Origin of the sequence: Pseudomonas sp. GM25, from assembly GCF_000282255.1 — a bacterium.
In the GTDB taxonomy this organism is placed as follows: Bacteria; Pseudomonadota; Gammaproteobacteria; order Pseudomonadales; family Pseudomonadaceae; genus Aquipseudomonas; species Aquipseudomonas aphyarum.
The window spans coordinates 57,672-112,982 of the sequence record NZ_AKJQ01000009.1; the positions used below are offsets into that span (position 1 = coordinate 57,672).

Genomic DNA, 55,311 nt, shown 5'->3' on the forward strand with positions numbered 1-55,311 from the left:
TGACCGGGCACATCGGTGAAGAAGTGAAGGGCTACGGCTCGCTGGCGAAAGTCCCGGCCGAGGCCATGGGCAACGTCCGTAACGACATGTACCTGGCCAGCGAAACCATTCGCCTGATGGACAAGAACAAGGTCGGCACCTTCGACGCCGACACCAGCGGCAAGCTGCAACTGTTCAAGCAACAGATCGACAACGCCACCCGGTTTATTCCGCTGTGGGTGAAGATCGCGGTGGCGATTGCGTTGGGGCTGGGCACCATGGTCGGCTGGAAGCGGATCGTGGTCACGGTCGGCGAGAAGATCGGCAAGACCCACCTGACCTACGCCCAGGGCGCTTCGGCGGAAACGGTAGCGATGCTGACCATTGGCGCCGCCGACATGTTCGGTCTGCCGGTGTCGACCACCCACGTGTTGTCCTCGGGCGTGGCCGGGACCATGGTCGCCAACGGTGGCGGCTTGCAGATGAAGACCATCCGCAATCTACTGATGGCGTGGGTGCTGACCTTGCCGGCGGCGATTCTGCTGTCAGGCAGTCTGTATTGGCTGTTTACCCAGATCTTCTGATCCAGCCGAATCCCTGTGAGAGCCTTTGCTCCCACAGGGATTTGCCGCAGGAATCAGAGCGTCGAACGAATCAAATCCCCCAGCCAATCCATGAACACCCGCACCCGCAACGGCAGATGCCGCTGCCTCGCGTACAACAGTGAAATGCCCATCGCCGGCGCGGTGTATTGCGGCAGCACCGTCACCACCTCGCCGGTATCCAGATAAGTATTCATCCCGGTACGCGGCACCTGGATCAGACCAAATCCCCCCAGACACGCCGACTCGTAGGCATCGGTGCTATTGACCGTCACACTGCCCGCCATTGGCACCCTGTGAACCTGCCCGTCCTGCTCGTAGACAAACCCTTCCGATCGCGAACCCAGCACACCGACGTAATGCACCAGCCGATGCTGCGCCAGATCTTCCAGGGTCTGCGGCACGCCGTAGCGCTCCAGATACGCAGGGCTGGCGCAGTTGATCATGCTGAAATCCCCCAGGTGCCGCGCCACCACCGATTGATCGGGCTGCGCGCCGATGCGCACCACGCAATCGAAACCTTCGGCGAGCAGGTCGACCCGGCGATCGGTGCTGCTGATTTCCAGCTCCAGATTCGGATGGCGCGCCATGAATTCCGGCAGCTTCGGCATGATCAGCCGCCGCGACAGAATATTCGGCATATCGACCCGGATCCGCCCGGTCAGCGACGCTTCGTCCTGACGAAACAGGTTCTCGATTTCGTCCATGTGCGACAGCAGATCCTTGCTCCGCTCATACAGCGCGAGGCCGTCCTGAGTCGCTTGGACCTTGCGCGTGGTGCGTTGCAGCAGGCGCGTGCCGAGCAGGCTTTCCAGCGCCTGCACCTGCTCGGACACCGTCGAGCGCGGCAACCCCAGACTCTCCCCCGCCATCGTGAAACTCGACAATTCGCTGACCCGGACGAAGGTGCGCAGCAGTTCCAGTTTGTTCATGGGTCACCCATTGATTGTTCGGACAATCCGACCAGTGATTCCGGTTTCAGTCTGTTTATCACCTCATGGCGGATAAATAAACTTTGCTGCATCACCGTCACCGCCATCGAGGAAGACCCATGAACCGCAAAATTGCATTGATCACCGGTGCCAGCCGTGGCCTCGGCAAGAACGCCGCCCTGCACCTCGCCGCGCAAGGCGTGCACATCATCGGCACCTACAACAGCCGCGCCGATGAAGCGCAGTCGTTGGTCGCGGAATTGAAATCCCTCGGCGCCAACGCCGTAATGCTGCAACTGGATGTCGGCCGCAGCGAAGGCTTTGCCGATTTCGCCGTGCGGGTCGAGCAGGCGCTGCAACAGCTTGATCGTCCGCGCTTCGATTTCCTGATCAACAACGCCGGGATTGGTGTGCATGCGTCCTTCGCCGACACCACGCCGGAGCAGTTCGACCTGCTGATGAACGTGCAGTTGAAAGGGCCGTTCTTCCTGACTCAGCAATTGCTGCCGCTGATCAACGATGGCGGGCGGATCATCAACATCTCCAGCGGTCTGGCCCGCTTCACCCTGCCGGGTTATGCCGCTTACGCTGCGATGAAAGGCGCGATGGAAGTGCTGACCCGTTATCAGGCCAAGGAGCTGGGTGCGCGGCAGATCGCGGTGAATATCCTGGCACCCGGCGCCATCGAAACCGACTTCGGCGGCGGCGCGGTGCGCGACAACTCTGCACTGAATGCGATGGTCGCCAGCAACACCGCGCTGGGCCGTGCCGGGCAGCCGGATGACATTGGCGGCGCACTGGCACTGTTGCTGTCGCCGGGCGCGCAGTGGATCAATGGTCAGCGGATTGAAGCGTCGGGCGGGATGTTTCTGTAAGCCCGAAGAAATCCCGGACAAAAAAAATCGCAGCCCTCGCCGGCTGCGATTTTTGTTTTCAGTTCTGGCATACGCTGCGCATCACCAACCGCTCGCGCACCACGTCATAACCCCAATGGTAGATGTAGGTGTACGGCAGGAAGAACAGCAACACGCCGATGTCGAGCAGGAACGCCTGCCACAGACTGACCGACAGCCACCAGGCAATCAGCGGCACGCCCATCACGATCAACCCGCCCTCGAACAGCAGCGCGTGCGCCACTCGCACCCAGGCGTTGTGGGCGATGTTCCAGCGCTTGAGCATGCGGTCGAAGAAGCCGTTGAACACCACGTTCCAGCCCAGGGCCAGCATCGCGATTGCGATGGTGACGGCGCCCATTTCGACCAGCGGTTTGCCCATGATCCACGCCAGCAGCGGAGTACAGATCAGGATCGCCAGCAGTTCGAAACCGATGGCCTGGAAGATACGTTCAGTGATGGATTTGTTGGCAGTCATGGCCGAAGTCCTCTGTGAAGATGGTTGCCATGATCCAGCACCACACCGATACTTCATAACCAATAACCATCGATCAAGGCGATAGTTCATGGCTTCTCAGGAAGTTTTGCTGGCATTTGTCCAGGCGGCGACTCAAGGCTCTTTTTCGGCAGCGGCGCGCAAACTCGGGCGCAGTCAGTCGACGGTGAGTGCGGCGGTGGCCAGTCTTGAGATTGATCTGGATCTGATCCTGTTCGACCGCAGCAGCCGCAAGCCGACGCTGACCCCGGCCGGGCACGTGATGCTGCAACGGGCCGAGGCGATTCTGTCGGCCACCAGCCGTCTGGAAATGACCGCCCGGCAACTGGCGCAGGGCGTAGAGCCGAAACTCACGGTGGCGATTTCCGACACTTATCAGTCCGACCGTTTCGAGGCGGCGCTGGTGGGCTTCGAGCAGCGCTATCCGAATCTGGAGCTGGAATGCCTGATCGCCGAATGCGATGACCTGGTCGAACTGGTGCAGCGCGGCCGGGCGCATCTGGCGTTCGCCGAAATGCAGGACAACTACCCGCCGGACCTGGCGACCGCGACCGTCGCCGAGCGTACGGAAATCGCCTTGTTCGTGGGTCGTGGGCATGCGTTGGCGACTCACGACTCCATCGATCAAACGGTCCTTGAACAACATCGCGAGCTGCGCCTGGCAACCATCGTCAATCCCTATGACAGTCGCGGCAAAGGCCGGGTGTGGTCGGCGCCGAGTTACCTGATGCTGCTGGAAATGGCCGAAAAAGGTTTTGGCTGGGCGCCGCTGCCGCGCTGGCTGGTGGAGCGTTTCGGCAATGACTTGCTGGTGGAACTGAAGGTGCGCGGCTGGCCGAAACCGGTGTTCGTCGATGCGCTGTGGTCGCGGCTGTACCCGCCGGGGCCGGCGGGGAGCTGGTTGCTGAGCAAGATGCTGGAATAGCGGTGCCCTCAATCGCTAGCAGGCTAGCTCCCACACCGGACCTGTGGGAGCCAGCCTGCTGGCGATGGCGGCAGCTCAGGCCGCTGCAATATCGACCGGGCGGTTCACCTGAAAATACTCGTGCAACCCGCGCATCGTCGGCAGTTCCAGTGCCTGCGCCGCATAACACAATCCCACCCGCCGGGTCGGCGCCGGCAGGTGCAGCGCGCGCACGACGATGCGTTCATGCCCGCTGACCAGCGACTGCGGCAACATCGCCACACCGACACCCGCCGCCACCATGTGCAACGCCTGTTGCAGTGAACCGGCATGTCCCGCCACCGCTTCCGGCGAGCGTCCGTACAGCGCCATCAAGCGTTGATGGGACGGATGCTGCGGACAGGTGATCCAGTCTTCGATCGGCGCCCAGCCTGCTTGCGCGTTGGCCATCGGATGATTGAGGGGCAGCGCCATCACATAGGACTCTTCCCACAGCGGCAGGAACAGTTCGTCCTCGCAGCACATTTCCTCGACCGCCAATCGACCATCGCCATGACAGCCCTCTTCCAGGGTCAGCAGCAGATTGGGCAACGCCTGATGGGCCATGCGCACAAAGGCTTCGATGTGGCTGGCGGCGATGTCGCCCTCGATGCCGAGGTTCAGCGGCGCACGGTTTTCGCGGCCGCGAAACATCCGGCTCAGTGCCTCGGACTCGGCCACCATCCGGCGCGCCTGCGGGTACAGCAGCCGCGCTTCGTCGCTGACTTCCACACCACGGGGCTGACGCACGAACAGCGTCGCGCCGAGTTCTTCTTCCAGCTGTTTGATGGTCACCGACAGCGTGGGCTGACTGATGAACAGCCGTTGCGCGGCAGCGGTGATGTTGCGTTCCTCGAACACCGCGAGGAAGGCTTTGAGATGGCGGATATCCATAGGAGATTCCGATAGCAGACAGAGGAATAAGGCATTTTTCAGCCTCCAGCGGGCTAAATATACTGCGTCCCGAATCTGGTTATTTGTTTTTCTTATCTCAGGAGTTCAACCATGAGCAAGCCATTGATCATCATCACCGGCGCCAGCTCGGGCATCGGCGAAGCCACCGCCCGCCGCTTGAGCGCTGCCGGCCATCCTCTATTGTTGCTGGCCCGGCGCATCGAACGCCTTGAAGCACTGGCCCTGCCGAACACCCTCAGCCGCCGCGTCGACATCACCGACCGCGCCGCGTTGCTGGCCGCTGTGGCCGAGGCGGAAGCGCAATTCGGTCCGGCCGATGCGCTGATCAACAACGCCGGGGTGATGCTGCTGGGCGAGATGAGCATGCAGGACCCGGCGCAGTGGGACCAGATGCTCGACGTCAACGTGAAGGGGCTGCTCAACGGCGTGCACGCGGTGGTCGCCGGGATGATCGAGCGCAAGCACGGCACGATCATCAACGTCAGCTCGGTGGCCGGTCGCAAGACGTTTCCGAATCATGTGGCGTATGTCGGCACCAAGTTTGCGGTGCACGGGTTATCGGAGAACCTGCGTGAAGAGCTGTCGCCGCATAATGTTCGGGTGACCACGATTGCGCCGGGTGCGGTGGAGACCGAATTGTTGAGCCATACCACGGATGAGGCGATCAAGACTGGGTATCAGGCTTGGAAGCAGGACATGGGTGGGACGGTGTTGAGCGCCGAGGATGTGGCGACGGCGATTGCTTATGCGTATGGGCAGCCGCAGGGGGTTTGTATTCGGGAGATTGTGATGGCGGCTACGCGTCAGCAGGCCTGACTGGCGTTTACTAAAGAGGATTGCGCGGCGTCAGCTCGCGCAATCGTCCCTCGATAAACCGCCGCTCCGGCTCCTGCCGCGTCAACTCCAGCGCCCGCAAATAAGCCGCCCGCGCCTCCTCAACCAGCCCCAACTGCCGACAAAACTCCGCCCGCGCCGAATGCGCCAGGTGGTAATCCTGCAAATCCCCGCGCCCCAGAATCCCTTCAACCAGGGTCAACCCCGCCAGCGCGCCATCACGTTTGGCCACCGCCACCGCCCGGTTCAACTCGATCACCGGCGACGGCACCGCCCGCAGCAACACGTCATACAGCCCGACGATCTGCTCCCAGTCCGTCTCCCCTGCCGTGGGCGCTTCGGCATGCACCGCTGCAATCGCCGCTTGCAGGCAGTACGGTCCGAAGCGCCCCGTGGTCAGCGCTTTTTCCACCAGTTCGCAGCCTTCGGCAATCAGCTCGGCATTCCACAATCCGCGATCCTGATCATCCAGCAGAATCAGTTCTCCATCAGCCGTGGACCGCGCCGACCGCCGCGACTCATGCAACAACATCAACGCCAGCAGCCCCATGACCTCCGGATCCGGCAACAACTCCAGCAGCAACCGCCCTAGGCGGATCGCCTCACGGGTCAGGTCTTCGCGGGTCACCTGGGCGCCGCCGGACGCCGAATAACCCTCGTTGAACACCAGATAAATCACCCGCAACACGCTGTCGAGGCGCTCGGGCAATTCGCTCAGGCTCGGGACTTGATAGGGGATTTTTGCATCGCGGATCTTCGCCTTGGCGCGCACGATGCGCTGGGCAATCGCCGCCGGGGCCGAGAGGAATGCCCGGGCGATTTCCTCGGTGGTGAGGTCGCAGACTTCACGCAGGGTCAGCGGCACTTGCGCGTCGGCCGCCAGCGCTGGGTGGCAGCAGGTGAAGATCAGGCGCAGGCGATCGTCTTCCACGTCTTCGGCGTCCCATTCGGACTGTTCCAGTTCTTCCAGTTGCGCCAGCAATAACGGCTGCGAGGCCTTGAACCGCGCCCGACGGCGTAACACGTCGATCGCCTTGAAACGCCCGGTGGACACCAGCCAGGTTCGCGGATTGTCCGGCACGCCGTCGCGCTGCCAGCGCTCGACCGCGACGAAGAACGCCTCGTGCAAGGCTTCTTCGGCGAGGTCGAAATCGCCGAGCAGGCGGATCAGGGTCGCGAGGATCCGCCGCGAGTCTTCGCGATAGACCTGCTCGACCCGCGCTTGAACCTCAGACATTCAACTGGCGCACGGGACGCACTTCGACGCTGCCGACCCGGGCCGCCGGAATGTTGCCGGCGACCTGAATCGCTTCGTTGAGGTCCCGCGCGTCGATCAGGTAGAAACCCGCCAGTTGCTCCTTGGTCTCGGCGAACGGGCCGTCGGTGATCGACAGCTTGCCGTTGCGCATGCGCACCGTGGTGGCGGTCTGCACCGACTCCAGCGCTTCGGCGGCGACCATCCGGCCGCTGCCCTGGATCGACTCGGCGTAGGCCCAGCACTCGGCATCTTCCGGGCTGTCGGGCGACGAATGCAGCAGGCGCTCATCGCTGTAGACCAGGCATAAATACTTCATGGCGTTCTCCTGAATCGGACGGATCAACTATGGCTGAAGATCAGGGTTTCACATCGAACAGGGTCGCGCCGCTCATCGGGTCGAACGGTGCTGACCAGTGTTCGTGGGCGATCTTCCACGCCCCGCCGATCTGCCGGTAGCACGCGGTGACGCGCATCCAGCAACTCTGGGTTTCGCCTTTTTCATTGGTCCCGCCGCAGTTGGCGACCCAGTGGGCGAAAGCGATGTTGTCGGCGGTCTCGATGGCGATTTCATGGAATTCGAAAATGTGCGGGCCGGGGCACATTTCCATGCAATCCACCCAGTGCGCACGGTAGGCCGGTTTGCCCTTGAATTGCAGGGCCTTGATCGCATCGAAGGAAACGATGTCGTCGGCGTACAGGGCCATGACTTTTTCCACGTCCTTGGTCATCACCGCCTCGCGGTAGGTGTCGATCAGGGTTTGAATCTGCGCTTGCGTACTCATGGGGTTTCTCCCTGGTTTTTGTTGTGAAGACACCCTTAGTCGTTCGGCGATTTGCCGGATCGACAGTTGAAACAAAAAAATTCCGGAGAAGACAAACTCGCTAGAATCCGAGGCTCATCTTTGTAGGAAAAAGGAAATTCCCGTGTCAGCTCGACTCGTGCCTTACGAAAGCCTGAACGCCACCCAACGCCAACAGGTCGAGGCCATTGAAATCCACGCCGAGCAGATCAAGTTCTCCGGCGACATCCACGGCGCCCTGCACACGCTGCTGTCGAAACCCGGCCCCGGCGTGAAAGGTTTTGCGCTGCTGGCCGAAGACGTGCCGGTGGCCTTTCTGCTGCTCAAGCGCCCGCCCGTGTTGCCGGAATGGGCCGATGAACACAGCGCCACCCTGCATGCGTTGCAGGTCGATCACCGCGCCCAGGGCAAGGGTTACGGCAGGGCCTGCCTGCTGGCGTTGCCGGAAGTTGCGCGTCAGGCTTGGCCGGAGATCAAAGGGCTGGAACTGTCGGTGGACGCCGACAATGACGCCGCGATTGCGCTGTACGCCAAGTACGGTTTCGTCGACAGCGGCGAAGCCTACAAGGGCCGCATTGGATACGAGCGGCGCATGGGGCTGTTCTTCTAATCGTCGAGGGAGCAACGATGATCGATTCAATCGAAGCGCTGGAAGCCATCTACGGCTTGCCCCACGAACGGGCGGTGCGCAAGCAGATCGGCTTTCTCAACGAGGACTATCAGGCGATGGTCCGGGTCTCGCCGCTGGTGATTGTCAGCTCGGTGGGTGCCGAAGGCATCGACGGTTCACCGCGCGGCGATGCGCCGGGGTTTGTACGGATCATTGACGAGCACACCCTGGCCCTGCCGGATCGTCCGGGCAACAACCGCATCGATACCTTGCGCAACGTGCTGCACGATCCGCGGGTGTCGCTGCTGTTCATCATTCCGGGGATTGGCGAGACGTTGCGGGTCAACGGTACGGCGACCATCAGCGCTGATCCTGGGTTGCTGGAAAGCTTCGCGGTGAACGGCAAACCAGCGCGCACGGTGTTGCTGGTGACGGTGGAGGCGGCGTTCTTTCATTGCTCCAAGGCATTCGTGCGTTCGGATGCGTGGAACCCTGAAACCCACTTGCCGCGCTCGGCGCTGCCGACGGCGGGCGCGTTTCACAAGCGTCTGAATGATGGGCAGTTCGATGCCGAGGCTTATGATCGCGAGGCTCCGACGAGGGTGCGTGACACCCTCTACTGACGCGGTTACAGCGTCAGGATCATCTCGTGCCACGCCATCCCGCCGTGGTCGGACTCGGACGGTTTGATGTAGGCAAAACCGAATCCGGCGTACAGCGGGATGTGCCGCTCCTTGCACATCAGGTGGATCGTCGCCTTGCCCTGCTCGCGCATGCGTTCGATGAATTCACCCAGCAGACGCTTGGCCAGACCCAGGCCCTGATAATCCGGATGCACCACCACCGACATGATCACCACGTTCGGCCCGGCCGGATCGTGGCCGATCAGTTCCTTGAACGCCTCGTCGGACATCTGCACGTCAAACGCCGCACCGGAGTTGATGAAGCCGGCCACCTGCCCGTCCACTTCGGCGACGATGAAACCGTCCGGCCAGGTGGCGATGCGCGTGGCGATCTTCTCGCGGGTCGCGGCTTCGTCGCCCTCATAGGCGAGGGTTTCGATGGCGTAGCAGCGGTCCAGGTCGGCGGCGGTGACGTGGCGGATGACGGTGTTCATGGCGGCTCGAAATCAGTGGAAACAAGGCTGCCAAGGATAAAGGAATAAGGTGTTCATATCGATCCGCACGGGCGGCGTAAAGCCTGCGTATAAGCGCTTTTCTTCGGATTCGGGACGGTCTATTTCTGACGCCTGTCTCTGATCACCCGAGGGGGGAACCGTTTATGAGCAGCGTGGAAATCGGTTTGTTGATGGTGTTGGGCATCAGCTTCTTCGGCTTCATTACCCTGGGCATCGACCTGTTGCGGGCACGACGGATCAAGGGCAAGTGAGACTCGACCGGCAGCGCGAAGCGGGTTCGCGCTGCCGGTTGCCGATCAGGTTTTCTTTTCCACCGGGACGCAGATTTCCAGCTTGCCGGTATTGAGCTTCGGGTTGAAATCGGCGCTGTAGCGTTCCAGCTCCGGGGCGTTGAGGCCCTTGTATTCGGAGGCCGGCAGCCAGGTTTTGTAAATGTACTCGATGGTCTGCGGCAGAAGATCCAGCGAACCCTTGTGCTCGAACACTGCGTACTGGCGCGGGAGGATTTCGATCCACGGATACTTTTCCTGCGGGAAGTCATCCAGCTTGCGGATTTCGACCCCGGCCATGTAATCGAAACCGCCGTTGCCGTCGAAATTGCTGCAAACGCCGTAGGTCACTTCGCCCTTCTGCCCCGGAATACTTCCGATGTGCGGGATCAGTTTTTCCCACAGCGCAGGGATGTCCTGAACGGTCTCTTTGGTAAAGCGATCGCGAAAACCTGCAATCAGCAGGAAGTGTCCATGTTCGAAGCGAGGTTCAGCCACTTCGACGCGTTTTTGCTCATCCATGACTCGACTCCTTGAACGAAAAAAGTGGGTTCGGCTGGGAGTATAGAAGCCAAACCCGATTCGCACATTTACAGCGTATGCAGGGCCTCGGCGGCGCCTGAACTCACGAACTCGTTATAACCGGATACGATCACATAGACCGCGAAATAGCAGAAGATCGCTGCAGATGCCATGTAGGAATAGCGCAGCAGTTTGTCGCCGAGCAACTTGCCGCCATGGCTCGCGGCGAAGCACAGGCCTGCCGACCACAGCAGCCCGGCGCACAGGAAACCGCCGAGGAACAGCGCCGAGCTCAAAGGACCGCCGCCGCCCGAACGGGCGATCAACGTGCCGCCCACTGCCGCGAACCAGAGGATGGCGCTCGGCGACGACATGGCGAGAAAAATCCCACGGAAGAATTCCTTGCGATGGGAGTTCTGGCCGACCTCGGCGGTCGCCGCCAGTTGCGCCTCGTGGTGGATCGCCGAATAGATCATCTTCGCCGCGAAGTAGATCAGCAGCGCCGAACCGCCGATCCACAGCACCCAGCGCACGGTTTCGTATTGCAGCAAAACGGTCATCCCGGCCAGCGCCAGCACCGCGTAGATCAGGTCGCCGACGCAGGTGCCGAGGCCCAGCGCGAAGCCTTGAAAATAGCCGCGCTGCATCGCCAGGGTGATCATCGCGATGTTGGCCACGCCGATATCCAGGCACAGCGAAAGGCTCAGCAAGAAGCCGCTGGTAAATTCCATCAACCGATTTCCTTGGGAAAAATTTGTTTACAAAGGCTCTGGACAGTATGCCATCGCTGACCTTATCGTCCGCCACAGGTCACCGCAGTGACCAGCGTCGCTCGGACGGTTCCGGGCGCTTACGTTATCCGAGGCAACAATGGCTGAACAAGGTTCGCCGCGCCGCTTTGCGCGCATAGATCGACTCCCCCCTTACGTTTTCAACATCACTACCGAGCTGAAGATGGCCGCCCGACGTCGTGGCGAAGACATCATCGACTTGAGCATGGGCAACCCCGACGGCGCCACGCCGCCGCACATCGTTGAAAAACTGGTGCAGGTTGCACAACGCGAAGACACCCACGGTTACTCCACGTCCAAGGGCATTCCGCGCCTGCGCCGGGCGATTTCCAACTGGTACAAGGAACGCTACGAGGTCGAGATCGACCCGGAAAGCGAAGCCATCGTCACCATCGGTTCGAAGGAAGGCCTGGCGCACTTGATGCTGGCGACCCTGGATCAGGGCGACACGGTACTGGTGCCTAACCCGAGCTACCCGATTCACATCTACGGTGCCGTGATTGCCGGCGCCCAGGTGCGGTCGGTGCCGCTGGTGCCGGGCGTGGACTTCTTCGCCGAGCTGGAACGGGCGATTCGCGGCTCGATCCCGAAACCGAAGATGATGATCCTCGGCTTCCCGTCCAACCCGACCGCGCAGTGCGTGGAGCTGGATTTCTTCGAGCGCGTGATCGCCCTCGCCAAACAGTACGACGTGCTGGTGGTGCACGATCTGGCCTACGCCGACATCGTCTACGACGGCTGGAAAGCCCCGTCGATCATGCAGGTGCCAGGCGCCAAGGACATTGCGGTGGAGTTCTTCACCCTGTCCAAGAGCTACAACATGGCGGGTTGGCGGATAGGCTTCATGGTCGGCAACCCGGAACTGGTCAGCGCCCTGGCGCGGATCAAGAGCTACCACGACTACGGCACGTTCACCCCGCTGCAGGTGGCCGCGATTGCTGCGCTGGAAGGTGATCAGCAGTGCGTGCGCGACATCGCCGAGCAATATCGCCAGCGCCGCAACGTGCTGGTCAAAGGTCTGCATGAGCTGGGCTGGATGGTCGAAAATCCGAAAGCTTCGATGTACGTCTGGGCGAAGATTCCCGAAGCCTACGCGCACCTCGGTTCGCTGGAATTCGCCAAGAAACTGCTGGCCGAGGCCAAGGTCTGCGTCTCGCCGGGTGTCGGTTTTGGTGAGTACGGCGACGATCATGTGCGCTTCGCGCTGATCGAGAACCAGGACCGGATTCGTCAGGCAGTACGCGGGATTCGCGGGATGTTCCGGGCGGATGGCTTGGTGACCAAATCCTGATCCTGGACACATGATCGTTCGAACGATCCAAGTCATCACCCACAAAAAAACCGCATCGCTGCGGTTTTTTTGTGTCTCGCGTTCGAGGTTAAACGAACAGCGACAACAACAAAATAAAGCCCAAACCCACCACCGACAGGATGGTTTCCATCGCCGTCCAGGTCTTGAAGGTCTCGGCCACGGTCATGTTGAAGTACTGCTTCACCAGCCAGAAACCGGCGTCGTTGACGTGGGACAGGATCAGCGAGCCGGCACCGGTGGCCAGCACCAGCAGCTCACGGTTCACACCCGGAATCATCCCGACCACCGGCACCACAATGCCCGCGCCCGTGATGGTCGCCACGGTGGCCGAACCGGTCGCGATGCGGATCACCGCCGCCACCAGCCACGCCAGCAGGATCGGCGAGATCTGCGCGCTGACCGCCATGTGGCCGATCACATCACCCACACCGCTGGTCACCAGCATCTGCTTGAAGCCACCGCCGGCACCGATGATCAGGATGATTGCGGCAGTCGGCGCCAGGCTCGCGTCGAGCCATTTGAGCATCTGCTGAGAACCGATGCCCTGCTTGTAGCCGAAGGTGTACAGCGACAGCAGCAATGCCAGCAGCAGTGCCGAGATCGGGTGACCGATCATGTCCATCCAGGTACGGAAGAAATGTCCGTCCGGCAGTGCCACGTCGGCGAAGGTTTTCAGCAGCATCAGGAACACCGGCAGCAGCACGGTGACCAGAGTGATGCCGAAGCTTGGCAGCTCCTGCGAGTCCGACTCACGGGCCAGTTGATCGACCAATTCTTGATTCGGCGTACCGGGAATGTGCTTGGCGATGAACGTACCGAAGATCGGGCCGGCAATGATGGCGGTCGGCAGCGCGACGATCAGGCCGTACAGAATGGTCTTGCCGATGTCGGCACCGAACACGCCGATGGCCAGCAGTGGGCCCGGGTGCGGCGGCACCAGGCCGTGCACGGCGGACAGGCCGGCGAGCAGCGGGATACCGATCTTGATGATCGACACACCGGTGCGGCGAGCGACGATGAACACCAGCGGAATCAGCAGCACGAAGCCGATTTCGAAGAACAGCGGAATGCCCACCAGGAACGCGGCGAACATCATCGCCCACTGGACCTTGTCCTTACCGAAGGCGCGGATCAGGGTCTGAGCGATCTGATCGGCACCGCCGGATTCGGCCATCATCTTGCCGAGCATCGTACCCAGCGCAAGGATGATGCCGACGAAACCGAGCACGCCACCGAAGCCGTCCTGGAACGCCTTGATGATGGTGCCGATCGGCATGCCGGACGTCAGGCCGAGGAACGCAGCGGCGATGGTCAGGGCAATAAAGGGGTGAATCTTGAATTTGGTGATCAGGACGATGAGTCCGATCACCGTGACCACTGCATCGAGCAGCAGATAGGCGTCATGGGACATGCCAAACATTGGGGGTGTCTCCTGGTTTGTTGTTGTTATTAAAGCGGGTTAATCAGAAGTCGAAAGGACAGCGCGATCTTCGCAATCACACTCATACCGCCTGTTTCAGGCCATGGGCCTGCCACCAGACGTGAGCTTGCGATGCGAGTTCTTCAACGCTGTGGATCGAAGCATTCAGCGCCAGGGTCAACGGCTCGCCCTTGGGCGATTCGAGGGTGGCGAACTGGCTTTCGATCAAGGTGGCCGGCATGAAGTGGCCCGGACGATGGGACACACGTTCGGCGGCCACTTCCGGCGTCAATTCGAGGAACACGAAGCCCAGGCCCGGCAAGGCGCTGCGCAGGCGTTCACGATAAATGTGTTTGAGGGCCGAGCAGGTCAGCACCGGGCGTTCGCCCAGGGCATCGACGCGACGCAGTTCGTCGCACAGGCTGTCGAGCCAGCCGGCACGGTCTTCGTCGTTCAGGGGGATCCCCGCGCTCATCTTTTCGATGTTCGCGGCCGGATGGAAAGTATCGCCTTCAATGGCAGTGGCGCCGCTCAATTGGCACAGGGCCTCGCTGACGCACGTCTTGCCGCAACCGGCAACGCCCATGATGACCAGGGCGGTGATGGGATGATTCATGTAACACCTCAGCGCGCAGACAGCGCTACCTTTGCTAGCTATGACTCTAGTGCACAGGCAGAAGTTGCCGACGCCTTCTTGTCGTTTTTTTGGGTTGCAGCAGGTTTTGTCGGTACGCCAAAAAGCGAGGATCAGGCAGGACCTCGCTTACGCATTTGCAGCTGCATAAGGACAGCGCTACCTTAGTGCCTTGATTTTTGTTTGGCAAGCCGCCCGATGACCACCCCTAAAAACGATAAAAACACCCGCACCACCGGCCGTCCCACCCTTAATGAAGTCGCCCGTCTGGCCGGCGTCAGCCCGATTACCGCCTCCCGCGCCCTGCGTGGGGTCAGCACGGTTGCCACTGAATTGGTGGAAAAAGTCCAGAAAGCCGCGCTGGAACTCAACTACGTGGTCAACCCCGCCGCCCGCGCACTGGCCTCGGCGCAGAGCCATTCGGTGGTGGTTCTGGTGCCTTCGCTGTCCAACTTGTTGTTCATCGACACCCTGGAAGCCATTCATCGGGTATTGACCCCCAAAGGCTTCGAAGTGCTGATCGGCAACTTCCACTATTCCCGCGACGAAGAAGAAAACCTGCTGCGCAACTACATGGCCTATCAGCCACGCGGTTTGCTGCTGACCGGCTTCGACCGCACTGAAAGTTCGCGACGGATGATCGAGGCCAGCAACATTCCCTGCGTGTACATGATGGAACTGGACAGCGCCGCCGGAGTGAACTGCGTCGGTTTCTCGCAGCTCAGCGCCGGCGAAACGGCAGCCGAGCACTTGCTGTCCCGTGGCCGCAAGCGGCTGGCGTACATCGGTGCGCAGCTCGATCAGCGCACCCTGCTGCGCGGTGAAGGCTTTCGCAAAGCGCTACAGAAGGCCGGCCGTTACGACCCGGATCTGGAAGTGCTGACCCCGCGCTCATCGTCCGTGGGCCTGGGCGGCGAGTTGTTCCTGCAACTGCTGGCGGCGCATCCGGATGTCGATGCGATCTTCTTCGGCAACGACGACCTGGCCCAGGGCGCCCTGCTCGAAGCGCTGCGCAACGGGATCAAGATTCCCGAGCAAGTGGCGATCCTCGGCTTCAACGACCTGCCGATGTCGGAACACATGGTGCCGCGCCTGAGCAGCATCAACACGCCCCGCGAAGCGATCGGCAAACGTGCGGCGGAGCAGATGCTGACGCTGATGGCCGGCAACAGCGTGGCGCGTCCGGTCGAGGACATGGGCTTTGAATTGAAGATCCGCGAGAGCACCTGACAGGGGCCACCTGTAAGTTCTGACAGTAGACAGCATTCTGAGCGGGGAGAATCATGTGGCTGCCGCGTCGATCAACGACGCGCCCTCCCTTATTCACCAAGGATGTGATCATGAAAAAATCAAACGCTACAGGAACTATCAACGCGAAGATCCAGGAAAACGACGGTGCAGAGATATCCCTCGACTTCACCACCCTCTATCTCGATTTTTCAACCGGCACGCTGAGCGTTGCCGGGTTCGTACCGGGTTCAACGCAACCGGAACAAGGGCTCCAGTGTGATTTGTCAGGCGCTATCAACCCTGGTGTTTTCCCGATTGGTGGCGGCGCGTCCGCTTTTTACAACACTGGAAAACCGGGTGACAGTTCCTGGAATGCGGTGTCGGGCGAAATCACTGTGATCGCAGTGGATATCAATAAATCGGCAAGCGGTAAAATTGAATTTATCGCCAGAGACGCCGCAAATCCTACGAAGCATGCCATTGTTAGCGCAAAATTCGATCTCACGAATATCTAGGCTGCGCGGCCCCCGGCTGAGTTCGTAGCTTTCTTCGGAAGCAATCCAGACAGTCGCCCTGTTTGGGTGGGGCGATTAGTCTAGAGAGCCGCAGCAGTGCCCTCGAAATATCACCACGGATCAGCTTCCGAGCAATTCGACAAGCGCCAGCGCACCCTTCTGCAGCGGCTGGCTCTTGAGCCACACCGCGTGCACCGGCAGCACCAGGCCGTTTTCGATGTTGCGAAAATTCAGTCGTTTGAGCCGTCCGCTATCAAGCCACGGCTGCACCACCGACAGCGGAAAATTGCCCCAGCCCAATCCCGCCTCGACCATTTCCAGCGCGGTCTCCAGGTTGTCGGTGCGCCAGTGGGACTCGGCCACCAGCGGCCGGGTTTCGCTGATCGGCAGATCGCGACTGCCGACGACGATCTGCCGCACATGCACCAGATCCTCGAGAAACAGATCCTGCCCCTGCAACAACGGGCTGTCCGCCGCCAGCGTGGCGATCATCCGTTCACTGCCGACAAACTGAAAGCGCTCCAGCACATTCACGCTCAACCCGGCGAACGCCAGACACACGCAGACCCGGCCGCTGTGGAGCATCGCCAGCACATCGTCCTGCGGCGCGGTCAGCACTTCGATGTCGAGCAGTGGATGACGCTCGCTGAGATCCTTGATCGCCGTCAGCAACCGTCGGCGATCGATATCCGCAGCGACGCCGATCGACAACTTGCTCTCCAGCCCCAGCGACAACTGCACCGCGTGCACCTGCAATTGCTTGAGCTGATCGGCGATCAACCGCGCATGGGGCACCAGCGACAATGCCATCGCCGTGGGTTGGGGTTCGCGATGGCTGCGATCAAACAGCGAGTAACCGAGATCGGCCTCGAGATTGCCGATGGCCATGCTCACCGCCGACGGGACTTTGCCCAATGCCCTGGCCGCGGCAGAAAACGAGCCGCGCTCGATCACCGCGAGAAACAGCTCGATGCTTTCGCTGTTGAAATTCACTTTTCACACCTATCAATAAAACTGAAAGCTACTGACTTTTTCTGTCACCACCATTGAAGCTATCTTTCGTCGCCTTCGCCAGCCCCACTGGCCACAAGTCGCAAGAAAGAGGCGATTCCCCATGCAAGGCGTCAAACGCAAACTGGTCTATGTGTCGCTCTATGAAGTGATCGGCATGACCTTCTCGGCCCTCGGCCTAGCCCTGTTGTCCGGCACTTCGCCCGGCAGCACCGGCCCGCTGGCGGTGATCATCACCACCATCGCCGTGACCTGGAACTTCATCTACACCTCGCTGTTCGAGCGCTGGGAAAGCCGTCAGATGTCGCGCACCCGCACGGTGAAACGGCGCATCGCCCACGCCGTCGGCTTCCAGCTGACGCTGATCGTGTTCCTGATTCCGCTGATCGCGTGGTGGATGAAAATCAGTCTGGTGCAGGCCTTTTTGCTGGATCTGGCGCTGATCGTGTTCATCCCTTGCTACACCTTCGCGTTCAACTGGTTGTTCGACCGGGTGTTCGGCTTGCCGGCGTCTGCGCTGCCCGATCCGACGCCCGCGACATAAATCGTTAATTGGTAAGCGGATATTGCAAGAAATCGGCGGTTTTAACGCGCCAACCGCCGATATAAACAATCCTTGATTTCCGATAGCAGGCTAAGCTTTTCCATCAATGAAAAATGGATCAGCCCATGACTGCACACGCCCCCGCCGCGCAACGCGACGGCATCGACCCGATACGCGCCGCCGAGATTTCCGCCCGCATCGACCGCCTCCCGGCCGTCGCCACGATCTGGCGGCTGGTGGCGCTGCTGTCGATCGGTGGTTTCTTCGAACTCTACGACCTGTTCCAGACCGCCTACATCAGCCCCGGCCTGATCCGCGACGGCATCTTCGCCACCGGCAATCAGGGCGTGTTCGGTTTCTCCGATCAGGCTGCGTTTGCCTCAGCGACGTTCCTCGGCCTGTTTCTCGGCGCCAGCCTGCTGAGCCCGATGGCGGATCGCTTCGGGCGGCGCGCGATCTTCACTTTCGCGCTGGTCTGGTACACCGTAGCCACGGTGCTGATGGGCGTGCAGAGTTCGGCGCTGGGAATCATCTGCATGCGTTTTCTGGTGGGCATCGGCCTCGGTATCGAGCTGGTGACCATCGACGCCTACCTCTCGGAACTGGTGCCCAAACGCATGCGCAGTTCGGCGTTTGCCTTCGCATTTTTCGTGCAGTTCCTGTCGGTGCCGGCGGTGGCATTGATGTCCTGGTGGTTGGTGCCACAGGCGCCGTTCGGGGTGTCCGGTTGGCGTTGGGTGGTTCTGGCGAGCGCAGTGTTTGCGCTGTTCATCTGGTGGCTGCGCAAGCGTCTGCCGGAGTCGCCGCGCTGGCTGGCCCAGCATGGCCGGTTCGATGAGGCCAACCGGATTCTCGACGGCATCGAGGCACGCTGCGAGAAAGATCACCGCCAGCCACTGGACGCGCCGGAAGCGGTAGCCGTCGATGTCGAAGGCAAGGGCCGTTTCGCCGACATCTGGCAACCACCGTACCGCCGCCGCGCACTGATGCTGATCGTCTTTCACATTTTCCAGGCCATCGGTTTCTTCGGCTTCGGCAACTGGCTGCCGGCGCTGCTTTCCGGTCAAGGCGTCAGCGTCACTCACAGCCTGATGTACGCGTTCATCATCACCCTCGCCTACCCGCTCGGGCCGTTGCTGTTCGTCAAATTCGCCAACCGCTTCGAGAACAAGTGGCAAATCGTCGGCTCGGCCCTCGGCGCGATGACCTTCGGCACCCTCTTCGCGTTGCAGACCAGCGCATTTGGCCTGATCTTCTGCGGTGTGATGATCACGTTCTGCAACGCCTGGCTGAGCTTCAGTTATCACTCCTATCAAAGCGAACTGTTCCCCACCAACATCCGCGCCCGGGCGGTGGGCTTCTGTTACTCGTTCAGTCGCTTGTCGACGGTATTCAGCAGCCTGTTGATCGGTCTGTTCCTCGATCACTTCGGCACGCCAGGCGTATTGGCGTTCATCGTCGCCAGCATGCTGATCGTGATGCTGACCATCGGCTATTTCGGCCCCCGCACCCGCAACCTGGCGCTGGAAAACATCGCCCATCGCTGACGGACAACGGTCATCCTCTGCCGCCCACCGGCAAGGGATGACCGCTTTGCCTGTTCACGCAAAACCACAAACCATTGAAATAAAAGGACTTATTCGGTAGGCACGGTAATTGCTGCCTAGGGCTGACAGTCATTACCTACAGGTCCTTTCATCATGTTGGTCAGTGCAAAACAACAGCAAATCATCCACCTGCCCAAGCAGCTGAATGACGATGCAACCGCCACCGCAGCGGCCGGTCTGCAAGGCGGACTGCACGGCGCGATGCTGCAGACCCTGCAAAACCAGGCCCAGGCGCAAACCGCCGAAGCCACCGCCAAAGTGCAGGAATCGGCCACTCAACTGGCGACCCAGCAAGTCAGCGAAGCCACACGCATCAGCGACAACGTCGACGAAGCGTTCGCCAAGACCCGTGTCGCCCTGCAAACCTCCGATACTTCGTCGACCAAATCCACGGGCTCATCGGCTATGGACGAGTTCAAGGACTACATGAGCAAGTCGCCGGAACAGCGTCTGCGCGACAGTATCCTCAAGGAAATGGGCCTGACCGAAGACGACATCAAAGCCATGCCGCCGGCCCAACAACTGGCCATCGGCAAAGAGATCGCCGAACGCTTGCAAGACAAGATGAAGCTGGCCGAAGCCGAGAAGCAGAACAAACAGGACGCCAACTCGGTGAAGATCAGCGACGAGTCGGCAGACAAGTTCCTCGCTTCGCTCTGATTCGCCTCGCTCTGAAAAGCGGTGCAATAAAAAAGGATCCCCACGGGGATCCTTTTTTTCAGCCGTGAAACCGTCAGTTCAACTGCAACGTCTCGTTGAACTGACTGATCGCATCCACAACATGCCGCGAGCCCTGCTGAATCTCCCGGATCGCGTCGCCCGCCTCGTTCGCCAGTTCCACACCGAGCCCGGTGCGGCTCAGGCTCGACTGCATGCTCGACACCGCACTCAATGACAACTCGTGGTTCTTGCGCACCACATCGACGATCTCCAGGGTTGCCTGACTGGTCCGCGCCGCGAGACTGCGCACCTCGTCCGCCACCACCGCAAAACCACGCCCGTGCTCACCCGCCCGCGCCGCCTCGATGGCCGCGTTCAGCGCCAGCAGGTTGGTCTGGTCGGCAATTCCGCGAATGGTCTGAACGATGGTGCCGATGATGTCCGACTGCTTGCTCACCGCATCGATGCTCAACGCCGCTTCGTTGAGGTCGCGGGAAATGTCCTGAATGATCTGCACCGTTTGCTGCACGACCTGTGAGCCTTTTTGCGCGCAGGCGTCGTTTTGTACCGAAGTGCTGTGGGCCGATTCGGCAGCGGTCTGCAAGGTGGTCATCTGGTGAGTGATGTCGCTGGCGAACTTCACCACTTTGTACAACCGGCCCTTGGCGTCGAACAGCGGGTTGTACGAGGCTTCGAGGTAAACGGTCTGCCCGGACTTGTTCTTGCGCTCGAACCGGTGCGAGTGATATTCGCCGCGATTGAGCGATGCCCAGAACGCCTTGTACTGCGCGGACTCGGCCTCGACCCGGTGACAGAACAGACTGTGGTGATGGCCGACGATTTCGTTGAGCGAGTACTGCATGGTCTTGAGGAAGTTGTCGTTGGCGGTGATCACATTGCCTTCCGGAGTGAACTCGATCACTGCCATCGACCGGCCGATGGCAGCGAGCATGCTTTCTTCTTCCTTTTCCTTGTTCACGCGCGCCGTTATGTCCGACGCCACTTTGATCACACTGCGGACCTGTTTGTCCGGGCCATACACCGGCATGTAACTGGCTTCGAGCCAGATTTCCCGACCGCTTTTGTTCAAGCGCAGGAAAGTGCCGCTGATGGGTTCGCCCCGGGCCAGGTCACGCCACAACTTGGCGTATTCCTCGCTGCGGTAAAACGCTTCTTCACAAAAGATCCGGTGATGTTTGCCACGCACTTCATCGGCGCTGTAGCCCATGGTCTTGCAGAAGTTTTCATTGGCATCCAGAACGATGCCCTCGGGGGTGAATTCGATCATTGCCATCGAACGGCTGATCGCCGCCAACTTGGCGTTGGCTTCGGTCAGGGCACAACTGAAGCGTTCGATTTCTTGCAGGTCAGCCTTGTGATGTAGGTTGAACATGTCTCTATCACCTTCCGCGCGGTTCTTTGATTTGATGAAAGTTCAGGTCTTTCAGAATCCACCACTACGTTCCACAGAACAGGCACACGCATTCCTCCACAGGAGGAAGTTGTCAGGTGATAAACGATGATTAATCAAAGAGTCCATGCAGCGACGCTCTAATCAAGACATCCTTCTCTTGATAGCCCGCGGGCGGGCCATTCCTAACATGCAGAAGAACTTCCATTTAAAAACAGCTCCTTGTCGGTCAAGTGTCGGTGCCTTGAATTGCGCACTCTGGCAGCTTTGAGATCGGTAACCGCTAGCGGTCGGAGCCCATTGGATGGCGTTCGACATAGTTAGTTATGAATGAGCATAGACAGCGCAAAGCCTTGCGCAAGGCCACTAGTCGGCCAGTAATGAGGGAGTTCGGACAGGACGCGGACGAGAAACGGTTCAGCGGCGGGGGTGTTGGTTGCCATTGCGACCGACTCGCAATGGCAACTTTTGAAACGACACAAATATCAGAAAAGAACTACAGACTCCCGCTCACCTTATTTGCCACCTCACCCGGCACCCAAGGCTTCCACACATGTGGCTGATCGCGCAGGAACGCTTCGGCGACCTGGCGTGGTTGCTGGCGCTTCTCGCTCATCCCGGCCAGGGTCTGGTTCAGCAGATCGATCGGCAAATCGACTTTCTCAAAGAACGTCACCAGTTCCGGGTACTGCGCCTTGAACGGCGCCGACACGCCAATCGCCAGGCTCGCCGGCATCGAGCGGGTGCCTTTCGGATTGGGGTTGTTGGCATCGGCCAGGGTTTTCCAGGCTTCGGCGTCGAACGGCGGCTCTTCCAGCTTCACCAGTTTGAAGCGACCGAGCAGCGGCGTCGGCGACCAGTAGTAGAACAGCACCGGTTTGCCGCGTTTGATCGACGACGCCACCTCGGCATCCAGCGCCGCGCCGGAGCCGGTGCGGAAGTTGACGAAGCTGTCGTTCAGCGCATAGGCCTTGAGCTTCTGGCTGTTGACGATTTCCGAGGTCCAGCCGGTCGGACTGTTGAGGAAACGCCCACGGCTCGGGTCTTCCGGGTCCTTGAACACATCCTTGTAGCGCGGCAGGTCGGCCACCGATTTAAGCTCCGGCGCCAGCGGTTTGATCCCGCGCTCGGGGTCGCCCTTGATCACGTATTCCGGCACCCACCAGCCTTCGGTCGCGCCCTTCACCGTGTCACCGAGGCCGAACACCTTGCCCTCGGCGGCAGCCTTGACCCACGCCGGACTGCGCCCGGCCCACTCTTCGCCGATCACTTGAATATCGTTTTTCGCCAGCGCAGCTTCCAGGCTGACGGTGCTGCCAGGTAGCGTATCGGTCGGGTAGCCGTAGCCTTTTTCGACGATCAGACGCAGCACTTCTGTGATGAAGCTGCCGCTTTCCCAGGTGATGTCGCCGAAGTGGATCGGCGCGGCTTTTTCCGCTGCCACAACGTGGCCGGCAGTCAGGGTCAGGGCCAGCAGCGAACTGCCGAGCAGGGTTTTGATCGATCTCATGCGGACCTCTTGTTCTGGGAGGAAATCAGGGTTTGGTTGGCGCTGTGGCGGTTGCACAGGGCCTGGGAACGGGTCATGTACATGCTCACCGAACGTTGGGAGATACCCAGTTCGGCGGCGATTTGCGGGTACGTCAGGCCGTCGATGCGGGCCAGCAGAAAGGTCGAGCGCACCTTGCCCGGCAGGCGCCGGAGCGTGCGGTCCAGGTGCTTGAGGCTCTGCGACAGGTCGGCGAGTTCTTCGGGAGACGGCGCGTGATCGAGGTCACCTTGTTGCAGTTGGTGCAGATGCCGACGCTCCAGATCGCCCCGCCGCCAGCGCTCATACAGCAAGCGTTGGGCAATGGTGGTGAGCAAGGCGCGAGGTTCGCGGATGGCGGTCAGGCCGGGGGCTTCGAGCAGTTGCGCGAAGGTTTCGGCGGCGATGTCTTCGGCGGTGGCCGCATCATTCGATTGCCGACGCAGACGTGTGCACAACCACTGGTAATGGTCGCGAAACAACGTGTTCACATGATTGCGATGGGATGAGTCGGCGCCGGACATGGGGGCTCCTTGGTAAAGGGTCGCTGAATGTCCGGTCGTCCGGTGGCGCGATCCTAGCAAGGTGCCTTATGCGTTAAAAATACTTAAAAAGAATTTTTATATTCCATTAGTGAATTACAAAAAGCCGCTAGCGCAAGCGGCCATACCCCAGCTCTTCGGCCTCGCACTGGTAATCCAGCAGGACGAGGTAATCGCTTTCGCTGGCGGGCAGAACCTCAGGCAAACCGAGGATGCGGGCCACATCGGGCAAATCTTGAAGGCTGCGATTCATCGCCCGGCGCAAATGTTCGATCTGCTCGTCCGTGGTGCTGGCAGCGGTGATGAAGGGCAAGGTCGGGCTGAAAGCACTGCGCGCCACCACCCGCAACCCGCTGACCTCTTCGGCGGCGTACTGCGCCAGGTATGCAAAGGTCACGCTGTCGATGGCCGCCAGATCGGCGCGGTCTTCGCGCAACCAGCGCAGGCTATCGCGGTGACCGCCACTGATGCCGACCGAAGCGAAAAACTGACCATCCCGGTGCAACGGTGCCAGGCGCTGGCGCAACAGGTTCATGCCGCTGTTGGAGTCTTCGCTGTTGATGACCCCGCGACTGTCGAAGAACTCCGCCAAATTGCGACGCCGATCATCGGCGCGGGCGAGGACCAGGCTGCAATGGTTACCGGCGCTGGCGTCCGGCAATTCGTAGCGCGGGCGGCCGACAATCCTCACCTGCCCACGCAGCGCGGTCATCAACGGATAGCCGCAGGTCTGGGTCAGCAGCAACTCAGGCGCGCGCCAGAGTTCGAGCAGCGACAGGCCGTCGGCATCGAGCCGCGAACGGCCGAGGTGTTCGAGGATCCGCGCCAGCCACTGCTCGTTCGCCACGCGGATCGGCTCGGGTGCGATGTACATCAACAGCTCTGCGTAACCTGACGTCATGGTCGCCTCAAATAAACGGATGCTGCGGGCTGTCGATCGGCTTGATGCCGTGCTGGCGCCACAGTTGCCCATAACCTTGCACCAGAAAACCGCCGCTGCGTGCCACCCATTGCTCCCGGCGCATGCGGTAGGCCTCGGGCAAGTCGTACCACGAAAGCTTCGGCAAATCGTGGTGCACCAGATGGAAATTCAGGTTCAGGAACAGCCAGCGCCACGGCCATCCGGCCTCGTTGAGCACCGTGCGCTGCTCCGGTTGCGTGTGCGGCCGGTGTTCATAGTAGGAGCGAACCATCGCGATCGACAGCGCCGGCACGCTGATCAAAAACAGGTAATGCCACACCGGCAACACGCTGTAGCGGGCGATGAAAAACAGCATCAGCACGGTCAGGGCGCCGTGGGTCAGCCACATCAGCCAGGCCTGACGCTCGCGGTTTTTCAGGCGTTGCAGTTCTTCACCGGCCAGCGTCAGCAACGCCAGCGGCGCGCCAAGAATAAATCGGCCCAATACGGTCTTGTTCAGCCAGTGCAGGCTACGTTCGAACAGCGAACTGCCCTGCCAGCGCTCGGCACTCAGGTAACGGCTTTCGGGATCGACGCCGGGGATCGTCAGGTCTTCGTCGCGATGATGCTGCAAATGGCTGTCGCGATAGAGCGTGTAGGGATACCACACTGCAAACGGCGCATAGCCGAGGATTTTGTTGACGAAGGTCCAGCGTGTCGGATGACCGTGAAGCAACTCGTGCTGCACCGACAACCACAGCACCAGCAGCGGAATCAGCAGCAGCGTGCTCCACCAGAGGCCGAGCCGTTCGCTGCCCAGCACAATCGCGAACCAGCCGCCGTAGACGCCGATCAGCAGCAGCCAGGTCGGCCACTCGGTGCGGGCGGTGAAGCGCTGGCGCAGGGTTTCGATTTGCTGACGATGGTGATCGTCAAAGTAATGGGCCATGGCGTTGCTCGGAAAAGGAGTCCATTCCTTCTGTGCAACGACAACGGAAATTCTTGCAGATTATTTTTTAGGAGGTAGCGGGAGCCCGATTCCGGGCTCCCGAACGGCGTGATCAATGGCCAAAGATGTCGACTTTTTTCGCCCTTTTCTCGTGGCGTTTCTCGATGGCGGTCTTGGCCGGTTTCTTCTTCGCGGCTTTCTTCGAATCCATACCTTTGGACATGATGCGTACTCCACTCAGAGGGGATGTGAGATCAGGTATACACCTATCCCGGCGGGCACGTTGTTTTATAATCCGCGGCTTTTGCACCGGCAGTCCGATTCATGACCGACATCCGTTACAGCCAGCTCGACGACCTGTCCTGGCCCTTGATGAACAAGTTCTACCGCCAGCATCAATCGTCGATGAAAGCAGTGCGCGAGGCGCAATTGTGGGTGGCACGGCGGGAGGAAATCGTGGCGGCGCTGTGTCTGCGGCCGGTGTTCGGCGGGCATTGGCTGACCGGGTTGTTCGTCGACCCGGCCTGCCGCGAAAAGGGGATTGCCGCGCAGTTGATTGCCGAAGCGGTGAAGGACGTCGAGGCCCCGGTGTGGTTGTTCTGCCACCCGGACTTGCGCGGTTTCTACGAGCGACGCGGCTTCACCTTCGACCCCGCCCTGCCCCAAGCCATGGCCGAGCGCTTGAGCCGTTATGCGCGGAGCAAACCGATGATTGCCATGGAGCTGGCACCGCGCCTGGGCTAGTCAGTCGTCAGCGTTGGGATCGAGGTCCGGAAACATCACCTCAGTGAAACCGAACTTGCTGAAATCGGTAATGCGCGACGGGTACAGGCGCCCGATCAGGTGATCGCATTCATGCTGCACCACCCGCGCATGGAAGCCCGAAGCCACACGCACAATCGGCTCGCCCTTGGGGTCGACGCCTTCGTAACGAATCTGCTGGTAACGATCCACCGCGCCCCGCAGGCCCGGCACTGACAGGCAGCCCTCAAAACCCTCTTCCATCAACGGGCTGAGCGGCGTGATCAGCGGATTGATCAGGATCGTCTGCGGCACCGCTTCGGCGTCCGGGTAACGTTCGCTGTGCTCGAAACCGAAGATCACCAATTGCAGGTCGACGCCGATCTGCGGCGCGGCCAGGCCGACCCCGCCGACGCTTTCCATGGTCTGGAACATGTCGTCGATCAGTTGCCACAGTTCCGGACTGTCGAGCATTTCAGCGGGCACTGGCGGGGCGATGCGCAGCAGGCGTTCGTCGCCCATCTTCAGAATTTCACGGATCATGATCAGGCTTCGTCAGTGTTCGGCTTGAGCGAGTGATCGCGCCCGAGGCCGGAAACGTGTTGTTTGGGATGTTCATCGAGTTCGCCGGGGACTTTCTCGCCCGGGTCCTTGCCCTCGTTGGACATGTGTTCGATCACCGCATTCATCTCTGCACCGAGCAACAACACGGCGGCGGAAATGTAGAAATACAGCAACAGCACGATGATCGCACCGATGCTGCCATACATGGCGTTGTAGTTGGCGAAGGTCTTGACGTAAAACGCGAAACCCAATGACGCGATGATCCACACCACCACCGCCAGCACCGAGCCCGGCGTGATGAAGCGGAATTCCTGTTTGACGTCGGGCATCACGTAATAGATCAGCGCCACGGCCACCATCATCAGGATCACGATCACCGGCCAGCGGGCGATGGTCCACAAGGTGACGATGACTTCTTCCAGCCCGACCTGCGCGGCGATCCAGCCCATCACCTGCGGGCCGAGCACCATCAGCGCAGCGGCCACCAGCAACATGCCGGCGATGCCGACGGTGTAGATGATCGAGAGCGGGAAGCGCTTCCAAAGGGGCCGACCCTCGACCACGTCGTAGGCGGCGTTCATCGCGCTCATCATCAGGCGCACGCCGGCGGACGCGGTGTACAGGGCGATGACGATACCCACCGAAAGCAGGCCGCCCTTGGATTGCTGCAACTGATCGATCACCGGGTTGACCTGCTCCAGCGCCTGAGGCGGCAATACCAGCTCCGATTGCAGGCGCAACCAGGAGAAGAAGTCCGGCAGGTGCAGGAAGCCGATCAGGGCAATCAGAAACAGAATGAACGGGAACAGCGAAAACAGCATCTGGTAGGCCAGTGCCGAGGCATAGGTCGACATCTCGTCATCGACGAATTCGGTGACCGTGCGCACCATCACCCGGTGCAGGGGCAGACCTTTCATGTCGGGGAAAATCATTCGCGTCTCCTTTCGCCGCAAAACAGGTTGAAGTCGTGGCGACTCAGGGGCCGTTTTTCTCTCATCAAAGTAGCTTACTTGGCGACTTTGAAACACTGTGATCCGTGACCGCATGTGAACGGGACACGAAAACGGCCATCCTTGGATGGCCGCTTCGTTGTTTCGTTCAAGGCTCGATCAAGCCTTGTCGACGCCTTTCTTGATCGCGTCCTTGGCTTTGCCCACCGCTTGCTGGGCCTCGCCTTTCTTCTCTTGCAGTTTGCCTTCGGCTTGCAGCTTCTGGTTGTCGGTGGCTTTGCCGACACCTTGCTTGACGTTGCCGACGGCTTCGTTGGCCATGCCTTTTACTTTATCGCCTGTGCTACTCATGGTGTTTCTCCTTGATGCATTGAAGGGGAGAAGTCAGTACGTAACGATTGACTGGCCCGGTTTGCGCCAAGTTTCATTTATTTTCAGGGCTTCATTTCGTCGCGGCGTGCAGGTTGGGCTTTATGTTTGCGAGCGTTCCCCCGAGAATGCCCACCATAAGGGCGCCACGCGCCACAGAACCGATCCCGCAGGAATGTTATGAAACTCGATAAAAAGCAGGCCATCGCCCGTCGCAACCAGGAACTGGGCGGTGCCGTGCTCGGCACCAACAACTGCCACTTCGCCGAACTGAACCGCAACCGCAACATCTGGTGGTTCGACTTGCCGGTGTCGCGCCTGGCGATCGGTCAGTACGAGTGGATTCACCTGTTGATGCACACCCCGGCCACCGACGAACTGCTGCACCTGAAAGTGCCGACCGTGTTCCTGCGCGAAAAACTCGAAGGCCTGGTGATCCGCAACGAAGGCAAGCGCAAGGCCGCCCTGAGCCTGGAACTGAGCGCCGACAAGGACTCGTACCTGCAGGACATGCGCCCGGCAGGCACCAATGTGAACTTCGCGCCGTTCCGTCAATAAGACACTCACGCTGATCGTTCCCACGCTCTGCGTGGGAATGCCGCCCCGGACGCTCCGCGTCCAGCACGGCAGGGACGCAGAGCGTCCCGGGATGCGTTACCACGCAGAGCGTGGGAACGATCAAGCGGTAAACCAACAAAAAGCCCCGCATCTGCGGGGCTTTTTGTTTTATGCGGCGCTTTTCGCCTTGATCTTCTTCAGCTCTTCGTCGCGCAGTTCGCGGCGCAGGATCTTGCCGACGTTGGTGGTCGGCAGCGCATCGCGGAACTCCACTGAACGCGGCACCTTGTAGCCGGTGACGTTGGCGCGCATGTGCTCCATCACCTGTTCCTTGGTCAGGGTGACGCCCGGTTTGGCGACGATGAAAATCTTGATCGCCTCGCCGGATTTCTCGTCCGGAATGCCGATGGCCGCACACTGCAACACGCCCGGCAGGGCCGCCAGCACATCTTCCAGCTCGTTCGGATACACGTTGAAACCGGAGACCAGGATCATGTCTTTCTTGCGATCGACAATGCGCATGTAGCCGTCCGGCTGGATCAGCGCGATGTCACCGGTCTTCAGCCAGCCTTCGCTGTCGAGCATCTCGTCGGTGGCTTCCTGACGCTGCCAGTAGCCCTTCATCACTTGCGGGCCCTTGACGCACAGCTCGCCGATTTCGCCCAGCGGCTGCTCGACACCGGCATCGTCGATGACTTTGCACAGGGTCGACGGCACCGGAATGCCGATGGTGCCGATCTGGATGTTCTGGATTGGGTTGACCGTGGCCACCGGGCTGGTTTCGGTCATGCCGTAACCTTCGCAGATCGGGCAACCGGTGACCGCTTTCCAGCGCTCGGCCGCGGCCAGTTGCAGGGCCATGCCGCCCGACAGGGTAACTTTCAGCGCCGAGAAATCCAGCTTGCGGAAAGCTTCGTTGTTGCACAGGGCCACGAACAGCGTGTTGAGGCCGACGAAACCGCTGAACTTCCACTTCGACAGTTCCTTGACCATCGCCGGCAGGTCGCGCGGGTTGCTGATCAGGATGTTGTGGTTGCCGATCAGCATCATCGCCATGCAATGAAAGGTGAACGCATAAATGTGGTACAGCGGCAGCGGGGTAATCAGGATCTCGCAACCTTCATTGAGGTTGGAGCCCATCAGCGCCTTGCACTGCAGCATGTTGGCGACGAGGTTGCGATGGGTGAGCATCGCGCCCTTGGCCACGCCGGTGGTGCCGCCGGTGTATTGCAACACCGCGACATCGCCGCTGTCCGGATTGGCTTCGGCAACCGGCTGGCCCTGGCCCTTGCTCAGCACGTCGTTGAACTTGACGGCTTTTGGCAGGTGATAGGCCGGAACCATTTTTTTCACGTACTTGATGACGCTGTTGATCAGCAGGCGCTTGATCGGCGGCAGCAGGTCGGCGACTTCGGTGACGATGACGTGTTTGACGCCGGTTTTCGGCACCACGGCTTCGGCCAGATGCGCCATGTTCGCCAGGCACACCAGCGCCTTGGCACCGGAGTCATTGAATTGGTGTTCCATTTCCCGCGCGGTGTACAGCGGGTTGGTGTTGACCACGATCAGCCCGGCACGGATGGCACCGAAGACGGCGACCGGGTACTGCAACACGTTGGGCAGTTGCACGGCGATTCGATCACCGGGCTGCAAATCGGTATGCTGTTGCAGATAAGCGGCAAACGCACCGGACAATTCGTACAGTTCACCGTAGGTGATGGTCTTGCCCAGGTTGCTGAACGCCGGTTTGTCGGCGAAGCGTTGGCAGGATTGCTTCAACACTGCCTGAATATTCGGGTACTCGTCTGGATTGATGTCGGCAGCAATTCCAGCGGGGTACTTATCCTTCCAAAAGTCTTCGATCATGGAAGCCCACTCCTCAGCAACGCGAATTCAGCACCGCATTTGATGCGATTATTATTGGTGTTTGTTTATTGGTGAGTCTGGCTTTTTACAAGGCCGAGAAGTCACAAAGCGCGCCGAGAGTAGCAGCTTTGCCAAGGGTCGACTAGAGCCAAAAGCGGCCCCTACAGTCATTTTCATGACTCAAGAACTACTGGCAGTCATTTTAGAGCAAAAATCCTATAACACCTTGAAAGTCCCGTTTTTCGGGGGCCTGAAACAAAAATCGCGAGCAGGCCCGCTCCCGCAGGCTCATCGATAACCCTGTGGGAGCGAGCTTGCTCGCGATTGCGCGAAGCGCAGTTCTTTTAAGCGATATCGCGTAACTCTCTGCGCAGAATTTTCCCGACAGGCGTCATCGGCAACGACTCACGCAGCACGATGTGTTTCGGCACCTTGTACGCCGTGAAATTCTCTTTGCAGTAAGCCTTCAGCTCTTCCAGGCTCACGCCGGTTTCCCGCGCCACCACAAACAGCTTCACCGCTTCCCCGGAACGCTCGTCCGGCACGCCGATCACTGCGCAGTTGGCGACTTTCGGGTGAGCCATCACCACGTCTTCGATCTCGTTCGGATACACGTTGAAACCGGAGACGATGATCATGTCCTTCTTGCGGTCGACGATGCGCACGAACCCGTCCGGGTCGATCACCGCGATGTCGCCGGACTTGAACCAGCCCTCGGCATCCAGCACCTCGGCCGTCGCCTCGGGTTTCTGCCAGTAGCCCTTCATGATCTGCGGGCCCTTGATGCACAGCTCGCCACGCTCACCCAGAGGCTGTTCGACGCCGTCGTCATTGATGACTTTCAAGCGGGTGCCCGGTACCGGCAGGCCGACCGTGCCGATCCGCGACAGCTCGCCGTACGGGTTGGTGCAGGCCACCGGCGAGGTTTCGGTCAAACCGTAACCTTCGGTGATGCGGCAACCGGTGATCTGCTCCCAACGCTCGGCGGTGGCCTTGACCAGCGCGGTGCCGCCGGAGTTGGTGAGCTTGAGCGTGGAGAAATCCAGGGTCTTGAAGTCCGGATGATCCATCAACGCGACAAACAGCGTGTTGAGCCCCAGCAGCGCCGAGAACTTCCAGTTCTTCAGCTCCTTGATGAAGCCGCCGATGTCACGCGGGTTGGTGATCAATACGTTGTGGTTGCCCGACACCATCATGCACATGCAATTCGCGGTGAAGGCATATATGTGGTACAGCGGCAGCGGCGCGATCATCACCTCCTGCCCTTCGCGCAGCAGCGGCTGGCCGTCGCTGCCGAACTGACCGAGACAGGCGCGCACCTGCTGCATGTTCGCCACTAGATTGCCGTGGGTCAGCATCGCGCCCTTGGCCAGGCCGGTGGTGCCCCCGGTGTATTGCAGGACGGCGATGTCATCCAGGCCGACCTTCAACGGCTTGATGCCCAGGCCCCGGCCCATGCGCAGTGCGCTCTTGAAAGAAATCGCCTGGGGCAGCGAATACGCCGGCACCATTTTCTTCACTTTGCTGACCACGGTGTTGACCAGCCAGCCTTTGGCGGTGGGCATCAGATCGCCCATCTTCGCTTCGATCAGGTATTGGATGTCGGTATCCGGCAGCACTTCCTGAACCTTCTGGCCGAACATGTTCAGGTACACCAGCGCCCGGGCGCCGGAGTCCTTGAACTGGTGACGCATCTCCCGCGCGGTGTACAGCGGGTTGGTGTTGACCACGATCAGCCCGGCACGCAGCGCACCGAACACGGCAATCGGATAATGCAGGACGTTGGGCATCTGCACCGCGATGCGATCCCCCGGCACCAGATCGGTGTGGGCTTGCAGATAACCGGCGAACGCGGCGCTCTGGCGCTCCAGCTCGGCGTAGGTCAGGGTCACGCCCATGTTGCTGAACGCCGGGCGATCAGCGAATTTCTTGCAGGAACGCTCGAACACCTCGATCACCGACTTGAATTCACCCGCGTCGATGTCCAGGGGTACGCCCGCCGGGCGTTTGTCATTCCAGAAATCAGGTTGCATTGTTCTTGTCCTCTTTACCTGAGCCGATCCGGGGCCGCTTCGCTGTCATTTCTTTCTGTCCCTGAAAAAGCCGAGAGCAAAAAGCGGGGCTTCACGGACACTAGCAGCTATGGTCAATCAGGCAAATATGGGCAAGGTCGTCATTGATCGTGTGAATCTTCCTGCCGTGGCGTGAGCTGATCGGACGCGCTATACAATGCAACCTCTGCAAGACGTTTCAGCAAAAACAGGCCGCAAAAGGAATCGCCATGATCCACGACACCTTCTGGCTGGACGCGAGTGACCGCAGCCGCCTCTTCGTCAACCTGTGGCTGCCGAACGCGCCGCTGAAGGCGGTGATTCTGCTGGCCCACGGCATGGCGGAACACAGCGCCCGCTACGCACGGCTGGCAGAGGCGTTCTGCGCCGAAGGCTACGGTGTGTACGCGCTTGATCAGCGCGGCCATGGCAAAACTGCCGATCATGGGGCGCTCGGGCATTTCGCCGATGACGATGGCTGGTGCAAGGTGGTTGGCGATATCGCGAGCCTCAACCAGTTCCTCGGTCAGCGTCATCCGGGGGTGCCGATCGTGCTGCTCGGGCACAGCATGGGCAGCTACATTGCCCAGGCTTATTTACTGCATCACAGCGCCAGCCTGCACGGCGCGATTCTCAGTGGCTCGAATTTCCAGCCGGTTGCGCTGTACCGCGCGGCCCGGCAGATCGCCCGGTTTGAAAAGCTGCGCCAGGGCGCTAAAGGCCGCAGCGCGCTGATCGAGTGGCTGTCGTTCGGCTCGTTCAACAATAAATTCAAACCGGCGCGCACCGCGTTTGACTGGTTGAGTCGCGACCCGGCCGAGGTCGACAAGTACGCCACCGACCCGCTGTGCGGCTTTCGCTGCACCAATCAGTTGTGGATCGACCTGCTCGGCGGGTTGCAGCAAATCAGCAAAGCGTCCAATCTCGCCCAGATCGATCCGGGCCTGCCGCTGCTGGTGATCGGCGGCGAATGTGATCCGGTGAGCGAAGGCAAGCGTCTGACTGATCTGGCCAACGCCTTGCGCGCGGCCGGCAGCCAGAACCTGCAACTGAAGATCTACCCGCAGGCGCGGCACGAATTGTTCAACGAGAGCAACCGCGACGAAGTGACCGCCGATGTGCTGGCCTGGATCGACCAGGCCCTGAGCCATCGCCGGCCGCACCGCAGCGAATAATTTTTTGTGGATTCATTTCATCCGTCACAGGAATTCAGACCCATGACCCAGGTTACCAACATCCCTTACGAAGCCCTCGAAGTGGGCCAGACCGCGAGCTACAGCAAGACTGTCGAGGAACGCGACATTCAGCTGTTCGCCGCGATGTCCGGCGACCACAACCCGGTGCACCTGGACGCCGAGTTCGCCGCCGCCAGCATGTTCAAGGAGCGTATTGCCCACGGTATGTTCAGCGGTGCGCTGATCAGTGCCGCAGTGGCTTGTGAGCTGCCTGGGCCGGGCACCATTTATATCGGCCAGCAGATGAGCTTCCAGAAGCCGGTGAAGATCGGCGACACCCTGACCGTACGCCTGGAAATCCTCGAGAAGCTGCCGAAATTCCGTGTGCGCATCGCCACTCGCGTGTTCAACCAGCGCGATGAGCTGGTGGTGGACGGCGAGGCCGAGATTCTGGCGCCACGTAAACAGCAGACCGTTACCCTGCCGACCTTGCCGGCCATCAGCATCGGCTGATCGTCTTCGGTTAAATCCGGACACAAAAAAACGCCAGACCAGCTGGCGTTTTTTGTGGGCTTCGAACGCTTACGAGCGTGCGCGAGCCTGGTTACGCAGCGCCTTCACCTGATCGTGATTGCGTTGCACGCCGTGGTACTGGCGTTCGACCAGATCACGGATGCCGACCAGGTTGTGCTTGTTGATCTTCTCGATCGCTTCACGATAAGCCTTCAGGGCGTGATCTTCACCGCGCTCGGCTTCGTTGAGCACCGCTTCTTCATCCTTGCCGGTGAACATCGCTTTCACGTCGACCCAACGACGGTGCAGATCACCGCTGACACTGGTCGAGGTTTCCGGATCGCCACCCATCGAACGCACGGCAGCTTGCAGCTCGGCCGCAGCGGTTGCGCAATCGGCGGAGCGTTTCACGAACAGGGTTTTCAGCTCTGGGTGCTTGATGTCTTCAGCGCAGGTCTTGAACCCTTCCTGACCGTCCTTGCTGGTTTCGATCAGGTCGTTGAGGACGGAGATGGCTTCTTTATTCATGTCAGTCATTTTTCAATTCCTTGCGTGGGTGAAAGATGCAAGGAGTGTTGCAGTGGTCGTGCCAGCTTCCCGAAAAGAATTTAGTCTTTAATTTTCAATAACTTACAAATACAACCAGAATCTGTATGCCTGTTATTTGCATGATCTGTCATTTGGCCTGCATGCAGAATGCCTGTATTTTCCGAAGTGTTTTCAAAGCCAGACGATTCCAACGATGAACCCTGAAAAGCTCGAACTGCTGATCACCCGCGAAATGCCCTTCGGCAAGTACAAGGGTCGGATCATTGCCGACCTGCCGGGCCCTTACCTGAACTGGTTTGCCCGGGAAGGATTTCCCCATGGTGAACTGGGCGGCCTGTTGGCCCTTATGCAGGAAATCGATCACAACGGCCTGTCGGAACTGCTCGAACCGCTGCGCGCCAAACATGGCAAACCTGCCCCGCGCCACTGAGGCGTCACCCTGATCCGAGTCGAGTCGACCATATGCCCGATAACACCCGCCGCGCCCGAGACGAAGCCTTCTGGCAAACCTTCGCCGACCGTTACGACCGCCACCCCGGCCCCGTGAATCTGGAGAACGGTTACTTCGGGCGCATGTCGCGCACCGTGGTCGAGGAGTACCAGCGCAACATCGAGCTGATCAACAACAGCAACTCGATCTACGTGCGCCAGCGTTTCGAACAGCACGACAGCCTCGACATCCGCGCGCAACTGGCCGAGCTGATCGGCGTCCGCGCGCAAAGCGTGGCCTTCACTCACAACGCCACTGCCGGCCTGCAATCGCTGATCCGCAACTACAACCGCCTGCAGCCGGGCGATCAGGTGCTGATCTGCGATCTGGAGTACGACACGGTCAAGGGCGCCATGCGCTGGCTGGCAAAGCATCGCGGGGTCGAGGTGATCGAGATCGAGCACGCCCACCCCGCCACCTTCGACAGCCTGCTGGCGACTTATCGCGAAGCCTTCATCCGCTATCCGAAGCTCAAGCTGATGGCGCTGACCCACGTCACCCACCGCACCGGGCTGGTGATGCCAGTGCAGGCCATCGCCGCGCTGGCCAAGGAGCACGGCGTCGACATCATCCTCGATGGTGCCCATGCCCTTGGCCAGATCGAGTTCGACCTGGAAGCGCTGGGCATCGCCTTCGCCGGGTACAACCTGCACAAGTGGATCGGCTCGCCACTGACCCTCGGCTTTCTATACATTGCTCCGCAGCGCCTGGCCGACATTGATCCGGACATGGGCGAGATGCATTTTTCGGCTGGCGATATCCGCTCACGCACGCCCTACAGCACGCCGAACATTCCGGCACTGATGACCCTGCCTTTGGTGTTCGAAGAACACCGCTCACTGGGTGGGGCGGCGGCCAAAGGCGCGCGGGTGAATTACCTGCGCAACCTGTGGGTCAGCGCCGTGCGTAACCTGCCGGGCATCGAAGTCACGACTCCGGACGATCCACGTCTGTATTGCGGCATCACCTCGATGCGTTTTACCCGGCATGCCGACCAGCAGGCGATGGTCGAACGCCTGCTCAATGACCACAACCTGTTCACTGTCGTGCGCAACGGTGCTGCCTGCGGGCCGTGCATCCGCATCACGCCGTCGCTGACCACGACGGCGGCGGAAATTCAGCTGCTGATTCAGGCGCTGAACGAACTGCGTTAAACCGTGTACTTGTCGAAGTCCTCAGGCTTGATCTGCGACGACACCGCAAAGGTGTCGATGCCGATCGTAAGGTGGCCGAAGTAACCGTCCTCGTGTGAATCGCGGCCGATCGGCCACACCGTCAGGGTCGACTCTTCGCCGCCCATGTTCGCGTAGTAGGCATCGTCGGCGTTGCACACCGGCAGCGAACTGCGCCCGCGATAGGCCTTGGCATTGAGCACGCCGCGAGAAACAACCTCCGGAAAATACAGCTGCCCGACCCAGGCCACGTTGCGCTCCTCCAGGTATTCGTTGCCGGCGACGATCCGCACCGCCACATGAATGTGCAGGGCGCGCCCGGCATAAAAACCCGGATAGATCGTGGTGAAGCGCACCCTGCCCTTGTGGTCGCTGAACTGGCCACCGCGCAGGTAGGTGTCATCGTCGGTTCGCGGGATCGAGCCGATTTCCCCGACGTCGACTTCCACGTCCGGATTGATCCGGCTCCAGCCGGAATACGCGCCGCGTGCGTTGCAATGCCAGATATCCACCAGCGCACCGCTGACCGGCTCGGCGGTCATGGCATCGACGATGGTCAGGCGCAGCAGCAGCGGCAGGCCTTCTGCGCCTTCGCTGATGTTGCGGCGCAGCAGTTTGGGATTGCGAAAATAAGGCCCGGCGACTTGCTCGGGGGCCAGCTGATAAACCGATGGAGCTGAAGGCTGGTTATCCATGACGCGTTCTCTCTTCCATAAGATGAACGCAGGTTAACGCCCCACGCAAAGCCAGGTGCGGTAACTATGTATCTCCAGATAACGAAGTTTTTTGCTGGCAAAAAAAACGGTGCACCGACCAAGCGCACCGTAAAGCCGTAGAACACACAACGAAGTGTCAGTTGAAGATCAGTCCAGCAGCGCCAACGCCTCGGCGGTGCATTCCTGAATGCGGGCCCAGTCGCCGTTCTTGATCCACTCAGGATCGAGCATCCAGCTACCGCCCACGCACATGACGTTTTTCAGCGCCATGTAGCTCTTGATGTTGGCAGGGCCGACGCCGCCAGTCGGGCAGAATTTCACTTCGCCGAACGGGCCGCCGAGGGCCTTGATTGCCGCCACGCCACCGCTGACTTCAGCCGGGAACAGCTTGAAGCGGCGATAACCCAGGCCATAGCCTTCCATGATGCCGGAGGCATTGCTGATGCCCGGAAGCAGCGGGATCGGGCTTTCGACGCTGGCTTCCAGCAGGTCACGGGTGATGCCCGGAGTGACGATGAATTGCGAACCGGCAGCTTCGGCTGCAGCCAGCATATTGCGGTCGAGTACGGTGCCGGCACCGGTCATCAGTTCCGGGCGCTGTTCGCGCAGGATCTGGATCGCCTTGAGGCCGAACTGCGAACGCAGGGTCACTTCCAGCGCGGTCAGACCACCGGCGGCCAGGGCGTCGGCCAGCGGCAGCACGTCCTGTTCGCGGGCGATGGTGATCACCGGCAGGATCCGCGCCTTGGCGCAGAGGCTGTCGATCAGGGCAACTTTGTCCGCCATGGAAACGGTCGGGGATGGGGTTGTCATAGCGGCTGTTCCTTGGCTCATGGGCACCAGTAAATCTCTAACGTAGGTTGCAGAAACGCGCGAACCGGCATGGCGGCGACGTCGTTGGATGCCAGTGCGGCATTCAGGGTGGTCAGTTTCGACTGACCGGAAATCGACAGAATCTTGTGCCGGGCCGAGGCCAGCAGTGCGCGGCTCATGGTCAAGCGCTGACGCGGCACGCTGGGCGCCAGCATCGGCCAGCAGCGACGGGTGCCGTCGGCTTGCAGGGCTTCGGCCAGGTTCGGGCTGTCCGGGAACAGCGACGCGGTGTGACCGTCATCGCCCATGCCCAGCACCAGCACGTCGATGGGCGGCAACTCGGCGAGCAAACGATCGGCCTGCTCCGCAGCCTGCTCGACGTTGGCCGCCGCGCTGTAAAGGCTGAGGAACTGTGCCTTGGCCGCCGGGCCCTTGAGCAGATATTGCTTGAGCAGACCGGCGTTGCTGTCGGCGTGTTCGACCGGTACCCAGCGTTCGTCGGCGAGGGTCACGACGACCTTCGACCAGTCCAGTTCCTGCTTGGCCAGGTGCTGGAAAAACGCCACCGGACTACGACCGCCGGACACCACCAGCACGGCGTTGCCGCGTGCCGCCAGCGCTTCGCTCAACTGCTTGGCGACACTCAGCGCCAGGCCTTCGGCAAGCAGCACCGGGCTCTTGAATTCGCGGGCACTCACGCCCTCGGGCAGTTTCACATCAGATATCGCCATACCACGACCTCCCGTCCCGCGTGATCAATGCAATGGAGCTCATCGGCCCCCACGACCCGGCCGCATACGGCTTGGGCGCGTCACCGGATTTTTTCCACCCGGCGATCAGCTGGTCACACCATTTCCACGCGGCTTCGATTTCATCTTTACGGACAAACAGGTTCTGATTGCCGTTCATCACTTCCAGCAACAACCGCTCGTAGGCATCGGGGATCCGAGCGCTGCGCCAGGTGTCGGAAAAATTCAGTTGCAGCGGGCCGCTGCGCAGTTGCATGCCCTTGTCCAGGCCTTGCTCTTTGGTCATCACCCGCAAGGAAATGCCTTCGTCCGGTTGCAGGCGGATGATCAGTTTGTTGCTGATCTGCAGGCGCTGCTCGGGGGCGAAGATGTAGTGCGACGGTTCCTTGAAGTGGATGACGATCTGCGACAGTTTCTGCGGCATGCGCTTGCCGGTACGCAGGTAGAACGGCACGCCGGCCCAGCGCCAGTTGCGGATGTCGGCACGCAGGGCAACGAAAGTTTCGGTGTCGCTCTGGGCGTTGGAATTCGGCTCTTCGAGGTAGCCCGGCACGGACTTGCCTTCGCTGTGCCCGGCGATGTACTGGCCGCGCACCACTTGCGTGGTCAGGCCTTCCGGACTGATCGGCGCCAGGGCCTTGAGCACCTTGACCTTCTCGTCACGGATGCTGTCGGCGGACAGGTCGGCCGGCGGATCCATGGCGATCAGGCAGAGCAGTTGCAGCAGGTGGTTCTGGATCATGTCCCGCAGCTGGCCGGCCTTGTCGAAGTAACCCCAGCGGCCTTCGATACCGACCTTCTCGGCCACGGTGATTTCCACGTGGGAGATGTAGTTCTGGTTCCACTGGGTTTCGAACAGGCTGTTGGCGAAACGCAGGGCGATCAGGTTCTGAACGGTTTCTTTGCCCAGGTAGTGGTCGATGCGGTAGGTGCGGTTCTCCGGGAAGAACTGCGCCACGGCGTCGTTGACCTTGCGCGAGGATTCGAGATCCGAGCCGATCGGTTTTTCCAGCACCACGCGGGTGTTTTCCGCCAGACCGACTTTCGCCAGGTTCTCGCAGATCGCGCCGTACACCGCCGCCGGGGTGGCGAAGTAGGCAATCATGCGTTGCGTGCTGCCGGCCAGTTCGGCCAGCGCCACGTAATCTTCAGCCTTGAGGAAGTCGACGTGCAGGTAGGTCAGACGCGCCAGAAAGCGCTCGGCCACGGCCTCGTCCAGTTCCTTGCCCACGTAACGGCGCAGCTCGGCGGCGATGAACGCCAGGTGCTGCTGCTCGGTGCCCGCCTCACGGGCCAGTGCGATAATGCGCGTGTCCTCGTGCAGCAGGCCGGCGCCATCAAGGTGATAAAGGGCAGGAAACAGCTTGCGCAGGGCTAGATCGCCCAAGGCGCCGAACAAGGCGAAGGTGCACGGTTCAACCGTAATCGAAGGCATGATGTTTGTTCTTTTATCAAGTTAAGCTACAAATACCTTTTTTCAAGGCATCACTCAAGGGAAAATGTAGTAATAACCACAACATTTTCGCAAAATACAGATTCCGAGTGGTGGTCGATCGGAGCCATCAGTAGGATAGGCCACCGTCACGGGCCACATCAAAGGCCCAATTTGCATAGCCGCGCGCTTATCGGCGCCGGTGAATCTAGGAATTCTTATGGACCGCGTGCGAAATTTACTGGAACAGATCCAGAGTCGCCTTGAAGAGCTGAACAAGGCCGAACGCAAAGTGGCCGAAGTGATCCTGCTCAACCCACAGCAGGCCACCCGCTTCAGCATCGCCGCCCTCGCCCAGGCGGCGTCGGTCAGTGAACCGACGGTCAACCGTTTCTGCCGTTCGTTCGGCGTCAGCGGCTACCCCGAACTCAAGCTGCAACTGGCCCAGAGCCTGGCCAGCGGCGCGGCCTATGTCAGCCGCGCAGTAGAGGCCGACGACAATCCCGAGGCCTACACGCAGAAGATTTTCGGCAGCGCGATCGCATCCTTGGACAGCGCTTGCCAGGCGCTGGACCCGAACCTGATCAGCCGCGCCGTCGACCTGTTGATCCAGGCCCGGCAGATTCACTTCTTCGGCCTGGGTGCTTCGGCTCCGGTGGCACTGGATGCGCAGCACAAGTTTTTCCGCTTCAACCTGGCGGTCACCGCCCACGCCGATGTGCTGATGCAACGGATGATTGCTTCGGTAGCGCACACCGGCGAGCTGTTCGTGATCATTTCCTACACCGGCCGCACCCGCGAACTGGTGGAAGTGGCGCGCATCGCCCGGGAGAACGGCGCTTCGGTGCTGGGCCTGACGGCAGAGAATTCGCCGCTGGCCAAGGCCAGTACGCTGAGCCTGAACATTCCCCTGCCGGAAGACACTGACATTTATATGCCGATGACTTCGCGGATCATTCAGTTGACCGTGCTGGATGTGCTGGCGACGGGGATGACGCTGCGTCGCGGGGTGGATTTCCAGCCGCATCTGCGCAAGATCAAAGAGAGTTTGAATGCCAGCCGGTATCCGGTGGGTGACGAGTTCAACTAGTTCGCGCTGATCGTTCCCACGTCGAGGCGTCGAACCGTCCGCGTGGGAACGATCATTACGCAGCAGCCCAAGCCTGCAAACTCAAATGCGCCTTCTCCCCCGGCGCCAGATGCAGGCTGTCAGTCCCGCCCGCCGCCGCTTCAACACAGACAAATTCCGAAATCTCATCCCAGCTCACGCCCAGCAACGGCCGCGCCCCCGGATGCCACACCACGGTGTCCGCGCTGTCGCCGGTATCGATGCACAACTCGCGCTGCCAGGCGTGATCCTTGAGCTGCAATTCGCCGTCGTGCTGGAACACGCGCTGACAGCCACCATCGACCCGCAACTCGCCTTCCTGCTGGCAAATCTCACGGTTCAACTGGTCGTAACCCTGCGCCCCTTCGAGCCCAGACAGCGCTATCTCACTCACGTCACCAATACGCCAGTAAGCGTGCAAAGCCTGGCTCAACTGGCACGGCATGTCGTCCTGATGCTCAGTGCTCAGGCGCAGTTCCATGCGTTCGCCCAGGTGTGCGTGCAGGTCCACCTGCCAGTCGCACAGCTGCAATTGCCAATGCAGGCGCACGCCGTCATCGCCGGTGCTGCTGTCGAGCAGTTTCCAGTCCAGCAGTCGCGCCCAGCCATGGGACGGCCACGCGTTTTCGCTCGGGTGACGGCCATACCACGGCCAGCACACCGGCACGCCGCCGCGAATCGCGCCGACATGCGGCCACTTCGCCGCGCACCACAGCCACGGCTTCTGCCCGCGCGGCTGAAAGTGCAGCAACTGCGCACCCTGACGACTGAACACCGCCTGACACAGCGGATGATCGATCACCAGCACATCGCGCATCTGATAGCGCTCCCAGGCGAACACCGGTCGTTCGCGCAGGGATTTGAAGAAGCGTTGCAGCGGATGCTCATGCATGGGCCACGGTTCCAGATTCAACTTTCATGGGCTGCGACATCCCTTTCCAAAAAAAAGCGGACAGCCTGGGCTGTCCGCAAATATGCGCACATAGAGAGGAGCTTATCGCAGACGCGTTAGAACGTAGACTGAATTTTCAGGCCAGCGACCAAAGCGTTATCCACTTCATCCACACCGCCCGGATGAGTGATGTATTGCAGGTTCGGGCGTACGGTCAGCCAGTTGGTCACGTGGAAGCCGTAGTTGATCTCGTAGTTGTATTCGGTTTCACGAATCGGCGAGAACACCGGATTGTCGTAGTCCGAAACACCGTTGGCGACGTTGAGCAGCTCGGCGTTTTTCTTCACGTCATTGTTGACGTGAATACGTGCCGCACCGATACCGACGTCATCTTTCGGACGTGCGTCAAACGGGCCTTTGTACACAAACATCACGGACTGGTAGTTGTCGATGAAGTTGGTGTCCTTGTCGTGGAACGTGGCGTTGGCGGCAATGTTCAGACCACGGCTCTTGTCACCGTTGTGGCTGGTGAGCTGTTGCTGTGCAACGAACCAGTAACCGTGCTTGCTGCTGTGGGTACGGTAGGCATCACCGGTGGTTGCCGCATCGAAACCGTTGACGTCTTCGCGAACGTCGTCGGCATCGGCCGTGCTTTTGTAGTAACCGACACGGTATTCGCCCGGCAGGCCGTTCGGGTTAGGCAACCAGACCAGTTCCACTGGCAATACGGTGCCTTTGGTGCCGCTGCCGCTCAGCTTGAAGCCGTTACCGTGTTCCAGTTGCGACGGGTTCTGGTTGTACGCACCGATCTGCGCGTAGAGCTCGTCGTTGATGTTGTATTTGACGCGAATGGCCGCCTGGCTGACCGGCCAGTTGTACCAGATGTTGGTCGCCCAGTTACCCACTTGCGAACCGCAGAACGCCAGGTTCTGGAACTCGCACGGGAAGGTGTTGAAGTCTTCGCCTTCGCCGAAGTAACCGGCCTTGATGTCGAGCTTGTTGTCGAAGAACTGGTGTTTGATCCACAACTGGGTCAGACGCACCATGTGGCCACGACCGTAGACTTCCTGCGAGGAACTCAGGGTGCCGGCACGCGGATCGCCAACGCGGTCGTTGGAAATGTTGTAGCCGTTACGGTTGGTGAACTGGACCTTGGCCTGGGTGTTGTCCCAGCCCCACAGTTTTTGCAGATCCAGCGCCACGCCCAAACCGAACTGGTCGGCGTAACGCGCAGTCTTGTCATCGTTGAAACCGCCGTGAAGGTTGCCGCCCACTTCACCGACGTAGTCCATCTTGATGTCGATACCCTGCTCGATCAGCTTGGTACGTTCGCCACCCCAGTCCCCGGTCATCCACTCCGAATCGGAGCTGAACGCGTCAGCCGCGTGGACGCTACCGGCCAGCATCATTGCCGCAATCGCCGACAACTGACCGATACGCTGAGCGTTGTTGTTCTTCTTCATCCCTACATCCTCGTTTTATTGTTATTAACTGTTCTTCTTATCTAACGCGGTTTACATCTGATGCGGCGCGCGACAGGCCACGCACCGCGTGCTCCCTGCGGAAACGGGCGAGCCCGCTCCCGCATTTGTTGATCAGCGGCCCTTGAACTGGGCCACGTTGGCGCTGTGCGACTCGGTTTTCGGCAGGCCTGCAACCCCCAGGCGCTCACCGGACTTGGCATCGAACAGCAGCACTTTCGACGGATCGAATTGCAGGTTCAGGGTTTCGCCGACCTGCGGCGCCACGTCCGGCGCCAGACGGCAGCAGACCTTGGTGTCGTTGAGGTTGACGAACACCAGGGTGTCCGGACCGGTCGGCTCGGTGACCTGCACTTCAGCCTTGATGCTCGGCAGGCCATTGCCCTCGCCGTAGGCCAGAGCGATCTGCTCCGGGCGCAGGCCGAGGATCACTTCGCGGTCTTCGAGACCGGCGTCCTGCATCGCCATCGGCAATTCGCAACGGGCCTGGCCGCTGTCGAGCAGCGCCACCAGACGACCGTCCTTGCGTTGCAGGCGCAGCGGGATGAAGTTCATCGGCGGCGAACCGATGAAGCTCGCGACGAACAGGTTGGCCGGGTCGTTGTAGATCTCTTTCGGCGTACCGAACTGCTGGATGATCCCGTCCTTCATCACCGCCACTTTGTCGCCCAGCGTCATCGCTTCGATCTGGTCGTGGGTCACGTAGACCGTGGTGGTTTTCAGGCGCTGGTGCATCAGTTTCATTTCGGTGCGCATCTCGACGCGCAGCTTGGCATCGAGGTTGGACAGCGGTTCGTCGAACAGATAGATCTTCGGGCGACGCGCCAGGGCACGGCCCATCGCCACGCGCTGTTGCTGACCGCCGGAGAGCTGGCCCGGCTTGCGATTGAGCAGGTGCTCGATCTGCAGCAGCTTGGCCACGCGGGCGACTTCTTCGTCGATGGCCGACTGGCTCATCTTGCGGATCTTCAGACCGAACTCGATGTTCTCGCGCACGCTCATGGTCGGGTACAGCGCGTAGGACTGGAACACCATGGCGATGTCGCGATCTTTCGGGCTCATGCCGCTGACGTCCTGGTCACCGATCATGATCGCGCCGCCGGTGATGGTTTCCAGGCCGGCGATGCAGTTCATCAGGGTCGACTTGCCGCAGCCCGAAGGCCCGACGAGGATCAGGAACTCACCGTCCTTGATCGACAGTTCGATGTTCTTCAGGGTGTCCGGCAGGCCGGCACCGTAGGTCTTGTTTACATTGCGAAGTTCGAGCGTAGCCATGATTACCCCTTGACTGCGCCGGCCGTCAGCCCGCGCACGAAATACTTGCCTGCGACCACATAGACCAGCAGGGTCGGCAGCCCGGCGATCATCGCCGCCGCCATATCCACGTTGTATTCCTTGGCCCCGGTGCTGGTGTTGACCAGGTTGTTCAACGCCACCGTGATCGGTTGCGAATCACCGCTGGAGAACACCACGCCGAACAGGAAGTCGTTCCAGATCTGGGTGAACTGCCAGATCAGGCAGACCATGATGATCGGGGTGGACATCGGCAGGATGATCTGGCGGAAGATCGTGAAGAACCCCGCGCCATCGAGACGTGCCGCCTTGATCAGCGCATCCGGAATGCTCACGTAGTAGTTACGGAAGAACAGCGTGGTGAACGCCAGGCCGTAGACCACATGGATGAACACCAGGCCGGTGGTGGTGCTCGCCAGGCCCATCTTGCCGAGGGTGAACGACGCCGGCAGCAGCACGGTCTGGAACGGCAGGAAGCAGCCGAACAACAGCAGACCGAAGAACAACTGCGAACCGCGGAAGCGCCAGAACGACAGCACATAACCGTTCAACGCACCGATGGCGGTGGAGATGATCACGGCCGGAACGGTGATCTTGATCGAGTTCCAGAAGTAACCGTCAACGGTGGCCCAGGCTTTCACCCAGCCGATGCCGCTGACCACGGTCGGCCAGCTAAGCAGGTTGCCGGTGGAGATGTCTTCCGGGGTCTTGAAGCTGGTCAGCAGCATGACCACCAGCGGTACCAGGTACAGCAGGACCGCAAGGATCAGCACCGCGTAGATCGCGATGCGACTCAGGCTGATGGCCGGTTTGGAGGCGAGACTAGTCATGACGCTTGGTCCTCAGCTCGGAGTACAGGTAAGGCACGATGATCGCGAGGATCGCACCGAGCATCAAGATTGCACTGGCCGAGCCCATGCCCATCTGTCCACGGCTGAAGGTGAACGAGTACATGAACATCGCCGGCAAATCGGAGGAATAACCCGGGCCGCCGGCCGTCATGGCCGCTACCAGGTCGAAGCTCTTGATCGCGATGTGCGCCAGGATCATCACCGCACTGAAGAACACCGGACGCAGGCTTGGCAGCACCACTTTCCAGTAGATGCGCGGCATGCTCGCGCCATCGATCTGGGCGGCACGGATGATCGACTGATCAACGCCACGCAAACCGGCGAGGAACATCGCCATGATGAAGCCCGAAGCTTGCCAGACCGCCGCGATCACCAGGCAGTACACCACGCGATCAGGGTCGATCAGCCAGTCGAGACGGAAGCCTTCCCAGCCCCAGTCCCGCAGCAATTTGTCCAGGCCCATGCCCGGGTTGAGCAGCCATTTCCACGCAGTACCGGTCACGATCATCGAGAGCGCCATCGGGTACAGGTAAATGGTGCGGATAAAGCCTTCGCGACGGATTTTCTGGTCGAGAAAAATTGCCAGTGTCACGCCGATTACCAGGGTGATGCCGATGAACATGCCGCCGAACACGGCCAGGTTCTTGCTCGCCACCCACCAGCGGTCGTTGTCGAACAGACGCTCGTATTGCGCCAGGCCTGCCCACTTGTAGTTCGGCAGGAAGGTCGACGTGGTGAACGACAGGACAAACGTCCAGAGGATATAGCCATAGAAGCCCACCAGAACGATGAACATGCTCGGCGCCAGCACCAGTTTCGGTAGCCAGCGCTGCAATGCGTCGAACGGCGAGGCCTTGCTGAACACAGCAACAGAACTCATGGGAAGATCCAGTAAAGAAGATGAAGGACCGCTGCAAGCGGCAGGCTTCAGGCCGATGCGCGAACTGAAGCTTGCAGCTGCTCTAAGCTGACGTTACTTGGCAGCCTTGATGGCAGTGCCGAGTTTTTTGGCAGCGTCGGCCGGGTCGGCTTTCGGGTCGTTGATGTAGTTGGTCACAACATCAAAGAACGCACCCTGCACGGCCAGCGTGGTCGCCATGTTGTGCGCCATGCTCGGTTGCAGGCCGCCGTTCTTGGCGTCTGCCAGGAAGTCTTTGGCAGCGGTCTGGGCGCAGGAGTCGAAACCGTACTTGCCCATGTCGGCGAGCATGTCGTTACGCACCGGGATCGAGCCCTTGTTGATGCTGAAGACTTTCTGGAAGTTTTCACCCAGCACGACTTTGGCGATGTCCTGCTGACCGGCCGCGGTGCCCGCGTCCTTCTGCTTGAACACGGCCAGCGAGTCGATGTTATAGGTGAACGCCTTGTCGGTGCCCGGGAAGGCTACGCACTCGTAGTCTTTGCCGGCGACTTTCTTGGCGGCGGTCCATTCGGACTTGGCCCAGTCACCCATGATCTGCATGCCGGCCTTGCCGTTGATGACCTTGGCCGCTTCCAGGTTCCAGTCCTGGCCTTTGCCGTCCTGGTCCATGTAGGTCGCGACTTTCTTCAGCTCGGTCAGGGCCTTGACCATTTCCGGGCCGGTCAGGGCAGCGTTGTCCAGGTCGACCAGGGCTTTCTTGTAACCATCAACGCCCATCACCGACAGCACGACCGCTTCGAACACCGTGCTGTCCTGCCAAGGCTGACCGCCGTGGGCCAGCGGAATGAAGCCCGCAGCTTTCAGCTTGTCGCCGGCGGCGTAGAATTCTTCGAGGGTGGTCGGGGCTTTTTCGATACCGGCTTTCTTGAAGACTTCCGGGTTGATCCACAGCCAGTTCACGCGGTGAATGTTCACCGGCACGGCCACGTAATCACCTTCGAACTTCACGGTGTCGGAGACTTTCTTGTCGAGCAGGCTGTCCCACTTCTCGGACTTGGAAACGTCTTTCAGGACGTCAGTGTCGAGCAGACCGGTCGACGCCCATTCCTGGATGTCCGGGCCTTTGATCTGGGCAACGCCCGGCGGGTTGCCGGCTACCGCGCGGCTTTTCAGCACGGTCATGGCAGTCGCACCGCCACCGCCGGCAACAGCGCCGTCTTTCCAGGTGAAACCGTCTTTCTCGACTTGTGCCTTGAGCACATCGACGGCAGCTTTTTCGCCACCGGACGTCCACCAATGCACGACTTCCACCGAACCTTTGGATTCGGCAGCGGAAACACTCAGGGGCAGCACAGCGAGCGGGAACAGGGAGGCGACAGAAATGACAGTAGCGAGGCGAGAAATCGCATTCATCTGAGATGTACCTTTCTTGTTGTTATGCATGCAAGTCTTGTGCTTGCGCTGCACACGAGTTTAAACAGAGCGTTTCCCCTCGCAGGTAACGAAGGGACGCGCGAATGTCACCACATGGTTACACAGGAACGCTTCGGGACAGGTGTGCCAGAGCACTGGCCATGCTCGGCGCCAGCGGCAGACGCGGAATCAGAACGGCCTGCCAGGCGTGGTACAGATCCGGTTTGCCCGCCCAGATATCGGCACTCGGGCGGTTCTGCGGGTCGAGTTCGTGGTGCCAGCTGCCGTCGCAGCGATCCATGAAATACGTTTCGCAAAATTCCCAGAACAGGCGATACCAGCTTTCGTACTGCGCATCGCCGGTGCGTTTGAGCAAGGCACTGGCGGCAGCGCTGGCCTCGGCGTGAGTCCAGTGCAGGCGATGACGCACCACCGCTTTATTGTTCCAGTCGAGGGTGTAGACGATGCCCGGCGCGCCATCGACGTCCCAGCCATGGCGGCAGTTTTGTTCGAACAGTTTTTGCGCGTCGGTGGCCAGCCAGCCGGGCGTGAGCATGCCGGCCTGAACCCGCGCGGCTTCGAGGTGCAGCAACAGTCGCGCCCACTCGAAACCGTGGCCCGGCGTGGTGCCGTAGGGACGAAAACCGTCGGCGGGATTGTCATGGTTGTATTCACGCAGCGGCTGCCAGTCGCGGTCGAAATGCTCGATCACCAGGTAATCGTTGGCGGCAGCGTGACCGTGAATCACCCGCTCGACGATGCGTTGCGCACGCACCAGCCAGCGCGGGTCTTCGGTGACATCGGCCAGCGCAAGGAAGGCTTCGGTGGCGTGCATGTTGCTGTTGGCGCCGCGATAGGCTTCTTCTTCGCGCCAGTCGCGATTGAAGAATTCGCGCATGGCGCCCTCTTCTTCGCTCCAGAAATAGGTGTCGATGATGTCGATGGCGTCATCCAGCAATGCCTGCGCACCGGGGCGTTGCGCAACCACCGCAGAACTCGCTGCCAGGGCGACGAAAGCATGCAGATAAGCGTTCTTGCCGGTGTTGCCGTCACGGTGTTCAGCGACAGCGAACCAGCCACCGTGCAGCGCATCACGCAACGGGCCGCGCAGGGCCGCAATGCCGTGATCGACCAGCTCGGCGAATCCCGGCAGGCCCTGAATGTGGGCCATGGCGAAACTGTGGGTCATGCGCGCGGTGTTCATGGTTTCGGCTTGCGCACCGGCCTGAAGCTGGCCGCGCTCATCGAGATTGCCGAAGCCTTCGGGCAACCGTGAAGCCTTGGCGAACGCCAGCAGGCGCAGGCCTTCATCGGCGAGCCATTGCTGGTGGGCAGGGGCGTTCAGCCAACTGCTGAAGCCCGGATTGAAGTGATCCATGGGTGGCCTTTTTTGTTGTTATGACTGCGGGCAGTCTAAACAACGGGCCGGGAGGGTCTTGTAACGAAGGGGGCGGGTTTTGTCACCGACCGGTGACATTCAGATCAATCCACCGAACGCGGCAATTGCAGGGTCACGCGCAATCCACCCTCACGCAGATTCTGCAAAGTCACCTCACCGCCATGGCTATGAGCAATGTTGCGGGCAATCCCCAACCCAAGCCCATACCCCTGCTGCTGCCCCGCCAACCGGAAGTGCGGCTCGAACACCTGCTCCAACCGCTGCTCCGGCACGCCCGGACCTTCATCGTCGACATGCAGCACAAACGCGCTGTCATCGTCATCGATGTGCAAATGCGCGTTCTGCCCGTACTTCAACGCGTTGTCGATTAGGTTGCCGATGCAGCGCTTGAGTGCCAATGGCTTGCCCGGATACGCCGCCAGTGCCCGTCCCTGCTGGGTCACACGACCGTTGCCGTTGGGCGCCAGATACGGTTCCACCAGGCAGTCGAGCACATGATTCAGGTCCACCGGTTCGATGTTTTCGTGGATGTCGGTGTCCTTCACGCATTGCAGCGCGCCTTTGACCAGCAGCTCCAGCTCGTCCAGATCGCGGCCGAACTTGGTTTGCAGCGTTTCGTCTTCCAGCAGTTCGACCCGCAGCCGCAGGCGGGTGATCGGTGTACGCAGGTCATGGGAAATCGCGCTGAACAACTGACTGCGCTCGGTCAGGTAACGGCTGATCCGCTCGCGCATGGTGTTGAAAGCGCGGCCCACTTCCACCACTTCACTGCCACCGCCCTCGGCTACCGGCTCGACGTCGGCACCCAGCGACAAGTCCCGCGCGGCCCGCGCCAGACGTTTGAGCGGCCGACTTTGCCAGTGCACCAGCAGGCCGATGAACAACAACAGAAAACCGCTGGTGAAGACGATGAACCACACCTGCTGAGTCGGCAGGCCCTGTTCTTCAAGACTGGTGTAGGGCTCGGGCAACAGCGAGGCGATGTACAGCCATTCACCGGGCGCCAACTGAATCTGGGTCACCAGCACCGGCGGATTCACTGGCTCCAGGGTCAGCGCGTAATGCGCCCAGGAGCGAGGCAACTCATCGAGTTTCAACCCGGCGTTGAAGATCCGCAGGTCATCTGGGCTGACGAAGGTCACCAGAATGTCGGTGTCCTGGCCCAGCGACTGGCGCAGCACTTCATCCACCGCTTTCAGTACCGCGGCCTTGCGCGGTGTCACCGGCAGCACTTCCATGCCCAGCGGTTTGTCGTTCAGCGTCACCACAAAACGCGTGCCGCCCATGCTGCGCAATTGATCGAGCACCAGTGGTCGATAGGCCACCGGCAACGAGCGGAAGTAACTGACGCTGGCGGTCATCGAATGGGCGAGGCTGCGGGCGCTGGTGACCAGGCCTTCGAGCTGGGTCGCGCGCAATTGGGAAACCCAGATCACGCTGGACAGCGTCTGGGCGAACAACACCGCGAGCAGCGTCAGCAGCAACATCCGGCCGAGCAGCGAACGCGGCATCGGCACTTTGCGCGCGGTGGTGCGCAGGAACTCAGTGACCATTGCCGGCAACCACATTGGCTGCCAGCTGGTAGCCGCTGCCGCGCACGGTGCGGATCAGGCGCGGCGGTTTTTCGGTGTCGCGCAGACGCTGGCGCAAACGGCTGACGGCCATGTCGACGATGCGGTCGAGGGGCATCAGGTCGCGGCCACGGGTGGCGTTGCCGATGGTGTCGCGGTCGAGGATTTGCTGGGGGTGATCGAGGAACAGTTTGAGCAGGGCGAAGTCGGCGCCGGACAGAATCACTTCCTCGCCGTCAGTGTGGAACAGCCGATGGCTGACCATGTCCAGCCGCCATTCATCGAACGCCAGCACTTCACTGCCGCCGCGTTCCTGACCGAACTGGGCGCGACGCAGCAAGGCCTTGATCCGGGCTTGCAGCTCGCGGGGGCTGAAAGGTTTGCCGAGGTAGTCGTCGGCGCCGAGCTCCAGACCGATGACCCGGTCGGCTTCGTCGGAACTGGCGGTGAGCATGATGATCGGCACCTGGGCCTGACGCGGATGCTGGCGCACCCAGCGGCACAGGCTGAAGCCGTCTTCATCGGGCAGCATCACATCGAGGATCACCAGATCGCTCGGCGCCTCGTTAAGCGCCTGACGAAAACCGGCGCCATCCGCCGTGGCCCGTACCTGAAAACCCGCGCGGGTCAGGTAGGTTTCCAGCAACTCGCGTATCTCCTGGTCGTCATCGACCAACAAAATCGACTTGTTGACTGAGCTCACTTCGAAGGCATCCTTGTTGTTGGAATTGGGCGGATTATGCCTGATGTGTAGACCGATCGTTCCCACGCTCTGCGTGGGAATGTATCAAGGGACGCGGAGCGTCCAGTGACGCGGAGCGTCACGGGCTGCATTCCCACGCAGAGCGTGGGAACGATCTTCAGCCTTCCTGTTCGAGCGCGACTCCTGCACCGACGAGCCCCGAGTACGGCGCCGTCACCAGCCACACAGGAATCCCCTTGAAGTAATCACTCATGCAGCCCTTGTCGGCAAAGCTGCGGGCGAAACCGCTTTCGAGGAAGAAATCGGCGAAACGCGGAATCACGCCGCCCACGATGTACACCCCGCCACGGCCGCCAGTGGTCAGCACGTTGTTGCCGGCCACGCGACCGAGCCAGCAGCAGAACTGTTCCAGCACTTCCAGGGCGATCGGGTCGCCTGCAAGACCTGCCGCAGTGATGGCTTCCGGCGTATCGAGTTTCGGTTCATGACCATCCACCGCGCAGATCGCCCGGTAGACGCGCGGCAAGCCGCCGCCGCTCAACGCGGTTTCCGCGCTGACGTGGCCGATCTCGTTATGGATGTGCTGCCAGAGCTGGGTTTCACGCGGACTGCTCAGCGGCAGATCGACGTGACCGCCCTCTCCCGGCAACGCGGCAAACCGCCCTTCACCGAGATCAAGCAACGTACCGACGCCCAGGCCAGTGCCCGGGCCGATCACCACTGCCGGGCGCAACGGCTCCGGCGTGCCTTCGCAGACCACGCGGAATTCACCGGGCTGCAATCGGGTCATGCCCAGCGCCATCGCCGAGAAATCGTTGACCAGCAACAACTGCTCGACCTGCAAGGTCTGGCAGAACGCCTTGCGGCTCAGCCGCCAGTGGTTGTTGGTGAACTTGAATTCATCGCCGCTCACCGGCCCCGCCACCGACAGGCACACCGAACCGATGGCGCCCGGCGCCAGACCGAGCCCGCTCAGGTAGAGGTTGATCGCCTCTTCCGGGCTGGCATGGTCGGCCGTGGCCAGCACCTGAACCGATTCGAGCTGCTGATCTTTCCACAACGCAAACCGCGCGTTGGTGCCTCCGATGTCACCGACCAAAGCCAGTTTCAATTAAGCGTCTCCAGGGCAGAAGTGAAGGCGCTGGCGCCCTGCTCCGCCGAGCTGAAGGCCAAACGCATGAAGCCAAACAGTTCGCGACCGCTGCCGATGTTGTTGCCCAACAGGCCTTTGGCAGGTTCGCGCGCTGCGAATTCGGCGGCGTCCACCTTGAGTTCCAAAGTGCCTTTGACGCCATCGACGCGGATGATATCGCCCTCTTGCACGCGCGCCAAAGCGCCGCCTACATAAGCTTCAGGGCTGACGTGGATCGCCGCCGGGATTTTCCCCGACGCACCGGACATGCGCCCGTCCGTCACCAGCGCCACTTTGAAGCCGCGATCCTGCAGCACGCCGAGGAACGGCGTCATCTTGTGCAGCTCAGGCATGCCGTTGGAACGCGGACCCTGGAAGCGCATCACCGCGACAAAATCCTTCTCCAGCAGACCGGCCTTGAAAGCGTCGGCCAGATCCTGCTGATCCTGGAACACCATGGCCGGTGCTTCGACGATCTGGTTTTCCAGCGCCACGGCGGACACCTTCATCACGCCGCGACCGAGGTTGCCTTCCATCACGCGCAAGCCGCCCTCTGCCGAGAACGCACGAGCCACCGGGCGCAGGATGTTTTCGTCGAGGCTGTCGGTCGGGCCTTCGCGCCACACCAGTTTGCCGTTATCGAGGAACGGCTCTTTGGTGTATTGGCTCAGGCCGTGGCCGAGCACGGTGTTGACGTCTTCGTGCAGCAGGCCGGCTTCGAGCAGTTCGCGGATCAGGAACGACATGCCGCCCGCGGCCTGGAAGTGGTTGATGTCGGCCTTGCCGTTCGGATAGACGTGGCTCAGGGTCGGCACGACTTCGGAGAGGTCGGCCATGTCCTGCCAGGTCAGTTGAATGCCCGCCGCCATCGCGATGGCCGGCATGTGCAGGGTGTGGTTGGTCGAGCCGCCGGTGGCGTGCAGCGCGACGATTGAGTTGACCAGCGCCTTCTCGTCGACGATTTCGCCGATCGGCATGAAGTTGCCATTTTGTTTGGTCAGGCGGGTGACCTGATGCGCGGCTTCGCGGGTCAGGGCGTCACGCAGCGGCGTGTTCGGGTTGACGAACGACGCGCCCGGCAGGTGCAGGCCCATGACTTCCATCAGCAACTGGTTGGTGTTGGCGGTGCCGTAGAACGTGCAGGTGCCCGGGCTGTGGTAGGACTTCATCTCCGATTCCAGCAGCTCTTCGCGGGTCGCCTTGCCTTCGGCGTATTTCTGCCGCACGTCGGCTTTTTCCTTGTTGGAAATCCCCGAGACCATCGGCCCGCCCGGGACGAAAATCGTCGGCAGGTGACCGAAACGCAGGGAGCCCATCATCAGGCCCGGTACGATCTTGTCGCAGATGCCGAGCATCAGCGCGCCGTCGAACATGTTGTGGGACAGCGCCACCGCCGTCGACATCGCGATCACTTCGCGACTCGGCAGGCTCAGCTCCATGCCCGGCTCGCCCTGGGTCACGCCGTCGCACATTGCAGGCGTGCCGCCAGCGAACTGGCCGACCGAGCCGATTTCGCGCAGGGCGTTCTTGATCTGTTCAGGGAAGACTTCATACGGCTGGTGCGCCGAAAGCATGTCGTTATATGACGAAACAATTGCGATGTTCGCCGAGTTCATCATCCGCAGGCTGTGCTTGTCTTCGCTGCCACACCCGGCCACGCCGTGGGCAAAGTTGGCGCATTGCAGTTTGCCGCGCATCGGCCCGTCAGTCGCAGCGTCGCGAATCAGCGCAAGGTAAGCCTGACGCGTGGCGCGGCTGCGGGCGATAAGCCGTTCGGTGACCTCAAGAACGCGGGGATGCATGTGTAGAACTCCAGGCTAACGGATGTGGCGACCTGATTGTCTATGCTGATCAAAAGCCCGTTCGCGTGGGATGACGAACGGTTTTCTTGATCATTCGGACCAGTTGATTCAGGTCACTCGTTGTAGATAAAACAAAATATTGCCACTAAAAAGGCTTGTTTTCTATTTTTATGCGAATAATCTTGTAATTCCAACAACAAAACGACGGCGGCGCTGTTCAATGACTCTTCGAATCGCAATCAATGGTTTTGGCCGCATCGGCCGTAATGTCCTGCGCGCACTGTATACCCAAGGCTATCGTCAGGATTTGCAGATCGTCGCCATCAACGATCTGGGCGACAGCGCGATCAATGCGCATCTGCTCAAGTACGACACCGTTCATGGCACATTCGACGCCGAAGTTGCTCATGACAACGAGAGCCTGACCGTCAACGGCGACCGCATTTCGGTCAGCGCCATCCGCAACCCGGCCGACCTGCCATGGGCCGCGGAAAAGATTGATGTGGTGTTCGAATGCACCGGTCTGTTCACCGACCGCGCCAAAGCCGCCGCGCATATTACCGCCGGCGCACGCAAAGTGATTATCTCGGCCCCGGCCAAAGGCGCCGATGCCACCGTCGTTTACGGTGTGAACCACGACATTCTGCGCCAGTCGCACCAGATCATTTCCAACGCGTCGTGCACCACCAACTGCCTCGCGCCAGTCGCGCAAGTGCTGCACCGCGAGCTGGGCATCGAGAGCGGTCTGATGACCACCATTCATGCCTACACCAACGACCAGAACCTGACCGACGTCTATCACACCGACCCGTACCGCGCCCGCTCCGCCACCCAGAACATGATCCCGAGC

Annotated in this window: 58 protein-coding genes and 1 pseudogene (2 of these 59 running past the window's edge); 20 read left to right on the top strand and 39 right to left on the bottom strand. The window is 60.6% G+C overall.

The features are described 5' to 3' along the window. Positions 1 to 563: the end of an inorganic phosphate transporter gene (locus tag PMI24_RS02825; protein ID WP_007951093.1), read on the top strand. It extends 1,051 nt beyond the left edge of the window; only the last 563 of its 1,614 coding nucleotides appear in the window; the start codon falls outside the window, past its left edge; its stop codon occupies positions 561 to 563. Positions 564 to 616: 53 nt separating this feature from the next. Here the strand turns inward: PMI24_RS02825 and PMI24_RS02830 are convergent, their stop codons facing one another. Continuing rightward, on the bottom strand, positions 617 to 1,513 hold the full coding sequence (locus PMI24_RS02830) for a LysR family transcriptional regulator (protein WP_007951094.1): 897 nt from the start codon (positions 1,511 to 1,513) through the stop codon (positions 617 to 619). A gap of 119 nt (positions 1,514 to 1,632) precedes the next feature. On the opposite strand from PMI24_RS02830, the gene PMI24_RS02835 reads away from it, so the two are divergent. Next, positions 1,633 to 2,388, top strand: coding sequence for an SDR family NAD(P)-dependent oxidoreductase (locus tag PMI24_RS02835; protein ID WP_007951095.1), 756 nt, complete (start codon positions 1,633 to 1,635; stop codon positions 2,386 to 2,388). A 58-nt stretch (positions 2,389 to 2,446) separates the two neighbouring features. Here the strand turns inward: PMI24_RS02835 and PMI24_RS02840 are convergent, their stop codons facing one another. Continuing rightward, positions 2,447 to 2,884, bottom strand: a complete 438-nt coding sequence (locus PMI24_RS02840) for a multidrug/biocide efflux PACE transporter (RefSeq protein WP_007951096.1) — start codon at positions 2,882 to 2,884, stop codon at positions 2,447 to 2,449. Between the two features lie 88 nt (positions 2,885 to 2,972). On the opposite strand from PMI24_RS02840, the gene PMI24_RS02845 reads away from it, so the two are divergent. After that, the gene (locus PMI24_RS02845) at positions 2,973 to 3,827 is read left to right on the top strand and encodes a LysR family transcriptional regulator (RefSeq protein ID WP_007951097.1); all 855 of its coding nucleotides are present in this window, start codon (positions 2,973 to 2,975) and stop codon (positions 3,825 to 3,827) included. 75 nt (positions 3,828 to 3,902) lie between these two features. Here the strand turns inward: PMI24_RS02845 and PMI24_RS02850 are convergent, their stop codons facing one another. Continuing rightward, the gene (locus tag PMI24_RS02850; RefSeq protein WP_007951098.1) at positions 3,903 to 4,739 is read right to left on the bottom strand and encodes a LysR family transcriptional regulator; all 837 of its coding nucleotides are present in this window, start codon (positions 4,737 to 4,739) and stop codon (positions 3,903 to 3,905) included. A gap of 111 nt (positions 4,740 to 4,850) precedes the next feature. On the opposite strand from PMI24_RS02850, the gene PMI24_RS02855 reads away from it, so the two are divergent. Next, a complete protein-coding gene (locus tag PMI24_RS02855; RefSeq protein ID WP_007951099.1) occupies positions 4,851 to 5,576 on the top strand; it encodes an SDR family oxidoreductase in 726 nt (241 codons plus the stop codon). Between the two features lie 10 nt (positions 5,577 to 5,586). Here PMI24_RS02855 and PMI24_RS02860 read toward each other — a convergent pair whose 3' ends face one another. The 3 genes from PMI24_RS02860 to PMI24_RS02870 are packed head-to-tail and all read right to left on the bottom strand — an operon-like array spanning position 5,587 to position 7,634. Next, entirely contained in the window at positions 5,587 to 6,831 is a 1,245-nt protein-coding gene (locus PMI24_RS02860) for an RNA polymerase sigma factor (protein ID WP_007951100.1), read from the bottom strand. Next, positions 6,824 to 7,168, bottom strand: coding sequence for a YciI family protein (locus tag PMI24_RS02865; RefSeq protein ID WP_007951101.1), 345 nt, complete (start codon positions 7,166 to 7,168; stop codon positions 6,824 to 6,826). The genes PMI24_RS02860 and PMI24_RS02865 overlap by 8 nt, the downstream gene beginning before the upstream one ends. A 40-nt stretch (positions 7,169 to 7,208) precedes the next feature. After that, positions 7,209 to 7,634 carry a YybH family protein gene (locus tag PMI24_RS02870; RefSeq protein WP_007951109.1) on the bottom strand — a complete coding sequence of 142 codons (426 nt, stop codon included), beginning with the start codon at positions 7,632 to 7,634 and terminating at the stop codon, positions 7,209 to 7,211. Between the two features lie 142 nt (positions 7,635 to 7,776). Here PMI24_RS02870 and PMI24_RS02875 point away from each other — a divergent pair, with 142 nt between their 5' ends. Then, positions 7,777 to 8,262 (top strand): GNAT family N-acetyltransferase, encoded by a 486-nt coding sequence (locus tag PMI24_RS02875; protein WP_007951110.1) that lies wholly within the window; start codon positions 7,777 to 7,779, stop codon positions 8,260 to 8,262. 17 nt (positions 8,263 to 8,279) lie between these two features. Next, positions 8,280 to 8,885, top strand: a complete 606-nt coding sequence (locus PMI24_RS02880) for a pyridoxamine 5'-phosphate oxidase family protein (RefSeq protein ID WP_007951112.1) — start codon at positions 8,280 to 8,282, stop codon at positions 8,883 to 8,885. 5 nt (positions 8,886 to 8,890) lie between these two features. Here PMI24_RS02880 and PMI24_RS02885 read toward each other — a convergent pair whose 3' ends face one another. From PMI24_RS02885 to PMI24_RS02895, 3 genes are all read right to left on the bottom strand, one after another. Continuing rightward, a complete protein-coding gene (locus PMI24_RS02885; protein ID WP_007951113.1) occupies positions 8,891 to 9,379 on the bottom strand; it encodes a GNAT family N-acetyltransferase in 489 nt (162 codons plus the stop codon). A gap of 317 nt (positions 9,380 to 9,696) precedes the next feature. Then, positions 9,697 to 10,191: a GyrI-like domain-containing protein gene (locus tag PMI24_RS02890; protein WP_007951116.1), complete on the bottom strand. Its 495-nt coding sequence runs from the start codon at positions 10,189 to 10,191 to the stop codon at positions 9,697 to 9,699. 68 nt (positions 10,192 to 10,259) lie between these two features. Continuing rightward, entirely contained in the window at positions 10,260 to 10,922 is a 663-nt protein-coding gene (locus PMI24_RS02895; RefSeq protein ID WP_007951117.1) for a LysE family translocator, read from the bottom strand. 139 nt (positions 10,923 to 11,061) lie between these two features. Here PMI24_RS02895 and alaC point away from each other — a divergent pair, with 139 nt between their 5' ends. Further along, positions 11,062 to 12,273, top strand: a complete 1,212-nt coding sequence (gene alaC, locus PMI24_RS02900; protein ID WP_007951118.1) for an alanine transaminase — start codon at positions 11,062 to 11,064, stop codon at positions 12,271 to 12,273. 88 nt (positions 12,274 to 12,361) lie between these two features. On the opposite strand, the gene PMI24_RS02905 is transcribed toward alaC, so the two are convergent. Next, positions 12,362 to 13,714, bottom strand: a complete 1,353-nt coding sequence (locus PMI24_RS02905) for a GntP family permease (RefSeq protein ID WP_007951120.1) — start codon at positions 13,712 to 13,714, stop codon at positions 12,362 to 12,364. Positions 13,715 to 13,796: 82 nt separating this feature from the next. Continuing rightward, positions 13,797 to 14,330, bottom strand: a complete 534-nt coding sequence (locus PMI24_RS02910; protein WP_007951121.1) for a gluconokinase — start codon at positions 14,328 to 14,330, stop codon at positions 13,797 to 13,799. 216 nt (positions 14,331 to 14,546) lie between these two features. Between PMI24_RS02910 and PMI24_RS02915 the strand changes: the two genes are divergently transcribed. Then, entirely contained in the window at positions 14,547 to 15,578 is a 1,032-nt protein-coding gene (locus PMI24_RS02915) for a LacI family DNA-binding transcriptional regulator (protein ID WP_007951123.1), read from the top strand. 110 nt (positions 15,579 to 15,688) lie between these two features. Continuing rightward, positions 15,689 to 16,093: a hypothetical protein gene (locus PMI24_RS02920; protein WP_007951125.1), complete on the top strand. Its 405-nt coding sequence runs from the start codon at positions 15,689 to 15,691 to the stop codon at positions 16,091 to 16,093. Positions 16,094 to 16,213: 120 nt separating this feature from the next. Here PMI24_RS02920 and PMI24_RS02925 read toward each other — a convergent pair whose 3' ends face one another. Beyond that, complete coding sequence (locus PMI24_RS02925) at positions 16,214 to 17,086, bottom strand: LysR family transcriptional regulator (RefSeq protein ID WP_007951128.1); 873 nt, start codon at positions 17,084 to 17,086, stop codon at positions 16,214 to 16,216. 121 nt (positions 17,087 to 17,207) lie between these two features. Between PMI24_RS02925 and PMI24_RS02930 the strand changes: the two genes are divergently transcribed. From PMI24_RS02930 to PMI24_RS02940, 3 genes are all read left to right on the top strand, one after another. Next, on the top strand, positions 17,208 to 17,648 hold the full coding sequence (locus PMI24_RS02930; RefSeq protein ID WP_007951129.1) for a PACE efflux transporter: 441 nt from the start codon (positions 17,208 to 17,210) through the stop codon (positions 17,646 to 17,648). Between the two features lie 125 nt (positions 17,649 to 17,773). Then, entirely contained in the window at positions 17,774 to 19,195 is a 1,422-nt protein-coding gene (locus PMI24_RS02935; RefSeq protein WP_007951130.1) for an MFS transporter, read from the top strand. Between the two features lie 153 nt (positions 19,196 to 19,348). Continuing rightward, a complete protein-coding gene (locus tag PMI24_RS02940) occupies positions 19,349 to 19,915 on the top strand; it encodes a hypothetical protein (RefSeq protein ID WP_007951135.1) in 567 nt (188 codons plus the stop codon). Between the two features lie 73 nt (positions 19,916 to 19,988). Here the strand turns inward: PMI24_RS02940 and PMI24_RS29695 are convergent, their stop codons facing one another. The 6 genes and pseudogenes from PMI24_RS29695 to PMI24_RS02965 all read right to left on the bottom strand — a co-directional run bounded on the left by PMI24_RS29695 (position 19,989) and on the right by PMI24_RS02965 (position 25,246). Beyond that, positions 19,989 to 20,528, bottom strand: coding sequence for a methyl-accepting chemotaxis protein (locus PMI24_RS29695; protein WP_371320920.1), 540 nt, complete (start codon positions 20,526 to 20,528; stop codon positions 19,989 to 19,991). 9 nt (positions 20,529 to 20,537) lie between these two features. Next, positions 20,538 to 21,308, bottom strand: a pseudogene (locus PMI24_RS29700) (PAS domain-containing protein); the annotation flags it as partial. 514 nt (positions 21,309 to 21,822) lie between these two features. Beyond that, positions 21,823 to 22,836: an ABC transporter substrate-binding protein gene (locus PMI24_RS02950; RefSeq protein ID WP_007951138.1), complete on the bottom strand. Its 1,014-nt coding sequence runs from the start codon at positions 22,834 to 22,836 to the stop codon at positions 21,823 to 21,825. Beyond that, positions 22,833 to 23,378, bottom strand: coding sequence for a sigma-70 family RNA polymerase sigma factor (locus PMI24_RS02955; RefSeq protein WP_007951139.1), 546 nt, complete (start codon positions 23,376 to 23,378; stop codon positions 22,833 to 22,835). Before PMI24_RS02955 ends, PMI24_RS02950 begins: the two co-directional genes overlap by 4 nt. Positions 23,379 to 23,505: 127 nt before the next feature. Further along, a complete protein-coding gene (locus PMI24_RS02960; protein ID WP_007951140.1) occupies positions 23,506 to 24,297 on the bottom strand; it encodes a phosphate/phosphite/phosphonate ABC transporter substrate-binding protein in 792 nt (263 codons plus the stop codon). A gap of 7 nt (positions 24,298 to 24,304) precedes the next feature. Continuing rightward, entirely contained in the window at positions 24,305 to 25,246 is a 942-nt protein-coding gene (locus PMI24_RS02965) for a fatty acid desaturase (protein ID WP_007951141.1), read from the bottom strand. A 324-nt stretch (positions 25,247 to 25,570) separates the two neighbouring features. Between PMI24_RS02965 and PMI24_RS02970 the strand changes: the two genes are divergently transcribed. Next, the gene (locus PMI24_RS02970; RefSeq protein ID WP_007951143.1) at positions 25,571 to 25,990 is read left to right on the top strand and encodes a GNAT family N-acetyltransferase; all 420 of its coding nucleotides are present in this window, start codon (positions 25,571 to 25,573) and stop codon (positions 25,988 to 25,990) included. Here the strand turns inward: PMI24_RS02970 and def are convergent, their stop codons facing one another. The 3 genes from def to PMI24_RS02985 form a co-directional block, all read right to left on the bottom strand. Next, a complete protein-coding gene (gene def, locus PMI24_RS02975) occupies positions 25,991 to 26,530 on the bottom strand; it encodes a peptide deformylase (protein ID WP_007951144.1) in 540 nt (179 codons plus the stop codon). Between the two features lie 2 nt (positions 26,531 to 26,532). Continuing rightward, complete coding sequence (locus PMI24_RS02980; protein ID WP_007951145.1) at positions 26,533 to 27,483, bottom strand: YihY/virulence factor BrkB family protein; 951 nt, start codon at positions 27,481 to 27,483, stop codon at positions 26,533 to 26,535. 177 nt (positions 27,484 to 27,660) lie between these two features. Further along, positions 27,661 to 27,852: a CsbD family protein gene (locus PMI24_RS02985; protein ID WP_007951148.1), complete on the bottom strand. Its 192-nt coding sequence runs from the start codon at positions 27,850 to 27,852 to the stop codon at positions 27,661 to 27,663. A 198-nt stretch (positions 27,853 to 28,050) separates the two neighbouring features. Between PMI24_RS02985 and PMI24_RS02990 the strand changes: the two genes are divergently transcribed. Then, on the top strand, positions 28,051 to 28,428 hold the full coding sequence (locus PMI24_RS02990; protein WP_007951149.1) for a hypothetical protein: 378 nt from the start codon (positions 28,051 to 28,053) through the stop codon (positions 28,426 to 28,428). A 168-nt stretch (positions 28,429 to 28,596) separates the two neighbouring features. Here PMI24_RS02990 and fadD1 read toward each other — a convergent pair whose 3' ends face one another. Together fadD1 and fadD2 are read right to left on the bottom strand one after the other, a co-directional pair. Next, on the bottom strand, positions 28,597 to 30,294 hold the full coding sequence (gene fadD1, locus PMI24_RS02995; RefSeq protein ID WP_007951150.1) for a long-chain-fatty-acid--CoA ligase FadD1: 1,698 nt from the start codon (positions 30,292 to 30,294) through the stop codon (positions 28,597 to 28,599). A 344-nt stretch (positions 30,295 to 30,638) separates the two neighbouring features. Further along, positions 30,639 to 32,327: a long-chain-fatty-acid--CoA ligase FadD2 gene (fadD2, locus tag PMI24_RS03000; protein WP_007951151.1), complete on the bottom strand. Its 1,689-nt coding sequence runs from the start codon at positions 32,325 to 32,327 to the stop codon at positions 30,639 to 30,641. Between the two features lie 248 nt (positions 32,328 to 32,575). Here fadD2 and PMI24_RS03005 point away from each other — a divergent pair, with 248 nt between their 5' ends. Together PMI24_RS03005 and PMI24_RS03010 are read left to right on the top strand one after the other, a co-directional pair. Continuing rightward, a complete protein-coding gene (locus PMI24_RS03005) occupies positions 32,576 to 33,520 on the top strand; it encodes an alpha/beta hydrolase (protein WP_007951152.1) in 945 nt (314 codons plus the stop codon). 42 nt (positions 33,521 to 33,562) lie between these two features. After that, on the top strand, positions 33,563 to 34,033 hold the full coding sequence (locus PMI24_RS03010; RefSeq protein ID WP_003227420.1) for a MaoC family dehydratase: 471 nt from the start codon (positions 33,563 to 33,565) through the stop codon (positions 34,031 to 34,033). Positions 34,034 to 34,102: 69 nt separating this feature from the next. Here PMI24_RS03010 and PMI24_RS03015 read toward each other — a convergent pair whose 3' ends face one another. Beyond that, entirely contained in the window at positions 34,103 to 34,570 is a 468-nt protein-coding gene (locus tag PMI24_RS03015; RefSeq protein WP_007951153.1) for a PA2169 family four-helix-bundle protein, read from the bottom strand. Positions 34,571 to 34,775: 205 nt separating this feature from the next. Between PMI24_RS03015 and PMI24_RS03020 the strand changes: the two genes are divergently transcribed. Then, complete coding sequence (locus PMI24_RS03020) at positions 34,776 to 35,012, top strand: DUF3820 family protein (protein ID WP_003213031.1); 237 nt, start codon at positions 34,776 to 34,778, stop codon at positions 35,010 to 35,012. A 32-nt stretch (positions 35,013 to 35,044) separates the two neighbouring features. After that, complete coding sequence (locus PMI24_RS03025; protein WP_007951154.1) at positions 35,045 to 36,226, top strand: aminotransferase class V-fold PLP-dependent enzyme; 1,182 nt, start codon at positions 35,045 to 35,047, stop codon at positions 36,224 to 36,226. Here the strand turns inward: PMI24_RS03025 and PMI24_RS03030 are convergent. The 4 genes from PMI24_RS03030 to zwf form a co-directional block, all read right to left on the bottom strand. After that, positions 36,223 to 36,939 carry an intradiol ring-cleavage dioxygenase gene (locus PMI24_RS03030; RefSeq protein ID WP_007951155.1) on the bottom strand — a complete coding sequence of 239 codons (717 nt, stop codon included), beginning with the start codon at positions 36,937 to 36,939 and terminating at the stop codon, positions 36,223 to 36,225. The two genes, PMI24_RS03025 and PMI24_RS03030, sit on opposite strands and share 4 nt — an antisense overlap. Positions 36,940 to 37,107: 168 nt before the next feature. Continuing rightward, positions 37,108 to 37,773: a bifunctional 4-hydroxy-2-oxoglutarate aldolase/2-dehydro-3-deoxy-phosphogluconate aldolase gene (locus PMI24_RS03035; RefSeq protein WP_007951156.1), complete on the bottom strand. Its 666-nt coding sequence runs from the start codon at positions 37,771 to 37,773 to the stop codon at positions 37,108 to 37,110. A 17-nt stretch (positions 37,774 to 37,790) separates the two neighbouring features. Next, complete coding sequence (pgl, locus tag PMI24_RS03040; RefSeq protein WP_007951157.1) at positions 37,791 to 38,504, bottom strand: 6-phosphogluconolactonase; 714 nt, start codon at positions 38,502 to 38,504, stop codon at positions 37,791 to 37,793. Then, on the bottom strand, positions 38,491 to 39,957 hold the full coding sequence (gene zwf, locus PMI24_RS03045) for a glucose-6-phosphate dehydrogenase (protein ID WP_007951158.1): 1,467 nt from the start codon (positions 39,955 to 39,957) through the stop codon (positions 38,491 to 38,493). Before zwf ends, pgl begins: the two co-directional genes overlap by 14 nt. 226 nt (positions 39,958 to 40,183) lie before the next feature. Between zwf and PMI24_RS03050 the strand changes: the two genes are divergently transcribed. After that, positions 40,184 to 41,044 carry a MurR/RpiR family transcriptional regulator gene (locus tag PMI24_RS03050; RefSeq protein WP_169842436.1) on the top strand — a complete coding sequence of 287 codons (861 nt, stop codon included), beginning with the start codon at positions 40,184 to 40,186 and terminating at the stop codon, positions 41,042 to 41,044. Between the two features lie 55 nt (positions 41,045 to 41,099). Here PMI24_RS03050 and PMI24_RS03055 read toward each other — a convergent pair whose 3' ends face one another. The 11 genes from PMI24_RS03055 to edd form a co-directional block, all read right to left on the bottom strand. Continuing rightward, positions 41,100 to 41,954, bottom strand: a complete 855-nt coding sequence (locus tag PMI24_RS03055) for a D-hexose-6-phosphate mutarotase (protein ID WP_007951160.1) — start codon at positions 41,952 to 41,954, stop codon at positions 41,100 to 41,102. 116 nt (positions 41,955 to 42,070) lie between these two features. After that, the gene (locus PMI24_RS03060) at positions 42,071 to 43,417 is read right to left on the bottom strand and encodes a carbohydrate porin (RefSeq protein ID WP_007951162.1); all 1,347 of its coding nucleotides are present in this window, start codon (positions 43,415 to 43,417) and stop codon (positions 42,071 to 42,073) included. A gap of 132 nt (positions 43,418 to 43,549) precedes the next feature. Beyond that, on the bottom strand, positions 43,550 to 44,710 hold the full coding sequence (locus tag PMI24_RS03065; RefSeq protein WP_007951163.1) for an ABC transporter ATP-binding protein: 1,161 nt from the start codon (positions 44,708 to 44,710) through the stop codon (positions 43,550 to 43,552). A 2-nt stretch (positions 44,711 to 44,712) separates the two neighbouring features. Beyond that, positions 44,713 to 45,558, bottom strand: a complete 846-nt coding sequence (locus tag PMI24_RS03070) for a carbohydrate ABC transporter permease (protein WP_007951164.1) — start codon at positions 45,556 to 45,558, stop codon at positions 44,713 to 44,715. Next, complete coding sequence (locus tag PMI24_RS03075) at positions 45,551 to 46,459, bottom strand: carbohydrate ABC transporter permease (protein WP_007951166.1); 909 nt, start codon at positions 46,457 to 46,459, stop codon at positions 45,551 to 45,553. Before PMI24_RS03075 ends, PMI24_RS03070 begins: the two co-directional genes overlap by 8 nt. Before the next feature lie 93 nt (positions 46,460 to 46,552). Next, the gene (locus tag PMI24_RS03080) at positions 46,553 to 47,854 is read right to left on the bottom strand and encodes an ABC transporter substrate-binding protein (protein ID WP_007951167.1); all 1,302 of its coding nucleotides are present in this window, start codon (positions 47,852 to 47,854) and stop codon (positions 46,553 to 46,555) included. Positions 47,855 to 47,972: 118 nt separating this feature from the next. Next, positions 47,973 to 49,232 (bottom strand): D-mannose isomerase, encoded by a 1,260-nt coding sequence (locus PMI24_RS03085; RefSeq protein ID WP_007951168.1) that lies wholly within the window; start codon positions 49,230 to 49,232, stop codon positions 47,973 to 47,975. A gap of 104 nt (positions 49,233 to 49,336) precedes the next feature. After that, positions 49,337 to 50,764, bottom strand: a complete 1,428-nt coding sequence (locus tag PMI24_RS03090) for an ATP-binding protein (protein ID WP_202949240.1) — start codon at positions 50,762 to 50,764, stop codon at positions 49,337 to 49,339. A gap of 31 nt (positions 50,765 to 50,795) precedes the next feature. Then, positions 50,796 to 51,527, bottom strand: a complete 732-nt coding sequence (locus PMI24_RS03095; protein WP_007951171.1) for a response regulator — start codon at positions 51,525 to 51,527, stop codon at positions 50,796 to 50,798. Between the two features lie 157 nt (positions 51,528 to 51,684). Further along, positions 51,685 to 52,638, bottom strand: coding sequence for a glucokinase (locus tag PMI24_RS03100; RefSeq protein WP_007951172.1), 954 nt, complete (start codon positions 52,636 to 52,638; stop codon positions 51,685 to 51,687). Beyond that, positions 52,635 to 54,461 (bottom strand): phosphogluconate dehydratase, encoded by a 1,827-nt coding sequence (gene edd / locus PMI24_RS03105; protein ID WP_007951173.1) that lies wholly within the window; start codon positions 54,459 to 54,461, stop codon positions 52,635 to 52,637. Before edd ends, PMI24_RS03100 begins: the two co-directional genes overlap by 4 nt. A 220-nt stretch (positions 54,462 to 54,681) precedes the next feature. Between edd and gap the strand changes: the two genes are divergently transcribed. Next, positions 54,682 to 55,311: the 5' portion of a type I glyceraldehyde-3-phosphate dehydrogenase gene (gene gap, locus PMI24_RS03110; RefSeq protein WP_007951174.1), read on the top strand. The gene runs 372 nt beyond the window's last position; the window shows 630 of its 1,002 coding nt (coding positions 1-630); the start codon lies at positions 54,682 to 54,684; the stop codon falls past the right edge of the window.

Bases quoted from the DNA above. Each gene is read 5' to 3' on its own strand.
- def (WP_007951144.1), bottom strand. From the start codon at position 26,530: ATGATCCGTGAAATTCTGAAGATGGGCGACGAACGCCTGCTGCGCATC.
- fadD1 (WP_007951150.1), bottom strand. From the start codon at position 30,294: ATGATCGAAGACTTTTGGAAGGATAAGTACCCCGCTGGAATTGCTGCC.
- PMI24_RS02980 (WP_007951145.1), bottom strand. From the start codon at position 27,483: ATGATTTTCCCCGACATGAAAGGTCTGCCCCTGCACCGGGTGATGGTG.
- PMI24_RS03080 (WP_007951167.1), bottom strand. From the start codon at position 47,854: ATGAATGCGATTTCTCGCCTCGCTACTGTCATTTCTGTCGCCTCCCTG.
- PMI24_RS02935 (WP_007951130.1), top strand. From the start codon at position 17,774: ATGACTGCACACGCCCCCGCCGCGCAACGCGACGGCATCGACCCGATA.
- PMI24_RS02905 (WP_007951120.1), bottom strand. From the start codon at position 13,714: ATGTTTGGCATGTCCCATGACGCCTATCTGCTGCTCGATGCAGTGGTC.
- PMI24_RS02985 (WP_007951148.1), bottom strand. From the start codon at position 27,852: ATGAGTAGCACAGGCGATAAAGTAAAAGGCATGGCCAACGAAGCCGTC.
- PMI24_RS03060 (WP_007951162.1), bottom strand. From the start codon at position 43,417: ATGAAGAAGAACAACAACGCTCAGCGTATCGGTCAGTTGTCGGCGATT.
- PMI24_RS02870 (WP_007951109.1), bottom strand. From the start codon at position 7,634: ATGAGTACGCAAGCGCAGATTCAAACCCTGATCGACACCTACCGCGAG.
- PMI24_RS03020 (WP_003213031.1), top strand. From the start codon at position 34,776: ATGAACCCTGAAAAGCTCGAACTGCTGATCACCCGCGAAATGCCCTTC.
- PMI24_RS03035 (WP_007951156.1), bottom strand. From the start codon at position 37,773: ATGACAACCCCATCCCCGACCGTTTCCATGGCGGACAAAGTTGCCCTG.
- PMI24_RS02895 (WP_007951117.1), bottom strand. From the start codon at position 10,922: ATGGAATTTACCAGCGGCTTCTTGCTGAGCCTTTCGCTGTGCCTGGAT.
- PMI24_RS02840 (WP_007951096.1), bottom strand. From the start codon at position 2,884: ATGACTGCCAACAAATCCATCACTGAACGTATCTTCCAGGCCATCGGT.
- PMI24_RS03015 (WP_007951153.1), bottom strand. From the start codon at position 34,570: ATGACTGACATGAATAAAGAAGCCATCTCCGTCCTCAACGACCTGATC.
- PMI24_RS02860 (WP_007951100.1), bottom strand. From the start codon at position 6,831: ATGTCTGAGGTTCAAGCGCGGGTCGAGCAGGTCTATCGCGAAGACTCG.
- PMI24_RS02955 (WP_007951139.1), bottom strand. From the start codon at position 23,378: ATGTCCGGCGCCGACTCATCCCATCGCAATCATGTGAACACGTTGTTT.
- PMI24_RS02990 (WP_007951149.1), top strand. From the start codon at position 28,051: ATGAAACTCGATAAAAAGCAGGCCATCGCCCGTCGCAACCAGGAACTG.
- PMI24_RS03055 (WP_007951160.1), bottom strand. From the start codon at position 41,954: ATGCATGAGCATCCGCTGCAACGCTTCTTCAAATCCCTGCGCGAACGA.
- PMI24_RS02970 (WP_007951143.1), top strand. From the start codon at position 25,571: ATGACCGACATCCGTTACAGCCAGCTCGACGACCTGTCCTGGCCCTTG.
- PMI24_RS03070 (WP_007951164.1), bottom strand. From the start codon at position 45,558: ATGACTAGTCTCGCCTCCAAACCGGCCATCAGCCTGAGTCGCATCGCG.
- PMI24_RS29695 (WP_371320920.1), bottom strand. From the start codon at position 20,528: ATGACCACCTTGCAGACCGCTGCCGAATCGGCCCACAGCACTTCGGTA.
- PMI24_RS03025 (WP_007951154.1), top strand. From the start codon at position 35,045: ATGCCCGATAACACCCGCCGCGCCCGAGACGAAGCCTTCTGGCAAACC.
- PMI24_RS03030 (WP_007951155.1), bottom strand. From the start codon at position 36,939: ATGGATAACCAGCCTTCAGCTCCATCGGTTTATCAGCTGGCCCCCGAG.
- PMI24_RS02950 (WP_007951138.1), bottom strand. From the start codon at position 22,836: ATGAGATCGATCAAAACCCTGCTCGGCAGTTCGCTGCTGGCCCTGACC.
- PMI24_RS02835 (WP_007951095.1), top strand. From the start codon at position 1,633: ATGAACCGCAAAATTGCATTGATCACCGGTGCCAGCCGTGGCCTCGGC.
- PMI24_RS02960 (WP_007951140.1), bottom strand. From the start codon at position 24,297: ATGACGTCAGGTTACGCAGAGCTGTTGATGTACATCGCACCCGAGCCG.
- PMI24_RS02855 (WP_007951099.1), top strand. From the start codon at position 4,851: ATGAGCAAGCCATTGATCATCATCACCGGCGCCAGCTCGGGCATCGGC.
- PMI24_RS03085 (WP_007951168.1), bottom strand. From the start codon at position 49,232: ATGGATCACTTCAATCCGGGCTTCAGCAGTTGGCTGAACGCCCCTGCC.
- alaC (WP_007951118.1), top strand. From the start codon at position 11,062: ATGGCTGAACAAGGTTCGCCGCGCCGCTTTGCGCGCATAGATCGACTC.
- PMI24_RS02910 (WP_007951121.1), bottom strand. From the start codon at position 14,330: ATGAATCATCCCATCACCGCCCTGGTCATCATGGGCGTTGCCGGTTGC.
- PMI24_RS03005 (WP_007951152.1), top strand. From the start codon at position 32,576: ATGATCCACGACACCTTCTGGCTGGACGCGAGTGACCGCAGCCGCCTC.
- PMI24_RS02920 (WP_007951125.1), top strand. From the start codon at position 15,689: ATGAAAAAATCAAACGCTACAGGAACTATCAACGCGAAGATCCAGGAA.
- zwf (WP_007951158.1), bottom strand. From the start codon at position 39,957: ATGCCTTCGATTACGGTTGAACCGTGCACCTTCGCCTTGTTCGGCGCC.
- PMI24_RS02845 (WP_007951097.1), top strand. From the start codon at position 2,973: ATGGCTTCTCAGGAAGTTTTGCTGGCATTTGTCCAGGCGGCGACTCAA.
- PMI24_RS02885 (WP_007951113.1), bottom strand. From the start codon at position 9,379: ATGAACACCGTCATCCGCCACGTCACCGCCGCCGACCTGGACCGCTGC.
- PMI24_RS02930 (WP_007951129.1), top strand. From the start codon at position 17,208: ATGCAAGGCGTCAAACGCAAACTGGTCTATGTGTCGCTCTATGAAGTG.
- PMI24_RS02880 (WP_007951112.1), top strand. From the start codon at position 8,280: ATGATCGATTCAATCGAAGCGCTGGAAGCCATCTACGGCTTGCCCCAC.
- PMI24_RS02830 (WP_007951094.1), bottom strand. From the start codon at position 1,513: ATGAACAAACTGGAACTGCTGCGCACCTTCGTCCGGGTCAGCGAATTG.
- PMI24_RS02965 (WP_007951141.1), bottom strand. From the start codon at position 25,246: ATGGCCCATTACTTTGACGATCACCATCGTCAGCAAATCGAAACCCTG.
- fadD2 (WP_007951151.1), bottom strand. From the start codon at position 32,327: ATGCAACCTGATTTCTGGAATGACAAACGCCCGGCGGGCGTACCCCTG.
- PMI24_RS03010 (WP_003227420.1), top strand. From the start codon at position 33,563: ATGACCCAGGTTACCAACATCCCTTACGAAGCCCTCGAAGTGGGCCAG.
- PMI24_RS03075 (WP_007951166.1), bottom strand. From the start codon at position 46,459: ATGAGTTCTGTTGCTGTGTTCAGCAAGGCCTCGCCGTTCGACGCATTG.
- PMI24_RS02940 (WP_007951135.1), top strand. From the start codon at position 19,349: ATGTTGGTCAGTGCAAAACAACAGCAAATCATCCACCTGCCCAAGCAG.
- edd (WP_007951173.1), bottom strand. From the start codon at position 54,461: ATGCATCCCCGCGTTCTTGAGGTCACCGAACGGCTTATCGCCCGCAGC.
- PMI24_RS02890 (WP_007951116.1), bottom strand. From the start codon at position 10,191: ATGGATGAGCAAAAACGCGTCGAAGTGGCTGAACCTCGCTTCGAACAT.
- PMI24_RS02865 (WP_007951101.1), bottom strand. From the start codon at position 7,168: ATGAAGTATTTATGCCTGGTCTACAGCGATGAGCGCCTGCTGCATTCG.
- pgl (WP_007951157.1), bottom strand. From the start codon at position 38,504: ATGGCGATATCTGATGTGAAACTGCCCGAGGGCGTGAGTGCCCGCGAA.
- PMI24_RS03090 (WP_202949240.1), bottom strand. From the start codon at position 50,764: ATGCCGCGTTCGCTGCTCGGCCGGATGTTGCTGCTGACGCTGCTCGCG.
- PMI24_RS02850 (WP_007951098.1), bottom strand. From the start codon at position 4,739: ATGGATATCCGCCATCTCAAAGCCTTCCTCGCGGTGTTCGAGGAACGC.
- PMI24_RS02915 (WP_007951123.1), top strand. From the start codon at position 14,547: ATGACCACCCCTAAAAACGATAAAAACACCCGCACCACCGGCCGTCCC.
- PMI24_RS03065 (WP_007951163.1), bottom strand. From the start codon at position 44,710: ATGGCTACGCTCGAACTTCGCAATGTAAACAAGACCTACGGTGCCGGC.